The sequence below is a fragment of the Vibrio sp. 10N.222.47.A9 genome (assembly GCF_963872585.1).
GTDB classification, from domain to species: Bacteria; Pseudomonadota; Gammaproteobacteria; order Enterobacterales; family Vibrionaceae; genus Vibrio; species Vibrio splendidus.
Window position 1 is genome coordinate 1 of the sequence record NZ_CAWNBB010000021.1, and the last position, 56,815, is coordinate 56,815.

The window sequence follows — 56,815 nt, forward strand, 5'->3', positions numbered from 1 at the left end:
AATTACGCAACAAAGCCTAACTTGAGCGAAGCGAAACTACCAAGCGTTGCGAATCACTCTTAAACAGATTGTTATGTTCGTCCTAAAGTTATTTAAGCTTCTTCTTTACTTGCTCAATTACGCCTTCACAACAGCCGTCAACTTCAAAGCTTAATTTACTGAGGCTATTACCCTTTATTTTAACTTTTGGTGCTTTGCCATGCTCTTTGCAGCGAACAGAACCAACTGTTTTCTTAACGTTGTCAACCACACTAGATAAAGCTGCTTTTTCAATAGCGTTATTTATGCCTTTTACATCACAAGAAATGTTAATCACGGAAAGTATCCTTCTACTTACAACATTCGATAACAGGTTAAATTAGATAGCTCAAATAACGCAATCAGTTTGATATGAAGAGTATGGAATTTGCCACCAAATTAGGACTTAGATCAATTTCACACAAGAGAACATAACGAATGACATGGATTCCCCCTCCCGAGGATCTGCCACACTTATGTGGTACTTAAATGCATCGGAGGCACCATGTCTGATTATTCTTATTTCTGCGGTATCGACCTAGCTAAAAACCACTTTAGTCTTCATGCCGTAGACCAAAATGGTAAGGTCATACTTCATAAGTCAGTAACCCGCTCTAAACTACTGACTACAATAGCAAATATGCCACTCATGCGTATAGGCGTTGAAGCGTGTGGTGGTGCACATTATTGGGCAAGAACACTCAATAAACTCGGTCACGACGCCCGTATTATGGCCGTAAAATACGTAATTCCTTATCGAACCAAGGGAAAGAACGACCTTAATGATGCTGTTGCCATATGCGAAGCTGTTCAGCGACCATCCACTCGCTTTGTACCCGTAAAATCCCCCGAGCAACAAGCCATCTTATCGGTACATAGAATGAGAGAGCATTGGGTTCGTGAACGCACCGCGCTTATGAATCGCATGCGTGCCTTACTCTCTGAATTCGGGTTGATCATTCCTGTTGGCCGCTCTTCATTAATGAAACACGTTCCCTTAATGCTTGAAGATGCAGAAAATGAACTGCCACATCTCGCAAGAACGGTGATTGCCGATGCTTATCACCACCTTGGAGAGTTGAATCAACGTATCGCCGATACTGAACAAGTCTTCGACTCTTTTGCTAAGGTCAGCGCTAATGTTCAACGAGTGATGAAAGTTCGAGGTATTGGACCGCAAACCGCTACTGCGATACTTGCTTCGATAGGCAACGGTTCTCAATTTGATAAAAGCCGTGATTTCTCTGCTTGGCTAGGACTCGTACCAAAACAATATTCGACGGGAGGAAAGCCTCGCTTAGGTCGGATAACCAAACACGGCGACAAATACTTACGAACACTATTAGTTCACGGCGCAAGGACCGTGATTGCCAACCTTGGCGACAAGCAAGATAAGTTAAGTCAGTGGTGTCGGGGCGTTCTAGAGCGGAGAGGAATGAACCGAGCGATAGTGGCACTTGCCGCGAAGAACGCACGAATTATATGGTCGCTTTTACACAATCAAACAGAATATGAAAACTATGCTGCTTAAGTAAAAACCTAAGCAGCATAAAGAGTTAAACCCACCGGGTCATTGCAGACGCTAATGATGGAGATAGGTTAAGACCACTTGCGGAGAGCCTGTTAATGCGGCGGACACACTAGATGTCATCTAACGAATAAGGCACCGCAGTCGCGCAAGTCATCAGGGCCACGACGTATGCGAATCGTCGATAAGTAGGCCGAATGTAGAGCGGCAGTCCAAAACCCATCAACATAAGTTTAGCGGATGTTTGACAACCGGGGGAATCCATGTAGCCTTGTTAAGGTGTGAGGCACGCAATACCGGAGCCTCTGTATACCACCTTAACCGCTAAACCTGACGCATGGTAAAAATGCCACGCGTGCCGAATCACTCTTGAACAATTTGTTAGTTGCAATATTCAAAGCTTACTCGTAGCCAATAATAAAAGCAGCTTCAACATTGACGTAATTTTCAGGCTCAAAGAATGTACTTAAGCGTTTTACTACATGTTCAAAAATTTTCTGTCGACTACCATTTCCTGACTCTCTATACACTGGGACAACAAGTAATAAATAGTTCGCTTTTTTACACAAGTGGCATTTCCAGATATCGAGGAGGTCCATGTTATTAGCTGTGGTTTTACCTCGCTCAACCTCCATGATCAAACCTGTATTGCCAATTTCCACATAATAGTCAGGTCTTAACCTTGTAACCGTTTGATCTACGAACAAACCTTTCTTTTCGCTAGTCATGCCGAGTTCAAGACATTTCGGCAAGAAGATATCTTGAATATCATGGCTTTTTGCATTGAATTGATGTGCATTTTTGATCTTATCGGCGATATCTGAGCGCGATAAATATTCAAGTAAATCTGTCGCTATTCGCTTCGCATCACTGAATTCAGCTGACACATTAACCTTTTTCAATTCATAAAATTCCAATATAACTCCTTACAACTAACAGCTATATTAGACAGAAAAATTCTGCACTTAAATACAGAATTATTCTGTCTAGTATCTCAATGACGTAAACGATACCCCGTTTTTATGAAAACTAACAGTAACTTAAGCACTACAGCTCTCTGCCTACATCCCAAAATACAGAATTTTTCTATATAGCATGAATTGATGTGCCAAACTGAAACTCATGTATAGATAGCCAGTTAAAGTTTAATGAAAAAATCACCATTTCTATCGTATATACAAGAATATATGCTTGGACGGCACTATGCCCTTCGTACAAAGGAGGCGTACATTTATTGGATTCACCAATACATTCTTTATCATGATAAAAAGCACCCAAAGGGCTTAACTTCCAGGCATGTGGAGGATTTCCTAACACACCTAGTTGTTAACAAAAAGTCAGCGAGGAAAACGCAAAGTCTAGCTCTCAATGCATTAGTCTTTTTATACAAAGAAATTATTCAAGAACCCATAAAGCTTGATATGCAGTTTCGACGCTCAGATAAATCACGAAAACTGCCAACAGTCATGACTCCAGAAGAGATTGGAAGGCTATTCAATCACTGTTCACCTAACTACAAATTACCTTATCAATTAATGTATGGATCAGGGTTGCGTTTAATGGAGTGTCTACGCTTACGTATACAAGATATCGATTATGCATATAAATCTGTACGTGTATGGCAAGGGAAAGGAGGTAAAAACCGCATAGTGACAATAGCACCAGAGCTTTTCCCCGCTATCAAACAGCAGCAACAGAGATCGGCGAGTTACTATCATCAAGACATGAATGACACAGTTTTCTCTGGTGTATACATACCTGAAGCTCTTGCTAGAAAGTACCCGAGCGCAGAAAGGAGCCTAAATTGGCAATTCCTCTTTCCCTCTAGTCGTTTGTCGCCAGATTTACAAACAGGCGAGCTACGTAGACACCATATTCACCCAACAGCACTTCAAAAACACATTAAGGTAGCAGGCCAAAAAGCCAACATTGAGAAAAACATCTCGTGTCATACTTTAAGGCACTCATTCGCTACGCACCTTCTTCAAAGCGGAGCGGATATCAGAACCGTTCAAGAACAACTTGGGCACACCGATTTGAAGACAACGCAAATCTATACTCACATCATTGATAGAGGCGCCAATGGCGTTGTTAGCCCATTATCAAGAATATTCGTAAAATAACGATAAATGAAATTCGGATTCCGAATTCTGAAATGACTTCATAATCACGAAACAGGGCACTATCACCTGCTCTTAAGGCTGAGGCCTCTAGTCACTCCAAAAGCTCAATAACAATTTATGTGTGTGTTTTTCTCTGCAGCAATGGCTACGTATCACCTCTTATTGTTGCGCCACCATTACCTATTTACAACTTTCATGGCGCTCACAACGCCCTAACACGCACAATAACGGGATGCCTAACAAACACATTATTAAACAGCGAGTTGCAGGTTTCCCACTCTCTACTTCGAGCTTTCGAAAAGAGATATTTCACAATTTTCATCAATAACAGTGTTCGAAAAAGAACATATGTCTCAAAAACATACACACCATCAATATGAACAAGACTGCATGGTAAACTGCATTTATAAAAAAGCAGGAATAAAGAATGATTACTAAGGATAGAGATTCAAAAATCGACAACAGTCTTCAACAGAAAGCTGGCGCAAAAGTAGAGCAAGATGTCGCGTTTTACTTACGCAGAGAGTTTGCAGATGCAAATGACGTTTTCATTATTAATGACCTACGCATACAGTTTAAAAATGAAACTGCTCAGATCGATCACTTAGTCCTTTATAACAAAGGATTTATCATTATTGAGTCGAAATCGATTCGTGGTGAGGTTAAGGTCAACAATCAACTCGAATGGAGTCGAACCGTAAGAGGGAAATGGACAGGAATGCCCTCGCCTATCGAACAAGCTAAGTTACAAACCAAACTATTGAAAGCACTTTTAAATGACAACGCTAAGTCGTTACTAGACCGGATTGCATTTTTACAAGGGTACTTTGGTGGTCGCTGTTGGGATCAACTCTGTGCCGCGTCCAATGACGCTCTAATCGATCGAACTTCTATCCCTAAAGATATATCGAAGAAGCTCATTAAAGCCGAATCTATTGGTAGCTGCGCTAAGAGTCTCATCAAAAAGCACCGCGTAGGTTCAATACTAAATCCGAATCCTACGTTTAATCGTGATGAACTGTACCGCCTAGTTCACTTTCTAAACGAACAACATGTGCCTACGTTCTCTCCGGCCCCCAAAGTACATATCGCAGAATTGAGCGAAACTGAAAAGGTAGACTTGGTTCAGGCCGAAGAAATAATTGAAGAGGCCAAGGTTCCACAAATAAGGCATGGTTTTAATTGTAAGAAGTGTCAAAGCCCGCAGACCGAGCCGAGGTATGGAAAGTATGGGTATTACGTCTACTGCCCACAATGTAAGGTGAATACTGCAATGCGTATTAGTTGCCATTCTTGCCAATCTAATTCAGCTAAAGTCAGTAAGAAAAAGAACACGTACTCAATTGCTTGCTCTTGTGGTGAAGGAACTCAAGTCGTATTTCCTTAATCTAATAATTCGGAATCCGAATTGTGCCGCCATTTAATGCTATTCGGATTCCGAAGTCCTCCAAAACTAAACAACTAACACAAATCATTTCTGGCCACTTTTCGGCATAACCTCAACAGGTGGTACTTGATGCCAAACAATGTCACTTGTGCCTGTATAGATTTTTGTTGTTTTTGCGTTCGCATGCGCCATTCGCTCGGTAGCACTCTGCCCTTGCTGTTCAATCATTCGAGCAGCCAGCCCTCGAATTTCATGATAGGTCGGCCTTAACGATTTCTTTAGGTGACTATAAAGCCCTAAAGAGTCTCGAACCTTACTGAACTCTTTACTTATGTTGTGGTGATTTACTTGGTAAAGATGGTCGGTCTCTTTTGAAATGCCACGTTGCTGCTGTTTAGGTTTACGGTGAACGATATAAGGGCAAATCAATCTCGATGTTTTAGAAAGGTCGACAATGTCTTTAATAGTCTGGGTGACAGGAATGGCCACAGTGGAAGCATCGGACTTTTTCACCTTCTCTCGGTGAACATAAAGCATTCCATAGACAGCATGCCCATCAACATACTCCACCTCTTTGTCAGGGTTCCAAAGAATCCCACAAACGCCTTCACGTGGTTTGTATATCCGATAACGAAGCCTATAGATCTCCCTCACAGCATGAGTCGTCTCAAGAGTTAGGCTCATTGCAACCTTAAGAAACAGTGGCGCTGCATCGTAGATCTTTTGGTAGTTTTCGATATCTAGGTCGTGGCGAGCCTTTGTGTAATCTTCTCTGGTCAATCGACGCTGTTTTTTATTGAGTACAAAATTACTCTCTATAGCGCTTTCATCGGCAAGGTAGGAAAATACCTTTTTGAGATTACTGATCTTATTGTTGAGCTGACGATTACTTAACTCTGAATAGTATTTCGAAAGAAACTCATTGATGTGCTGTAACTTGATCGATTTGGTTGGCAACCGCCCCATGAACTCATCAAGGCGGTAGCAGTCCCTCTCCAAATTTCGATAAACGTCTTTGGAAAGCCGTTCTTCTTTCTTCACACGAGACAACACTAATGGAAGCCAACCTTTTAAAGGCCGATTGAATTTATCCTTGCGACCTTTAGAGACAGCTTTGCGAAATGGGGTCATCTCAGAAAGGGAAAATGCGCTTCCTAGTTCAGGACGATATTGCAAGTTATAAACATGCGCAGCTTGTATCGCTTCTTGCTCTACAGTTCCGATAGGAAATAGCTTCTTCACACCATCTACGGTCGTAAACCGAAATCGAGATTGACCCCTATGGCTCATTTTCACCAAGAATGGAGGGTAATGAGCCGTTTCTTTGCTTCTAGCTCTACCAACCATTTATGACTCCAAGAATCTTAGAAGTTCACTCACCCTGTCTGCAGGGTTCCCTACCTCGTCGTCAACACAAACTAAATATCGGCCCGTTGGCGTTCTAGTGCCCTCAAGCTTGCCGTGTTTAATCCAGTTTATGATGGTGGTATTGCATATCCCTGAGTCAGGGTAAAACTCATCAATAAATTGTCTAGGTCTGATTTTACGTGTCGCCATGTCGTTCTCCTTACCTTTCTCACTACATGAAAATTAAGATTTTTCATCTACTGGTAGAAAAACTATGCACGATTTTTTCAGTGACATTCTATTTGCGCAGCAATTAACGAAAAGGATTCCCAAAACGTAAAATGATTCAACGAATCGATTTCAAGCCCACTTTAGGGTGGACTAATACATTAGTGCCAAGTTGCTAATCCATTGATTTTATTTAACTATTTCACTGGCCTTTTTAACCGTTTTTTAGGCCAATTAGAGCTTAACCACCAGCTCTAAATACATGAAATGCATATAAATCAATATCATACAGCTAAGATTACTACCAACATCGGGGGTTTCACAGTTTTTGAGCTCTCAAAAACGTCGTAAAGTCTCTTAACACCACATACCTAAAGATACATCCCTATTCGCTCTACTTCTTTTAAAGCAATACCATCAGCTGCTATACCAACATGAGCTGAACCTAGTGAATACCACGCAACATCATCAGCCTCTTGAGCTGTGATATCTCCTTTCCACTGGGTCACAACAAAGTAGTGAATCAACTGGATCTCTGTTGTTGGATGGTAAAGCGAGCACAAGTATTCGTAATGAATAGGAACTACATTAAGCTCTTCATCAAGTTCACGAAACAGCGCCTGAACCTGATTCTCACCGTGCTCAATATGACCACCAGGTATGGTGATTAGGCCAGGATCGGTCTCCTTAGACTGTATCCGCCCCATGAACCCACGGGGCGACTTGTCAGTGTTTGAAGTTCCAAGGCAGGAGTGCGTCGATATCAGGCTCAGCTTTCGCCAGCTCTTTCATGCACTTGACCATGTAGTCGTAGAGGATAAGACTGTTGGCTTTCGCGGTCTCGATGATGCTGTAAAGCATCGCGCTCGCATCAGCACCGTTTGGTGTGTTAGAGAACAGCCAGTTCTTCCTGCCAATGACCAGTGGTTTAATTGCGCGTTCAGCGCGATTATTATCAATAGATAAGTGACCATCGTCGATATAACGAATAAGCTTTGACCACTGCCCAAGCGTATATTTTATCGCTTTGCCTAGTGGGCTAGAGCCAATCACCTTCTGGGTCGTCATCCATTGGTAAAGCTCATCCAGTATCGGCTTGGCAAGCGCTTGACGCTCTGCTTTTCGCTCTTGGGCAGGCGCACCTTTTAAGCGTGATTCTATCCCGTAGAGTTTTTGGATTTTAGCCAGCGCCTTATCAGCCTTGCCTGATTTACCTTTCCCTTGAAGCTTCTTCGCATCCATGAACTTGCGACGAGCATGCGTTAAGCACCCTACATTGGTGACGTGATGCAGACCATCATAAGCCGCGTAGCCATCGGTTTGTAGATAACCGTTGTAGTCACCTAAAAAGTCCACGGGACACGCCCTCGCGCGACTGTTTTGATAGTCGTACAAGGCAATATTTTTCACATTCGGCAGTGCCGATTCGGGTGAGTCAGCGCCTGAGCAGTAGAGCCACATATAACACTTCTTCTCTTCTTTGAGCACATTGAGCGGCGTTTCATCCGCCTGAACCACCACTTGTTGAAGCAGGTTATCCTTCAAGGCCGCATACAGCGGGGCGAACTTCTCACTGACTTGGATAACCCACCTTGCCATGGTGGTGCGTGATAGCTCGATACCCGACTGGGTAAACAGCGATTCTTGGCGATAAAGTGGCATCGCGTATTGGTATTTGCCAAGAATGATGTTGGTCAGCAAGCTTTCTGTGGCGAAGCTTTTAGGGATGAGACTCTGAGGGGATGGCTTTTGAACGATACGGCTGCTGTCACCTTTTTCTCGCACTGGCGGCAAGCGTACTTAGGACGAACATATTCCAACACTTTGAGTACCGCTGGCGTGAACTCTAGCTTCTCGCTGCGGTCTTCACCGATTTTATGCAGGCTATGATTGCAGCAAGCGCACTGCTTTTCATGGTCGTCTACATCAAGTTCGATAACCTCACGAGGCAAGGTCTTAGGCAGAGGTTTACGTTTACCGCGCTTTTTCGTTGTGGTCGTGGTTGTCACCTCAACCTCGTCTTCTTTAACGGCTTCACACTCCGCTTCGTTGAAGAGGTCACCTTGTGATTCATCGTAAGGCTTTAATACCTCCGAGCGTTTCGCGAACTGACGGTCGAAGGCGAGTTTGAGTTGTTCAAGCAGCGATTGGCGCTCTTGTTTCCACTCATTTTTCTCCGACATCAGAGCAGCTACCATCGCTTGTAGCTCGGCAACATCTTGGCTTTCTGGGTTGATATTTGGCGTCTTTTTCATAGCATTGATTATACTAAAATCGTGCCGTTAACGCTTGGAGAATAAGGCTTTATTATCGATTAACTCATTGTAAAATCGTTTATTTTGATGGGTTCGTGGCCGATAATTGTGAAGCCTGAAAGCAGTCTATCAAGCTCAAATTGAGTGAGGGTAAACACCTGATTTTTCTCTTTTGAAGGCCACTTATACTTGGCTTTTTCAAGGCGTTTATACCAGAGGGCGAAGCCTGTTTTATCCCAGTACAACACTTTAATCTTATCGCGCTGTTTATTGGTAAACAGGAACAGCGCACCGCTGCCAAGAGGCAAGTCAGTATCATTTTCGATAATCGCTGTAAGGCCGTTGATGGACTTTCTAAAATCGACGCTTTCACGATAAAGGTAAATGTCTGGAGCGCTGAGCATACCTTTCATGACAACGCTCCAATGAGTTCAGCAAGATAGGTGGCTGGCGTGCCTTGAGGAATGCTCAGCTCCACATCATTGATGAGAAGTGTCATGTTCGCCGTAGCTATCTGGGCCTGATACTTGGTTGTCTTTTCAACGATTTCGGCTCTAACAAATCCGACAGATTCCGATTGGTTTGCTGTTTGGAGTTGACGCCGTTTGGCGAAGAACGTGGATAAACTCAGTCCATGCTCTTCACAAAAAGCGCGTTGGGTAACACTGCTACTTTCATATTGTTCAAACAGTGATTGCCATTCTAGGTTGGTGCGTCGTTTTGCCATTTCAACTCTCCTTTGGGTTGGAGAGATGATCTTATTCTTCGTGCTGAAAGATTAGAATGCGGTGTTCATGACACGCTTACCTTAGACTCGCTTCGCTTCTCCAGCAATACTTGTGATTCGTTGAGCAAGATAAAAGAAACACACTCGTGTACATCCATTGGGGGTTTCCTTAGGCCATAGTTTATATATTTAGACTTTCTTTACGACAACAGAACCCGCAATGAAGTCGTGAATCGCTCTGCGTTTGTGATTAAACAACATAGAGATGAACTCTAAAAGAACCCAACCTATCATTGCGTAACCAACAAAAATAAAGACTCGGCCTTGCTCTAAGCTTTCCCAGGTTTGTCCGTAGAACGACAGTTGTGCATAAGCATAGAGACTAAAAGGTATAAGCATGATTGGGACAATATCTCTCATACAAGACTGTTTGAGGGTTAGGTTTCTGCTTTCAGATACATCGACCACTTTTACTCTCGTGACCATCTTACCAATCGTTTGTCCATATTTGGCATGCATACCAACGTAGTAAGTAATCCCTATTAGTGAATTCACAATTCCCCAAGCAAAAACACCACCTGAACTAATCACTCCAGAAAGCACGTAATCATCTATCCATTCCAATGGCAAAAATACGATTGAATCTATCCAGATAGCAAAGAAGCGTCTCCAAAAATTTGAATACTTATTGGCGTACATTCTTGTTCCTCAAGCACTTATCGATAACGAAAGAGAGAAACTACAACACATCAGTTTTTAAAACATTAAACTGACTATAATTTATAAAACAAATGCGAAGTGGTATGCATATACCACCATTCCCCCAAATTGACTAGCCGATTCACCTACTCTCGAATCAGCTTTTTGCTCAGCCTTTCATACAATTCAAAAGCTTCTGTTTTAGATATCAAGTTTCCAAGAGCATATTGATGAGCTAGCTCAATATCGTCGCTTTGATTGGAGTAGTAACGCTTGGCGACTGCAGCGCACTGGCTCAGATTGGTGTACCAACTGCCGTCTTGCTCAGCCACAAAGTAATACGTCGCTCGCACTAACTTTTTGCCAATTACCTTAACGACATCCGCATCAGTCATTGTTTTGAAATTCGGGGTCATTTGCTTAAGAAAAGTCGATAAATAGCCATTAAGAGCTTGGGCTATTTCATTACTGAGCTTATATCGTGGAAACTTTGTAGATAAATCATTCCCCCAAATACAACAGCAACAATGCTTAAGCCAAAACTGCCAATGGAATTCTTCGTTGGGCTGCAGAACCTCTGAGACAGACCCTGGATCAATATCAAGCTTAGTCACTTGAGTGATAGGTTTGGGGTATGGTGTCGGAAAGTAGGTTAAATACTTCCTTTTCTCTCTGACCAATAGGCGTAGCGAGTACGATCGAAACATCCAAATCAGAGCGACCAACAATGGCCGTTCCTCTTGGAACACTACCGTACAAGTAGATGCCATCTATTTGGTCTGGGAGTTCTTTTAACAACGAATCAATGACTACTGTCACCACCTCTTGAAATTCAGGCGCAATGTTCTTTGGCGAATAAAGATTTTGAATAAATCCGTCTTCATCGAGCCCTCTAGTTTGTTCTTGCACCTTGGGTTCCTATTTTAATCGTTATAATTAATCACACCGGATTCTGATGATGATTTGAGGAGTGCCAGTGGTTAAAGTAACATTAACTCTCGCTTAGTTTTATCGTCCAACTTTTCAATCGCGTAGCGAAAAGCAACTCTTGGTATTGCGGCATGCTTAGCGTTTAAATAACCAATAACCTGTTGAGGTTCCTTTTTACTGAGGACTTTAAGCATCCAACCATATCCTTTCTGCACGAGGTCATGTCCATCTTCTAGCAATAGGTCTGCTACACAAAGCGGAGCCAACGCTAAGTATCGATTCTGATTGATCGGATAAATTAAGATGACAGCAGCAGCTCTACGTACAGCAAAATTTGAATGCTCGACCCATTTGGTTGTGAGTTCGAACAACTCATTGTATTGAGACAGTAACTCACCAAACGCATGAGTGCAGAAGTCATCACAATCATTCCAGTCAGTGACATACTCCATTAACCAATGCTCAAAGATTGGAAACGTTTCTTTCGAATATTGTTTTCTTACTCTAAAAGCCCAGTCGTAAGCAATAACACCTAACGCCCAATCCCTTTCTTCAAGCAATTGAGTACACAGGGACAAAACATTAGAGATATCTTTATTTTTGATGGTTTTAAAAACGAGCGCCGATATAGATCGAACCAGCCCTGTTTTAACACTAGCCTCTGGATAACCAACGTCTGAAAGATGAAGCTTTACCGTTTCAACGATATTCATTAATTGCCAAACCTTCATAGAACTAAAATTAATATCAAAGTGAGATACACAGCACTTAAACCATACGCATTGAATTTATAAAATATAAGTTACCTTAATCAGAACATTCATTATTGAGCATTTAAATTACCACTAAAACAAGGATATTCCCTTTGGTAAGAGTAACTTATAATGCATACTAGCGGCCTTAAAAAGAGGTGCTAAATGAAAAAGAACGGTTTTACACTTATTGAGCTTGTTGTCGTTATTGTGATCCTTGGAATACTCGCCGTAACTGCTGCTCCAAGGTTCCTCAACGTAAGTACTGATTCTCATATTGCAGTTGTGAAAGGCACTGGCGCTTCTTTTAAAACAGGTGTCGATTTTGCCTATTCAAAAAATTTAACCTCAAACGGTGGCGGTGCATCTACGAATGTACCTATCTATGATGAATCTGCAACAGGTCAGCTCGATTTCAATGAATGGGGATATCCAGCCCAGCAATGGTACGCAGAAGAAGACTTTCCAAGACTGGACAATACCGAAGATTGCATTTCGGTGTGGGGCGCTCTACTTCTTGATCCCCCTAGTGTTTCTAGCTTTAATTCGCCTACAGATACAGACTACATCGCTGAATATATACAGACGGATCAGTGTATCTATCATTATCGAGTCGTAACGGGAATTTCCATTGACTACAACTCAATGAATGGTGACGTCACTGTAGACGATGAGCCAGATAACTAAGCGCTAAATGTTGGTCTTTCAGAGTACTTGGGAATTTACGGTTTCTCTCAATAAAAGTGCCACACATTAAGAATCAACAGCACACATTTAAGACTGGCTTATTTTGGCGTAAACGAGCGTGCTGTCCATATCTCCTGATGGCAAACGTCGATCATTGGCTAAGCGATCTTCAAGTTGATAGCCACATCGTTTGGCCACGGCCTGACTTTTAAGATTCGAGCCTGCCATCCTAATTTCGACTCTTTTCGCACCTTTTTGAGTGAATGCATATTCTTCGATAATTCGGACAGCTTCACTCACGTAACCCAAGCCCGTTTTTGATGTTCGCAACCAATAGCCGATTTCAAAGTAAGGGACAGTATCGTCTCTTATCATAAAACCAATAGCCCCGATAAATACCCCTGTTTGCTTTTCAATAATATTGAACCAGAACTCGCCAGTAAAGTTGGCGAAATTATTGGTAGCATCTTGAATGTTAAGTCCTAGCTGCTCTTTAGTTAGAGAATCAGAAACCCAAGGTAAGAATGGGGAAAACTCGGCCTTGCACTCATTTATCACCTCAAACATCTCTTTGCTGTATTTTAATGATGGAGGGGTTAATTTTAGCCTTTCACTTTCCATCACTAAGCCTTTTTCCAATCAGAACGTAGAACTGCCAGCACAACTGTATCCCACCACTTTCCTTTAAAAAATCGGTGTTGATTGAAATACGCTTCTTGCCTCATTCCGAGCACCTTACACAATTTAATCGCAGCCAAGTTCTTGCTGATGGTTTCCGCGTAAATACGGTGTATGCCTAACTCTGAGAAACCGAAACTAGCTAGGGCTGTTGCAGCCTCTAAACTTAGCCCTGCTCCCTGAGCTTCCCTCGAGAAAGCACAGCCCATCGAAGCTTGTCGATTACCCTCAAGGCGCAAACAAACGGTTCCAATAAACTTCCCCGAGTCTTTGCTTTCAACCGCTAATTGAAAAGACTGGCGCGGAACTTCCAAAGCCTGCGCAACAAACAACTGAGTTAGCTCTCGATATTTGTTAGGTTCGCAATCACTTTCATCATAGAAACGCTGATACTTAGCGTCTTGAGACATCGCAACAAAGGCACACTCGTCTTCGAGACTCATATCTCGAAGAATCAACCTGTCAGTTTCCAGCTTAAACATCAAAATTCCTTTTTATTTTATAGCCATGAAGGGAAAAGTCTCGGAGGTGTTTACTCGTATACTTTCCCGTTATGCTTCAACCAACCATGAGTGTGATGATTACGAGGGTCTTTGTGCGTCCAGTGCATTACGCCACCTTTCTTGTTCCATTCATATTCACCATAAAATTCAACTCGATCGCCCTTTGCCAGTCCCTGAACACGAGGCGCTAAGTCAATATTATGTGCGACTAACAAGGTTTGTCCGCTATCGAGTCGCAAAATGAATTTCTGATGTCGAGAGCCTTTATTATCATCAGGAAGTACTCGATACACCGTACCCGATCCGCGCACCTGAACGTCGCTTTGGTGATTTTCGTAAGCTTGCTTAAGTCGCGTATCATTCGCTTGAACATGACTGATGCCGAAGCTAAGCAGCACCAAAAGTAGAGCGCAAAATTGTTTCATTCCTTTCATTTCCCATATCTGTGTGTTGATTTGGGATACTGGTTGGGCATCCCCTCATTTAACGGTGCTTGTACTGAGTTGGACAATAACCTCTCGAAACGCCCGAACTGCGCAGTTTTACGTGCTTGGTCGAGCGCCCAGAAACACGTGAGCGCCACAGCTTAAAACTACCAAGCTTGAGATGGCTACGCATAAAACGAATCACTTGCGATTCATTTAAACCAAATTGGTGCTCTATTGCCTCAAATGGCGTTCGGTCTTCCCACGCCATTTCGATAATTCTTGATTCATTCTCTTTAGATAGCATCATGCATACTCTTCCTTTATAAACTGGAAGAAATACGCCCGTCTTAGATTTAAAGATCACAAGTGACCACTTTGAACTACACGACTTATAAAGTTCAATAAAACAACAAGCTAACTCAAATTATGGCTATTTGCTTTCCAGCCACTCAGAACGCAATAGACCATACTTAATCGAGTCATAATACTCTCCTTGGTAATAACGCACTTTTCTTAGCCTAGCTTCTTGCTGGAAGCCTAATTTGAGGGCTAGTGACATCATCCGCGGATTACCCGACCAAGTGGTTAAACCGACACGCTCTATCTGCTTGTTTTCGAATAGGTAAGATACCCAAAGAGGAAGAGCTAACGCAGCAATACCCTTCCCCCAATAGTCGGAGTTATAAATGACTACTCCGACTTCAAGCCAACGTGTCTCTTCACACTCCCAATAACAACTGACGGTTCCTACAGGCACATCGTCTACAACCACCAACTGTAAGTCGGATCCATTGAGTAACCGTTGAAACGAACGGCTTTCAAATTCGTCTAATGACGGGTGGGAATATGGGAAATAAGGGCCGTTAAACTTCGTCCACTCATCGTTTGAGATAACCAAGGCATAAATGGCTGCCAATTCGCTTGGCATGGCGGGCCTAATACTTACTTGCATTTTCTCTCCTTAGTTTGGTGCTTAAGTTTGGTTCTTGGTCTAACTTCTAGAGGGATTAATCTCGACCACAACAGCTAGTAATCTCATAATAACCATTAATAATAAAAGTAACTAAATCGGATGACTACCAATCTAGCAGCGAGGCAATCATGGGGTTAAATAAGCTTGTGCGAACTCTCTAAGCACTCTCGCATTATTGTGGTATTTGCTATCCCCGCACTTTATGCCATCCACTCTGATGTCCGGGCTGGAATATGTAGGTATAACATCTCGCTCATAAGACATCACTGTCCCTCTGTCAGCACAAATTGCACCGAAGGAATATTGAGGAGCTCTTGGATACGTTCCAGAAATGTAACTTTCGATACTATCAAAATCTTTCAATAACGTTTTATAGTCATGATTAGCACCACTTAAATGGCCAATTTCATGCTCCATTAAGTAATCAGGGCAGTTTATCGCTAAAGAAAAAAAGTAGGATACCGAAGATGACATACCACAATAATCAGACTCAAAGCTAAAATTATAATTAGAAAATACTATCTCAGTAAAAATGGGGACGCCGTCTTCTGTTGTTTCTGGAATCGGTTCTTCCATCGATAATTTTAATAACCTCTCTGCTGCTCCCAAATCTTGAAACCAAAGGCTGTCAATTTCAGACGTATAAATCACCTTGGTGACTTTTCGCGTCATAGGAATGCAGGAGTTTTTCAACACCAGATTCGAATAGCTTTCCCATGTCGCTATTTTAGAGGCAACAAATGCTTTGGAATATTCGGCTAATACAGATTCATCAACATAAAGATGGATCTCTGTATTCAAAACCTCACTCTTCGCACAAGTAGGAAACTCGATGCTTTGAGCATTGGAGAGTCGACTATTGCTCAACACTATAATCAAAACACAACCAACTAACTGGATGAGCCTTTTAAAAGAACTCTCACTGACTCGTGTATTCATTTCCACCCTCTCCCTATATTCAAAACCACAAAGAGCATCACAAATGCCGTGACTTAAGATTCATATCAATCCCCATTACACATATAAGCATTGGCCTCTCAAAGTAACCTGCACTATCTGTGTTTTTCAGAAAACAAAAAGCTCGCCATGCAATGACGAGCTTTATTGACTATGGGAGCTTAACGGTTATAAGACCCTGGCATTAACAAGGCCCAAATTCGAAGAAATCTAAAGTATTAAGACACCTGATCGCGCAAAGCCAATTCAACGTTTTTCAACACTTTGAACTCTTCGCGAGTACAACCGCGTGCCACGGAAACCCAATGGTCGCCAGTTTCATCGGCTCCTTTAAACTCTGCACGCAACTCATATCTTCGCCATGTAACAAACGCCAAGATAAAGGTCAGTGCAAGCATCGGTAAACCGAACTGAGGAACAAATGCCCAAGTCGCAGCCGAGAGGACTAAAGCCAACGAAACGATATTGATTGCGTTTTCTTTAAGACCCAATTGACGAATTTCTAACTGTTTGATTTTACGTAAGCTGTACACATCTTTCTTAACTCGGAGTTCGTTAGAGCTCACCAGAAAATCTGATGCTTTTTATGACCTACGAAGTCGCACTAAATTCGCTAACCTGTTGCGTGTTTGATTCTTTTTCATCGCCTTTCTCCATGTTATTAAAGGTTAGTAAAAACTAATATAATCATGAAGTTAATGAACGATCGCTTATTTTATAAATCAAACTAATATTAAAATCAAGCTTATGCAATTAATAACACTTATAACAACACCGTCTTACATGCTAAATTTCGATAGAAAGAAGGCTTATTAAGGAATCTACTCATCATAAATCGGTGTACTTTAGTTAAGTTAGATATAGGCCGATAGTGATTCCGATAATCGACCGAACATACTAAACGGCGGGCATGGTTCACTCTGCTTTGTAACTACTTATTTCAAAGAAATTTTTGCAATGAATCTCACGCTCTAGGAATGCTGAACCACGGTCACATAACGCTCCATCTTCCATAACCAGAACAACCACCCTCCCTCTTGATCATTGATTTTTTGAATACCAAAATCATTCAATTGAACATATCAACATAGCTTATCGATTAAGCAATTGATCTCATAACAAAGAGACTGTACGCTTACATTATGCACACGGTTACCTAATGGAGATCACGATGAATGAACTACTGACATGCGCTATGGAACAGAAACAACGAACAACAGTGACGAGTTTATTCGCAAGAAATGGATTCAAGATTGCGGCTACTGACTTTGATGATGTGACTTTCGAACGAGAGAGTGTGTTGGTCAATGTTCGTTTCGATGCGTCTTCAAACGTTGAATCGATTTCAATTCTAAACAACTAACGAGCTCACAAGCAGGTCGCTAAAATAATTGAATGGCCAACATTCGAGTCATTTTAGCGTATCTTGCAACCTGCCCTTTTCTACTTCATCCCCATCCTCTTCTCTTCCAAAAGCCACCGAGTGACAATTAAATCAATAACTCGCAATTCCATGAGCTTGGCTTATATTTATTAATACCCTTTGGACAAAAATTCGAAATGATGCCTATGTTCCTAACTCGGTTAATTTATGTCAGTACGCTTTCCGAATGTTGTGATTCCAAAGCATTGGAGGAGATACTCGCTATCTCGCGAGATCATAATCGGCAGAGCCATTTAACGGGGCTTCTCAGCCATAATCAAAAGTACTTTCTTCAATGTATTGAAGGGTCTAGAGAGGCCGTTAACCACACGTACAATCATATTCTTAACGACGAGAGACACAATCACGTCGCAATACTTTATTTTAAAGAGATTGATAGCAGAGAATTTGGAGACTGGTCGATGGGAGACATTCCGCAGTCCAATTTAACCGATCTGTTGAACTTACAGTTTTCAACGTCAGACCAATTTAACCCATATGAAATGTCTGGCGAAAGTGCTTACCGAATGCTTTTAGAATTGAAACAGAATTTGCCATCCGAGTGACAAAACTCAACTTGGAACGATTACTATAGAAGAACCTGCGACCAAATAAGGTTTTGTCATTTTGAGTTTAATAAAAGGTTAGATGTGCATCTCACCTTTATTTTAGGACAAGAATTTAAACATAAAAGTCCGAGTTGAGCATTTTCAATGTGCTCAACTCGGACCCTTAAACAATTAAGTTCTACGCTCTTAATTAATCTCGACGACCAGTCAACTCAATCGCTTGATCTTTTGTATCAATTTGGAATTTCAAACCACCAGAAGATGCTTCATTGCGACTTTGTAATACAGGTTCTGATTCAACACGCTCTACATTAGTCTTATTTGGCGCAGTTAGGTTCATGTCGATTGTACCTGTATAATTGCCGTCTGCCGCCAACGCAGTATTCATGGAAAAAGCCATAAGCCTAGTGCGATTAACTTGTTCATACGTCACCTCTGTATTTCATCATTCGTTTTTCTTTCGATAGAGTTACTTTAGCCATCAACAAACAAATGAGGAAAACCGAGATTTACCAAATTGAAAACAGCCCTAAGAATTAGCTTTAAGGCAATTGCGTCTGTATCTCAGATAGCACCTCATCTAACTCCTCACCTAGGGCTTCAACAAGTGCTTCATAACCTGCTTCTTTCAACGGTACTTTTGATTCGAAGTCGGCACGCGCGAGCTCTGAGCCTTGCTCGCTCAATACCCAAGTTCCTTTCACTTCTGCGTTTCCGGTGTAAGAGCCATTGAACTGCTCAAAGGTTATCGTCAACTCTCTTTCGGGCTCTCCTGATGTATCAGAAGTATTGACCCGCTCTTCAAGCAACCCTTCAAGGTTCTCAGCCCAAACGTGTTTACGCGCAGACACCAATTCATTTTCAGACTTGCGATAAGCTATTCCTATCGTGTCGAGGTAATCCGGCAAATCAACACTAGTTTTGACCTTAAAGATGGGCTTATCCAATGTACTTTCAGGCAAGAGGTAGGCGTTAGTACCATCAGTAGGCGCTGCGCACCCCAAGAGCCCGACTGACACAACCAGTGATATAAATTGCTTTCTCATTATTCCACTCCCTTAACTGGAATCGGGTCTTCTTCTACTTCACTACCAAACACTAACGCATTCGGTTTGTCGTTCAGCACTTTAATCAGTGGGCGAAGCTCTTTTAACACATGTTCTAACTCTTCAGATGCACTGATCAATTGCTTGTAGGCGTCTGAATCATCGTCGTAGCTCTCTAATGTCGTCTCAAGTTGCTTCATCGTTTCACTCAGATCCTTTGGTAACGCTTTTGCGCCCTCACTATCCAGCAGTTCATCCATACTCTTTAAGGTGCTATCTAACGAAGCAAGCGAGCCATTTAAGTTAGCCACAGTCGCATCTAGCGGTAACTCGTTAATCTTGGTTAAGAAGTCTGTGATCTGCTTTTGAATCTCGGTCAAGCCACCAGCTACAACAGGGAAGACAGGATAACCATCAAACTCTCTTGGCTCGTACGGGTCTTCGTCTTCATAGAAGTTTATGTCGACAAACAATGCGCCTGTAAGCAAGTTACCCGTCTTCAAAGTCGCCCTTAAACCTTCTCCCATTTGAAGGTCGACTCGTTTGGCAAAGCTTTCAGCATTCACAGCCTTAAAGACTTCTGAAACTCGTTCTATCTCCAGCTTGATTAAGATGGGAATGCGGTTCGAGACTTTACCGTCTTTATCCATGCGAATCTGTAACGGCACTGTATCCACTGTACCTATTCGAACGCCACGATACTCCACGGGAGCGCCCTTCTTTAGACCTCGAACCGATTCTTCAAACAACAATACGTAATCAATAGAAGTCGTGTATTTGCCTTGTAAAACTGCGTCGTAATTATCGTAAAGTGTATATTCTTGTAAGTTCTCTTTGATCTGCTGTCCCGGCTGAATGCTCGCTGCCACATCAAAACTCACGCCACCCGTTATTATGCTTTCTATCGATGCGAAGTTAACGTCGAGGCCATTCGCACCAAACTTCACATCAATCCCAGAGGACAACCAAAACTGAGTTTTCTCGAAGATCAGCCCGTCATAAGGAGCAAAGATAAACAGTTGGTACTTACCCACTTTATTCTCGTAATCGAAACTTGTTTTCTCGACACGTCCAACAACAAAGCCATGGTGCAATACAGGTTCGCCAACGTTCAGTTGATTCGCTTTATGGTGTGATAACACCACACGAATGCCTTTGGTGTCTGGCCCTGCGACGGGTGGCGTGTCTAACACATCAAACTTCAATTGAGATTCACTGGATTTCCCTGGCTTTAACTCTATGTATGAGCCAGACAAAATGGTTTCTAACCCGCTGATTCCATCAGTACCGATGTGTGGCTCAACCAACCAAAATTGGGTTTCTTTATTGATCATGCGTGAGGCTTTCTTGTCTATCTGAGCTTTGGCGATGATGTATTCATAGTCTTCGCTTAACGCCACGTCAGTGATTGTCCCAACGTGCACGTTCTTAGATTTGATCGTTGTTTTTCCTGCTTCTATTCCGGAAGCATCAGGCAAGATCAAAGTGATCTCTGGTCCGCGATTGTTGAAGTACTGAAACAACATCCAACAGCCGACCAGAACAGCGATAATGGGCACAATCCAGACCGGAGACAATTCATTTTTTTTTGATACTTTCGCATCTGACGCGCTTTGTTTTTCCATATACCCCACACCTCTACCGAGAGATTATTTCCATATAATTCGAGAATCAAAAATCATTGCCGACAACATAGTGAAAATGACGACGGCAGCAAAAGACAAAGCAGCAGGCCCAGGATAAATCGCCATCAATCCGTCTAATTGAACCAAGGCAACCAGAATGGCAACCACAAAAATATCTATCATTGACCACCGACCAATAAACTCAGTAACACGGTATATTTTGAGAAATCGAGTCGCTTCATCAACAGGTAAGCCCTGAACCCTTTTTGCATTCCAATACAAGTATGCGAGCGCAATCATTTTTGCCATCGGTATAAACACACTGGCAAGCAAGATGATCAAAGCGACTGGGTATGACCCCATATTCCACAGAATGATGACACCTTCGATGATGGTTGAACCTTCACTCGTCCCGAATGCAGACGTATACATCATTGGGTATAGGTTTGCCGGGATGTAAAAAATAATGGATGTGAGTAATAGAGCCCACGCTATCTGAAGGTTTTTGGTCGGATTAAATCGGTGTAGGTGAACATGACAACGAGAGCATTGACTAAGTTGGTCATAATACAAGTGAACCTGCCCACAAACATGACAAACCAAATGATCGTGCTTTTGAAAAAGGCTACCCGTTACCGATTCATGCAACGGCTTAGGTGGGATCAATCGGTCCCAGATCCAATCAAAATCAACCAACGAAATGGTTTTGACCACCAGCATAGCGTAGATACCAAATGCCCAAAATGATATGCCCATAGAGACATCGGCTAGTGCTGCTATTTTAATCAAACTAACCAACACACCAATCAAAAATACATCCACCATCAGCCACGGTTTAACCCAGCTCAAAGTCTTTAAAATGAAGATCGCTAAACGGCTTAGGTTCGGCGAGTGGGTGCGCCTTTTTTCAGTCAACGAATAGAACCAGATCGCGCTAATCAGAAAATAAGCAGGCAGGAAAATAACGGCAAGAAATAAGAGTGCGGCAATCAGTGAATTATCTAACCTATCCATCATATCCACGGCTTGATAAAGGGTTATTTGTTGACTGATACCTTGGACGCTAAATGACATGTAGGGAAAAGTAAGACTCATCACGAGTGTGATCAAACTGGCCACTGCGTAGGCCATCACTCCTTGTCCCTTACTCGCACCGATGCTGCACAATGTATGATGACAACGAGGGCAAGACGCCTTACTGCCCGAAGGTAATTCCCGGAACTGGCTGACTAACCCACATTCGATGCATGACTTGGTACAAAGATCAGACAATAATGGCACCTCTTAGCGGTTGATAAGCAACTAGACACTAAGACTAACTATAAGTAAGAGTTGGATTTTTTGCCAATATGCACCCAATTAAACAAATACAGTATCGTAGAAATGAGAGGTAGAAAGATAAAAGAAGAGATGACCAATTGGCCACCTCCTCGCAGTCCTAGAGCTGTGTCTAGAAAGCTTAAACTAAGTTCTGCTTAAGCTTCTCTTCCAACGCTTGAATACACAGCTTGATAGCGATAGGCGTGTTTGAAGCGAATGGGTTCAACGCATAAACCGTGTTAGTGGGTAATTGAAAGCTTGGCATCATGTCGACCACCTCACCGGATAGCTGATGAAGGTAAAAGTCTGGAATAGCACCGATACCGACGCCAGATTTAATCAAAGCGAGACAACTGTGAAAGGAGTTCGTAATGCAACTGGCTGGCTGTTGGTAAATAAAGTCTTGTTCATTTTGCGAACTAAAGTGATGAGTCACCTGTTTTCCCTGCCAAGAGTTTGCGATGTAAGGAATAGATTCAAGTTCACGAGAGAGCATGCGTTCAACACCACACAACACATCTTTAAACTCACCTAAACGCTTTTGCTTTAGGTTGCTATCACGCGAACTGCCCACTCGTACTGCGAGATCAATATCGTGTTCCATGAAGTCTAGATGCTGATCGTCGCTTATCAGCTCTGGCTTTAACTTCGGATATTGCTTCATCAGATCTGCAATGACGGGTACGACGAGCAAGTCCATCAGAGCATTCGACGCCGTAATACGAATCCGACCTTGGGGCTCTTCTAATTCGGCTTTTGCCATATCCCAAGCCGATTCAGCGATCACGTTGATGTCTTTGCAACTCAAATAAAAACGCTCACCCACACTGGTCAGAGATTGCCTGCGTGTTGTGCGCTTAAGAAGAGAAGCGCCTAGCTCTTGTTCTAAAATTTTGAGGTGCTGACTGACGACAGATTTAGACAACTCTAGCTTTTCAGCCGCAGCCGAGACTGAACCCTGCTCTACGATATGAGCGAAAATCGACATCTGCTTTAGCTTACTCATCTTATTGTTCTCTTTTTACAAACAGTATTTTCTATTATCTCTGTTTTTCAAATCAATTTCCAAGACTAAACTCAATTCAACTTATCGAGATACCAAATCAAAAAGACAGTGCTCGAAACAAGACTGTTATGGAGAAAGACAATGTTAGACAACCAAATTTTAGAAGCATGTAAGCAGGGCATTAACGCGTGGCAAAAAGCTTTCAACAGCCAAGATGCGAAAGGTTGTGCAGATCAATATACTGAAAGCTGTGTAATGGAAGCACGTCCATTTGGTACTTTTGAAGGTCGTGAAGCGATTCAAGCGTTTTGGCAAAATATCATCGACCAAGGCTTCAAAGACGTTGATTACACCGATGTTAAGTGGGAAGAGCACCCAGAAGGCGGTTACATTCTTACCGCTAGCTGGACAATGAACAAAGCGTTTGGTGTTGTACATCGTGAGCACTGGGCACTAGAAGCGGATGGTTGCGCTCGCTTAGTCAGCGACGACTTCGAAGTTCAAGGCGAACGCTAGAGCTGCAATTAAAAGCTAGAAGCTCACAGCTCACAGCTCACAGCTCAAAAATAGAAACAGAAAACAAAAAGCCAGCAACCCAAATGGACTGCTGGCTTTTTAATGTTTGACTCTGTCGCCTTTTCACTTCATTTGAAGGTGATTCAGTGACTCTACACAATCATCATTTCAAATCAAAATGTCTAGTCAGACAGAGCAAATACAAGTCAAAGTTACAGAGCGGCTTTCTTCGCTTCTGTAATCCAACCATCGAACGTGCTTTGGTTCGCTTTGATCCAACCGTTTACGTGCGCTTCGATATCCGCAGAGCTGTTCTTACCTTTACTCATCATCATGTTCTGAGCACTTACATCATTGATGTTAAGTTTGATGATCTCGAAAAGCTTCGCTGCTGATGGGTTGTTCTTAGCAAACTCTTTGTTCGCAATAATGCGCATTGAGTTCATTTCGAAGCCGTAGTTTTTGCCGTTAGATAACGTCGTGTCCACATTCGAACGCTCGCCAGGAAGTGCTGAGAAAGGAACTTCTAACCAAACTACATCTTCGTTAGGCACCAATACGCCACTTACCCAGTAAGGTGTCCACGTGTAGTAAAGAATTGATTCACCCTTTTGGTAACGAGAAATGGTATCTGCGATGATCGCCGCATAGTTACCTTGGTTGTGAGTCACCGTATCGTCCAGTTTGAACGCTGAAAGTTGATGTTCAATCACCATCTCACAACCCCAACCTGGGTTACAGCCTGTAAGGTCTGCTTTGCCATCACCGTCAGCATCAAAAAGCTTCGCGATTTTCGGATCCGTCAGTTGACCAATGTTAGTAATGTTGTATTTCTCAGCCGTTTTCTTATCAATTAGGTAACCTTGAGCGGCACCGCTTACATATTGGCCTTCACGGTAGAATTTATCATCGCCGCCCGCCATTTTGTATTTATCAGCATGAAGCGGGAACCAACCTACGGTTAGGAACGTTGCATCACCTTTTGCAATTGAGGTGTAACCTACGTTGTAATCCACTTCTTGCGTAGATTTCACGTCGTAGCCAAGCTCTTCAAGGGCGCGGTTAACAATCAACGTTTGGAATGTTTCTTCCGCTACAGACGATTGAACTGGCTGAACTGATACACCTTCACCCGGTAAGCTTGCTGCCCACACGTTAGTTGATACTGCTAATGTAGAAACGATGCTAACTGCAAGTTTGCTCTTCCATGAATTATTCATTGGTGTTTTTCCTTAATTGTAGTTCTGATTTGTTACCGCGATTTATCGCATTGAGCACAAGAGAAACAGGGCCCATGTGGTACCAGCGTAATTTTGTATTACCTGCATTTACCCCGAGAACTTGGGTAATGCGGTCAAGCAGGATTGCTAGAATAACGATGCCGAGACCACCAACAGCGGCCAGTCCCATATCTAGACGGCCGATACCTCTCAGTACCATTTGCCCTAAACCACCTACCGCGATCATTGATGCGATAACCACCATAGATAGCGACAACATCAGTGTTTGGTTCACGCCCGCCATAATGGTTGGTAATGCAAGTGGCAGTTGAATTCGGTAAAGCATCTGCTTTTTGCTTGCACCGAATGAATGACCCGCTTCGATCAAATCTTCCGGTACTTGCTGAATACCCAGAATGGTTAAACGTACCACCGGTGGCAGTGCGAATATAATGGTCACCACCACACCTGGAACGTTACCGATACCAAACAACATTACGATGGGTACTAAGTAAACGAAGGCTGGCGTTGTTTGCATAGCGTCCAGAATTGGGCGAACGAATTTAGCCGCCGTGTTACTTCGGGCAAGCCATATTCCCATGGGTAAACCGATCAACAGGCAGAAGAATACAGATGTCATCACCAGTGAAAGCGTGGTCATCGCTTCAGACCAAGCGCCAATCAAACCAATCATAGTAAGAGATACTGCCGTAGCAACACCCAGTTTCAGGTTTGAAAACTGCCATGCCACCAAGAACAAAATGATGAGCATAAATGGGGCTGGCGTAGACACCAATGCCGTTTCAAATGAACTTAGAATGAAATCGATAGGTACACGAATTGCTTGAAACAATGGTCGTCCGTGTTCAACTAGCCAATTCAATCCAGACTCAACCCAAGTATCAACAGGCAGAACGGCTTCTGCAAAAGGATTAAGAGGATCAAAAGGAATGGTTTCTACGGTTTCACTGCTTAGCCAATCTGCCGATGGTGAAGTGTCAGCGGCTTGACCCCAAGGATCACTTGATGGCTGAGCAGCAGGAGCAGACTGTGACCATGGGTCATTATTTGTTTGTTCAGACGACATGATCTACCCCTTATCCAATGTTTGTAGCAAACGTGACTTAGTTACCACGCCAAAGTAATTACCTTGCTCATCCACAACAGGAACGGAATAAGGCACACCACCAACAAGGCCAAGCACGTCATTGATTGGTAAATCAGGGTTCAGCGTTAATCCATCATCGAGCTGCGCGCTCACTAATGATTTGTTCTCTTTGTGAGCTTTGCGAAGAGAGTCAATAGAAACAATGCCGGAGTAAAGGCTGCTCTTCTCAACAACGATGCCGTATTCACGGTCGTTATCCATTAGGATTTGCAGAGCGGAAGCTGGGCCGTCGTGTTCTGACTTTTTAAATACCGCAGCCGGTTTCTTACGCGCAATGTCTTTCACAGTAAGTACGCTTGCGACATTTACACCACGGAAAAAGGCTTCGACATAGTCGTTCGCTGGGTTGTTAAGAATTTCGTCTGGTGTGCCCACTTGAACCACTTCACCGTTTTGCATAATGGCAATACGGTCACCGATTCTCATCGCTTCATCCAAATCATGGGAGATGAATACAATCGTTCGTTTATCGTCATTTTGAAGACGAATCAGTTCATCTTGCATTTCAGTACGAATCAAAGGATCGAGTGCCGAGAACGCTTCGTCCATTAACAGGATATCTGGGTCACATGCCAAGGCTCGCGCTAGACCAACACGTTGTTTCATACCGCCAGACAATTCATCTGGGTACGATTCTGAGTATGCGCCAAGACCTACGCGCTCTAACGCTTCAAATGCTGACTGTTTTCGTTTATCTACTTCAACACCTGCCAGCTCAAGGCCAAATGCAGCATTTTCGATAACGGTCATATGCGGCATCAGTGCGAAATTTTGGAAAACCATGGAGATGTTGTTGCGGCGGACTTCACGCAGTTCATCTTCTGAGATGTGGGCAATGTCTTTGCCTCGAAGAAGCACATTACCTTTGGTAGGTTCGATTAAGCGGTTAAGAAGGCGTACTAGGGTTGATTTGCCAGATCCTGACAATCCCATAATCACGAAAATCTCGCCTTCTTGAATACTAAGAGAAACATCGTTAACACCGATCGTTAACCCTGTTTCTTCGAAAATTTTGTCTTTATCCGCGCCTTCATTAATCATCGAAAAAGCACGGTCGGTATCTTCACCAAACACCTTGTACAGTCCCTTAACTTCCAGTATGGGATCCATATAATCTAATCCTTTCTTAGCTATTTTAACTTAAAAATGGTTATTTAAGCTCGAAAAACGATTAGCACTCTAAGCAATGTAGGGCTGTAAATCAAGGGGTTGCGTTCGGTAACTCTTATCAAAAACAATCATTTCGCCAACCAAAATCAAGTTTCAACATTCAGATAAAAACCAACAAAACACTGATAATAAAGGATATTAAAACGATATAAATGCGTTCGAGATTATCTATTCCCTACTGATAGATTATTGAATATTTATTTCACATTAAAACAATTAATGGGTCAAACAGACTAGAATTCAACGTAAATACTTCGTGCACAAATAATTCGAATACAAACTATTTATTGTAGTTTTAACGATATCTAAAAACTGGAAATTTGCGCTTTACGGAGAGCAAAACCTCCCCCCTTCTTCTTTATCGATGCAACAAGAAGATCGGTATAGCTTCGGCAAGAACGCAGAGGTATTCACAACCGCTCATTTAAACCAATAGAGGGCCAGAAGGTCACTATATGAAAATAGAAATAGCCGATGGAATAAACCAAGTTTGGCACTGGTCAAATTGATAGAATTATCTTCAATATCCAAAACATAACGCCAAGTGTGATGCTTACTGCAAACTAATGAATGTCGATTATCTAAGCCGAAAGACAACTTGTAGAGTCCTCATTGCTGAGCCATTATTTATAGAAGAAATCGACATACTTTCCGCGATTATTAAAGAAAAGGACAAGGCGCTCGAATGATAAAAATGCTGGTGTGTGACTTCGACGGTACGCTTGATGGGGGTTCATCCCATGGGGTTAATCAGTTATTTAACTACTTAGCGGATCAACCTGATATCCGCTTTATCATCGCGACAGGTAGAACTCTGCCCTCAATTCGGGTGGGCTTGGCATCAGATAACTACCCGAAACCACACAGTATTATCAGCGATGTGGGCACCAGAATTCATCACGTTCACTCCCAAAAGCCTGATCATATTTGGCACAACCAATTAGAAGCGTCTTGGAACAAATCAAAGGTAGAGTCCGCACTGGCGCCACTCGATTTCATGGGCGAACGCTTAGAGAGCCATCAGGGTGATTACAAAATCACTTTTGAAGGGAAGCTTTCAGAGCCTCAACATGAACTGATTGAATCTAGTTTGGAGATGCACGGATTAGATGTTCACCTTACTTACTCTCATGATTGGTACTTAGATATCACACCAAAAGGCGTTAACAAGGCGACGGCGATTCACCACCTACTCGAACAACACGATTTGAGCGTTGCAGAAGTATGTGTCGCAGGTGATTCAGCTAACGACACCTCAATGCTCACCATTGAGGGCGTAAACTCGATACTGGTCGCTAACCATTACCCAGAGGTTGCTCACCTATCTGATAGAGACAACGTGTACACCAGCAGAGCAACACATGCTGAGGGTGTTTTAGAAGGCCTTAAATACTGGCAAGGGCGTGCAGCAGCGGGTAATTAGAAATAAGTAGAGGTGACCGACTGATCCCTACTTCCTATCCTTATTTCCAACCAGGAAGCCAATGTTCCTTGTCGGTTAGATCTCGCCAATTAATGGCTTCCTCTCGTTTGGTCATCACTGCTTCTATCAAGCAACGAATCACCTCCCCTTCTTCAAACTCGACCTCAGTGACCATAAAGTGCTTTTCTTTCTTTACTGGGCTAACAGCAGTCCATTTACTGCGGAGCAGTTTCTTTGGGTTAATTCGATTCATGATTCTTTCCTGCACAGTTCATTGATGTTTTATCTATAAGCTTCAAAGAGTTAAAAAGATCATTTTAAGTTGAGAAAGCCCACGACTAAAATCCAGATAAGTCATAACTAAAGTCAATAAAACAAGTCGTAGACTCGGTACAATAGCTGCCACCAGTTCAGAGACTAATCCCCATGAACCAAACAGAATTCCAGCAAAAAATAGCGAGTTTCACCGCCATCGAACAAGCGCTTGATTACTTTGAAATTGGCTTTGATAGCAAGTTTATCGACCAAAATAGAATAGAGCTTGTGAAGCGCTTTAATGGTTATCTGATCCTGTCGAAACCCGATGATTGGTTTTCTGGAAGAAGAGCACTGAAAAACGCGTACTGTAAGGTTCAACGCAGTAAACTGGATCGTTACACACGTTCTGCCTGTCGTGGTTGTACTACTTGTCAACGCCGCTAGTTCAAAATCAGATAGCTTAAAGGTAGATAACAAAAAATAGAGAATTGAAATAACATCTCATTACGATTTAGTTAGTGGTTTGCTCGAAAAAAAGTGTGCTAGTCTTACGGCAACTCAACTACGAGATAAAAACTACAATGAAAATTTTCAGCAATTTCGAAAGCGGCAACATTCACGTCGTTTCAGCAGATTCACCACAAAATATTCAACTGACGATCCCAGCAGACAACCAGACTGAAATCTCTCAGTGGTTTCACTTCCGTTTAGAAAGTGAAGCTCAACAAGCTCACCACTTTGAAATCGGCCAATTGGCAACATCTGCTTACCCTGATGGGTGGAAAGATTATGATGTTGTAGCATCTTATGACCGTGAAGAGTGGTTCCGCATTCCATCTCAGTTCGATGGCGATACATTTAGTTTTGATATCATCCCTGAACACGATTCAATGTACTTCGCCTACTTTGCGCCGTACTCATACGATCGTCACCAAGATCTTCTGCACAGTGCTCAAACGCACCCGGCTTGTAAGCTAGAAACTCTAGGTCACACGCTAGACAACAACGACATCACCTTGCTAACCATTGGTGAGCCAAGTGAAGAGAAGAAAAACATCTGGGTTATTGGTCGCCAACACCCAGGCGAGACTATGGCTGAATGGCTAATCGAAGGTCTGCTGCAACGCCTACTTGATGAGACAGACACAGTCGGTCGCTCTCTTCTAGACAACGTTGTGTTCCGCGTTGTACCGAACATGAACCCAGATGGCAGCATCCGTGGTCACCTGCGCACTAATGCGATTGGTGTAAACCTTAACCGCGAATGGCAATCACCTTCTCTAGAACGCAGCCCTGAAGTTTTCCTTGTGCGCGAGCGCATGCTAGAAACTGGCGTTGATCTGTGCCTAGACATTCACGGTGATGAAGCGATTCCATATAACTTTGTTGCAGGTAGCGAAGGCACACCTTCATACAACGAGCGCATTGCAAAACTGGAGAATCACTTCAAGCAAGCGCTTCTGACTATCACGCCAGAATTCCAAGATGAATTTGGTTACGATAAAGACGAACCGGGCAAAGCAAATATGACCGTCGGCACAAACTGGATCGGCGAGCAGTTCAAATGTCTGGCTTACACTGTCGAGATGCCATTTAAAGATCATATCAGCCACGCTGACGAACTTTACGGCTGGTCTCCAGAGCGCAGTGTTGCATTTGGTCACGACATGTTAACAGCGGTTTGGGCAACAGTAGACGAGCTATAAAACGAACCATAGACAGGCTAAGCGCCTTAGTTTGTCCGTATAGTTAGTTTGCTTACATATATAGCAAAGCCCAGCACTTGTGAAAGTGCTGGGCTTTTTAATATCGGATCTGAATGAATAACTTGGGCTTTAAGGCATCTAACTTTAAAAGCTTTTTATGCCACTCTGAGGCTAGCAAAAAATACTGGGTATCTTTGTCTAATGTGTCTTTGTTCTGACACCATATCTTTGAAGCTTGGTCCTTCTAACAACTGAACGATCACTTCATCGCCTTCTTGTCGCAGCACTGCACCACTAATATCAATGGTGTTGTTATCGTGCAGTCTTAAACTGCCCGCCATTGAGAAGCCTCGATAAACAGGAATGATGTTACGCATCATCAAGCGCACACCCTTTTCAGACACTTCACTCACATGAAAAAGCTCATCCTTAATTCGCATCACTGGACGTGCCTTTTTTGGGTACTTCAAGCGGTAATATTTGCGTTTCTGGGTGAATAACTCTTCACTCATCTGTGACTCCCTGTCTCTGTTTATTCGGTAAAGCAATAGCCTTTAGCTTCAATTGGATTTCGAACGAACACATTCACCGAATTGATAGCTGACTATTATATCGACTTTACGAGCTAATGCTTTAGAGATTTATGCACAGAAACAAGGATTGCTGAGCATTCAGTAAAAAGTGAGATATGAGTCGTATATGCTAGGGGTGCGATTGTTAGCTATGAACCCTAAAGCTGAAACAGCGCCAACTGAATACTGAAGCCAACAAACAACAACCCGCACACAACGTTCATCCATTGAGACGTGCGCTTTTGAGTCAATAACCTCTTAAACGTATCAGCCATCAAAATGACAACCAAAAACCAGGTAGCAACCACTGTCGCCTGTATCGCGCCCAACATTAAGCTGTCGGATACAATGTTGTCCGTAGAAACAAACTGAGGGAATATTGAAAGGTAAAACAGGACAATTTTAGGGTTGAGTAAGTTGGTCAATAACCCTTTCACAAACTGATGATATAGCTTACTGCCCGATGCACTCACTATAGCAAGCACACCCTCTTGAGCTCGCAGTGCCGCTCGAAAATGATTATAACCAAGCCAGACTAAGTACAAGACACCCGCCCACTTCAGTCCCTCAAAGGCCATTGGAGTCTGAGATAACAGTAAGCTCATGCCATTCGCAGAAACAAACGCATGAAACAAGAACCCGCATGACACACCCAACACGTTAATAAACGCAAACAACTTTCTTTGAGTTAAAGCCGTGCTCAATACCAACAAAGCATTTGGGCCTGGAATAATGGCAATAAAAAACACGATGACAATAAACAGCCAGATACTTTCCCAACTCATTTCGCTCTCATTTCCTTAAAGCTTCCTTATCATACTTGATCGTTTTAGGGCGCATATTGTACGTCCATTCAATACCATTACAATATGCCCAACGTTTAATTAGCTTGGCTTAGCTCGCTTGCCTTAGTTCAGTTGTATGGATAACGCTTAAATTTAACGTGTATAATTCACCCGTTTATCCTGTAACGCAGCAAAACTCATTCTCTAACATTTATAGCCCTGTTAGACTCCACCTCCATTTTGATACTTGGTTCATTTATGTCATTTGATAACCTCACCCTTAACGCAAAAACCGTCACAGCGATCCCTTCTCAATTCGACAAACCGACTGAGATACAACAAGCGGTAATTCCATCAATTATTGCGGGTAAAGACGTACTTGCGTTGGCTCAAACGGGTAGCGGAAAAACATTGGCGTTCGGCTTACCCTTGCTGAACAACATCAACCATGATGTGAATGGACTGCAAGCGCTTATCATCGTCCCGACACGTGAACTCGCGTCTCAAGTGACTGAATCTTTAGAGCCGGTCGCGATAGCGCTCGATATCAAATTCGTAACCTTAACCGGTGGCGTGAATACTGATGTTCAACAGCAACAATTACTAACCCAACCGCAATTAGCAATCGCTACGCCGGGGCGTCTACTTGCTTTAATCAAAAGTAGCGAACTGAATGTAACTCAGTGCGTATCATTGGTTCTTGATGAAGCCGACCGCCTGATCGACATGGGCTTTTGGCCAGATATTCAAGCGATTACTGCAGCACTACCGAGCAAACGTCAGTCACTGTTGTTCTCTGCGACACTTCCGCCAGAGTTGGTTAGTCAGGCTGAGCTACTTCTTTCAAACCCAGTTAAAGTCACGACACACCAAGAAAACAGCGTGGTCGCGACTATTGAAGAAACTCTGTACTTAGTGAACAAAGGCAGTAAGGCTCAAGCACTTATCGCCCTACTTCATCAGACCCCATGGCCGCAAGTATTGGTGTTCATTGGTGCGAAAGACAATGCCGACGCATTAACCAAGCGATTGAATAAAGCCAAAATCAGTGTGAGTGCGTTACATGGAAATAAGAGCCAAGAAGAACGAGAGCAAGCATTAGAAAGTTTCAAAAATGGCGAGACTCGTGTGCTTATCGCGACAGACGTGATGGCTCGCGGCATCCATATTGATCAGCTGCCTGTCGTGATTAATTTTGATTTGCCGACACACTCTGCCACTTACGTACACCGGGTTGGTCGCACAGCAAGAGCAGGAAGCACTGGTTGCGCTATATCTCTGGTTAGTCACAGCGAAACTGATTACCTGAATGCGATTCGTACTCTGACCAATAAGCCTCTTGTGCTACAAGCATTAGAAGGTTTCCCTGTTACAGACAAACCTGCATCTGAAGCCACAGCTCGCAAACGTCCACCTAAAGACAAAATGGCTAACCGAAGAACCGCAAAGAAGAAAAGTGCTAAGCAATTTAAGAGCAAGCCAAGTTCTTCGAAATAGCCAGTTCTTCAAAATAACCAGCTCTTCAAAATAACCATAGAAAATCGATTAGCCCAGTTTGTACTGGGCTTTTTATATGCAATCAGATGTAAAATCACAACCTATCGACTCAGACAAAATGCCAATTTAAATGACACTTTTGTGAATTATGATGCCAAGGTATTGATTCTTGGTTGCTCAAAAAAAATACTTTCTGATCACGTTGACGCCCCTATATCTGGCAACTAGATTTTTCTATTAGTGTCTAAAAACCGGGAGGTCATTGAAATGAAACGTGCAAGCTCTACATATCGATTACAACTGATTAAGGAAGTGGCTACTCGCCGAGATCGTCAGAGTTCCAATGACCCAATGGCAAACTACATACAAAACCTAATCGACAACAAAGACGACTGTGATACCTCGGTGGAACGCAACCAGAGGTTCAGTGGTAGTCATTTTGATGAGCATATTGGTGGTTGGGTTAGCGACCACTGGGGTAGCAAGTAGTCCGATATCTCCAGTCACTCGTGTCTTAAATAAAGCAGCGTAACCACTGTAGAATTTATCTCCGCATTAACCTATCATCTGCAACAAATCCCTACCATTGAGTAAGCAGAAAGTGTCTGAGTTAAAAAGAGAAAAAGAAGTGATGGTTGCCTTCCAAGTGATCCCTCGCGTCAAAGAAGGCAACAACTTCGAAGTAGTTGATAAAGCCATTGAAGTTGTGAAAGCAGCCGATGTCCCTTTCCAAGTTGGTGCGATGGAAACCACAATGAAAGGTGAACTCAATCAATTACTCGATATCGTTAAAAAGGCAGAGCAAGCTTGTTACGATGCAGGGGCTGTAGAAGTGATAACCAACATAAAGATTCATAGTAAAACCACCGAGGCCGATGATACATTTTGTACATACCATCGTGGTGTAACGAAAGCGAATCACATGTTTGTTTAGCAATATGTTTATTTCAGAAAGCTGTTTATTTAAGAAAACAGCGGGTTAAGAAAGACTCTGAAGAACCAGTGATGTTATTGAAAAGGCATGTCTGAAAGGTGAGAAAGGATTTCCATTCGTTCTTCTTCTGACATCGAATGCCAATCACGCGGGCTCTCTTCAGGGTCATTTTTCGCCCCAATGTTTTTTCGATCCAGTGCTTTAACTGGTTCTTTTTTGAGTTTTACGTTCTTTTTATTCATACCGACATCACTCCTTCTGGTACAAAGGTACCTACCTTAATATTACACCCCAACCATTATGTAAAGTAATAGTTACTTCGGAGTTAAATAAAATCTTGATACTTCCTCTTTAACCGAAAAGATCTCTTTGGGGACTTGTATTTCCCTCTTCGTCGACCGACTTACCAACCAAGTTTTTTTGCTTCATTATCTTCCTTCGATAGCGCTGACGACAAAGCTTAATCACGTGCAATTGTTCTGACGGAGTCATCGACATCCAATTAAAGCGCTCTTCTCTTTTGCGCATACAACCATTGCAATAGCCTTTATCATCGCTTGAGCAAACCCCAACGCAAGGGCTTGGAACCTGGAAAAACTCTAACTGCTCCACCATGCCTCCTTACACATCAAAATCGAGCTTACTAATTAAAAAATAAGCGATTAATTTGTCGCCCAGCTCGTGAAATTCATACTAAACTATGACCTTATACTGACACATATAGTGTTTTGTAAACTATACTTTGAACCCATCAAGTTACACTTATTCGGTAACTTCGTTCTTTCCTTTGGAGCCTTATAATATGAAGTTTAGTTCAAAAAAATTACTAGCAGTAGCCGCTTTACCTATGATGCTAGCAGCATGCACAACAACAGGTGACAACGCGATGCAAGTAACACCAACCGATCTACAGCACCATAATTGGGAACTTGCGCAAATTGATGGCAAGGACATTGTGAAAAGCGAAGACCAAGCAGCTCCTCGTCTAGAGATCGGCGAAAAGATGACTGCAAACGGCATGGCTGGTTGTAACAACTTCTTCGGTCAAGGCGAGCTGAAAGACGGTCAATTCCGTATCAAGCAAATGGGCATGACAATGAAAATGTGTCACGGTTCAGCAATGGAAATCGAACAATCGGTTTCAGCTACTCTAAGCGAGTGGAGCGACGTAACCCTAACAAACGATACGCTAGTACTGAAAAACGATGTACACACGCTAACGTACACAATTCGTGATTGGGTAAACTAATCCGTTCTCGAAATAGATATTGATTAAAGGAGCCTTCATGGCTCCTTTTTTATTGCCTGCTTACCCTCACAACACCTTCAAAATTAACACTCATCGCCTACTTTTCGTACCAACCTCCAATAAACCTCAAATATCTCTCATTTAGATGCAATAAATTCACTGGTTTATCGGTCTATTGCTAGGATGGTAAGAGCCTAGAGTCTGTCGAGCTTTCGAAACGATCGCATATCGAACAAAGTTTAACCAAAAAAGATCAGCACGCCCCCCTGCTTGTTCTCAAGTAATTGATTGAATTTACTGTTGAATTAGAATTTATTTCAGAAACAGATAGAATAACTGTTAGGGAGTTTGAAAATACAATGCTCTTGCCCGTTCACTACCAAATGGAAAAGTTTATGAACAAGATAGTAAGTACGTTAGGAATCATGGCAACCGTTGCATACAGCGCAACCATTTATGCTGATGAAGCAACATCAACCAATAACTGGAACCAAATCGAACAGCAGGCAGAGGGACAAACTGTCTACTTTCACGCTTGGGGCGGTAGCCAAGAAATCAATCGTTACCTACAGTGGGCGGGCAAGAAATTACAAAGTGAGTACGGTGTTACCTTAAAACATGTGAAAGTAACTGATATTGCAGAAACGACCACTCGCTTACTCGCAGAAAAGGCGGCAGGAAAGAACACTGAAGGCAGTGTCGATATCGTCTGGATTAACGGCGAGAATTTCCGTTCAATGAAAGAAAATGCCTTGTTGTTTGGACCATTCACTCAAACACTTCCAAACTGGCAGTACGTGGATAAGTCTTTGCCGATCGATGTCGATTTCTCGGAGCCAACAGAAGGCTTGGAGGCACCTTGGGGCGTTGGGCAACTTGTCTTCATCCACGACCAAGAAACACTGCACAATCCGCCACAATCGTTTTCAGAGATGTTGAGCTACGCTCAGGCATTCCCGAATCGCTTAAGCTACCCGCGCCCACCAGAGTTTCACGGTACGAGTTTCATTAAGTCTCTACTGATTGAGCTAACAAACAACAGTCCTGCGCTTGCTAAACCCGTTTCAGAAGATACCTTCCAAGACGTTACGGAACCACTGTGGGCTTACTTAGATAAATTCCATAAAGTGGCATGGAGAGGCGGAAAGCAATTTCCTGCAGGTACATCTGAAAGCATTCAACTTCTGGATGACGGACAGCTCGACCTCGCGATTACGTTCAATCCAAACTCTGTATATTCAGCACAATCAAGTGGCCGCCTAGCGGAAACTACCAAGGCTTATGCGTTAGAAAGCGGCGCTCTGTCTAACATTCACTTCCTTGCGATTCCTTGGAATGCCAATGCAACCGCGGGTGCTCAAGTGACCATCAACTTCTTGTTGAGCCCAGAAGCACAATCTCGCAAAGGTGACCTCAATGTCTGGGGTGACCCTTCTGTATTGAGCAGTAAGTACTTAACCGGCAGCGCTAAAAATACTCAGCAATTTAAATCGATTGATGAACCGCATCCTAGTTGGCAAAACGCGCTCGAGAAAGAGTGGCTTAAGCGATACGGTAACTAACCTCCATGCTTCGCGCTCTATATTTTGTTGTTATAGCGGTATGTATCATCCCAACCATTCCTGGGGTAGCGGGAGTCGTGGCTTCGTCACTGAGTTTCATCCCGCCCTTAGGTTTAGACGAGCCAACACTCAACGGGTTTAGCCAAGTCTTTCAATGGGAAGGGGCTTGGCACTCTATTGGCTTAAGCCTAGGTTCAGCGGTCGCCAGCAGCTACATCGCCTGCTTTCTTACCTTTTGCATTCTTCAGGCTTCTTGGGGAAACAAGTTTTGGAGAAAGATTGAGCTAACGCTATCGCCAATGCTTGCCATTCCGCATGTGGCTTTCGCTATCGGCTTTGCTTTTTTGTTTAGCCCAACAGGCCTTGGAGCAAGAGCCGTACACCACTTACTTGGTGAATCGGCTACAAGCTCTGAATTGGCTTTGCTGATCAAAGATCCTTACGCGTTTGGCCTAATCATTATGCTCGCACTCAAAGAAGTTCCTTTCTTGTTGCTGATGAGCATATCGATACTTCAACAAATCGATGTAGAACGTATCACTAAGGTGAGTGCATCACTCGGTTACAGCCGCGCTCAGATCTGGTGGAAGTGTATTTTCCCGCAATGGTTTACTAAGCTTCGCTTCCCAATGCTGGCTGTGCTCGCCTATAGCGTCTCGGTTGTCGATATTGCTCTGATCATTGGCCCAACCAACCCGCCGACTTTTGCCGTTTTAGTGTGGCAATGGTTCAACGATCCAGACCTTAATCTACTGCCACGAGCTGCTGCTGGTGCGATCGTTTTGTTTGGCTTGGCTTCGTTGATCATCGCCTTGGCGCGATTAGTTGAATGGGCAATTCTTAAATATTTTCGAACGTGGCAGTATTCAGGAAGAACAGGGGCTAACTTACCGGGGAAAACCGTATTCACAGCTCTTGCAGCTTTGTCACTGATGATCATTCCTTTGATGATTATCTGGAGTTTTGCTCAGCGCTGGCGCTTCCCTGATTTACTGCCTAGCCGCTACAGCATGCGCTTCTGGGAATTCGAGTGGGATGGCATCATGAGCACCGTTGGTCAAAGTTTATGGATTGGTCTGATTGCTGCTTCAATCGCTTTGTTGCTTGCGTTGGTTGCTCACGAATACAGAATCAAATACAAGTGGCAAGTCCCAGGCTTTATTATCGCTATTCCAATGTTGATACCTCAACTGTCGGTGTTGTTCGGCATGCAAATCACCACTCTATACATTGGCAGTAGTGCCTATGAGCTTTGGGTTATTTGGGCGCATGTTTTCTTCGCCTTTCCATTTGTGTACTTGTCTTTGGACGGCCCATGGAAAAGCTTCAACGATGGGCTGATAAAAGCTTCACTGAGCTTGGGTAAATCGCCATTTCAAAGCTGGTATTCGATTAAGCTGCCTATATTACTGCCCGCCATCGCCTTCGCTTGGGCGGTTGGGATCAGTGTGAGCTTAGCTCAGTACTTACCGACATTGATGCTCGGTGCTGGTCGTATTAGCACCATCACCACAGAAGCCGTTGCCCTAACCAGTGGTTTCGACCGCAGGGTAACCGCAATTTATGCCATTTGGCAGGCCTTGTTGCCTCTGTTCTTTTTCTCTTTAGCGATATTAGTCAGCCGACTTCAACTTAGATATCGCCGTCTTACTTTTAAAGGTTTTCTTACTAATGAGTCTGCACCTCAACGACCTCGCCATCCATAAAAACGGTGGCGAATCGCTGTTTTCAGCGCTAAACGTAACATTAGAATCAGGCCAAATATTGGCGTTGATGGGGCCAAGCGGCTGCGGGAAATCGACTTTGTTAGATGCCATCGCGGGTCACCTGAATGACGAGTTCTCATACTCTGGCACCGTTATTTTGAACGATATTCAGCTAGACGATATCCCATCACATCAGCGTGAAGTCGGCATTCTGTTTCAAGATGACTTATTGTTTCCACACCTAAAAGTATGGGAGAACTTGGCCTTTTCGTTACCAAACTCGGTTAAGGGGTCAGATCGCCAACTACAAGCAATGGAAGCGTTAAAAGACATTGAACTGACCCGCTTGGCTGAGTCATTTCCCGACCAAGTATCTGGCGGCCAGCGAGCGAGAATTAGCTTAACTCGTATGCTATTGGCGAAACCGAAATTGGCGTTGCTTGATGAGCCGTTTAGTAAGCTCGACCAAGAACTCAGAGCCCAGTTTCGCGACTGGGTATTTGAGCAACTCACTAAAGCGAATATTCCGACATTAATGGTGACGCACGACCAAACCGATGTGCCTCAAGGGGCAAAAGTTTTGTCTTGGCCATGGAGAAGTAACCATGCTGGATAAGTACTCTATTAAGGTCATTAAGTGGCCATTAAATCAATCAGCCAAACTACTTAATAGATTCGGCATCACAGCCAACCAAACCACCCTGTTTGGGTTTCTGGTTGGATGTTTAGCGTTTCCAGCATTGGCATTTCAACAATACGAATGGGCGTTGGGGTTTATTGTATTTAACAGGGTTTGTGACGGGCTTGATGGGGCCTTGGCTCGAATCCAAGGCATTAGTGATGCGGGCGGTTTCCTCGACATCAGCCTCGATTTTCTTTTCTACTCATTAATCCCCTTTGGCTTTGTTATCGCCAACCCAGAACACAACGCCATTGCCGGTGCATTTTTGATTTTCTCTTTTATCGGCACAGGCAGCAGCTTTTTAGCGTTTGCGGTTATGGCTGGTAAGCGAGGCATTGAAAACCCAGTCTATAAACATAAGTCTCTCTATTACATGTCGGGGTTAACCGAAGGTACAGAAACCATCGCGTGTTTCATTGCTTTCTGTATTTGGCCTCAACACTTTGCAGTTATCGCTTATACCTTTGGCGCTGCGTGTTGGCTGACTACGTTTATGCGCATTTATTTTGGGTTTCAGACACTCAAGAATCAAAACAACTAGTGTGAATTTCTGCATTCCTCATAGACAAAAACGCAGCTCAATATGAGCGGCGTTTTTATATTCTAGCTGATTCTGAAATTCAATTAAGCGTCAGCAGAGGCTTTAATTTTAAATCTCAACACCTTCAAGCTTGAATCAAGGTCGACATCGACAAACTCAGGTGGGTTGTCCAGACGCTCAATGAATTCAACGCTTGGCGCTTCTTCTACCATCGTCTCGATTAGGAAGTTTGGCGATACTGCTGGTGAGTTAACACAAGCAATCACTTCTCCGCCTTCTGTTAGAAGATCAGGCAAGCGACGTAAGATCTTTTTGTAATCTTTAGTTAAAGCAAAGCTGCCTTTTTGGAACGAAGGCGGGTCGATGATAACCAACTCGTAAGGGCCACCCTTTTTGATTTTTCCCCACGACTTAAAGATATCGTAGCCAAGGAAGTTAACCGAGCGCATGTCGTGCTCATTCAAACGGTGGTTATCACGGCCTTTGTTTAGCGATCCGCGCGACATATCTACGTTCATGCATTGGCGAGCGCCACCAGCTATAGCCGCTACTGAGAAACCACAAGTGTATGCGAACAGGTTAAGGACATTCTTATCCTTAGCATTGTCTTGTACCCACTGGCGACCATTACGCATATCTAGGAACAAGCCAAAATTCTGATTACGGCCAATGTCTAGTTGGTACTTAAGACCGTGTTCAACCACGACGGGTGAGTCATTGAGTTCACCCCATAAAACCTCTGACGGCGCACCATCGGCATAACGATGTTGCAGAACAATACTGGTGCCCTGCTTTGCTTGCCAGATGTCTTTATTAGTCAGATCAACCAATCCGGCTTTGAGAGATGATAAGAATTCGTCATCCACCTCTTTGAATACGTTAACCAATAACTGCCCATCAACCCAATCACATGTCAGTTGATCTAGGCCTGGCCAAAACTTACCACGACCGTGAAAAATACGGCGTAGTTCATTCGGCACTTCATTAAGTTGCTGTTCAATATGACTAAAAAACAGAGGTAAAGCTGATGCTTCCATTATTTCACTCACTTAGTGTTTAGCTTTGGCCAAGTTAATGACCAAGGTTCAAGCCAGTTGTCTAAACCATTAGACACGATCTCTTGATGCCACTTCTCACCCAAGGAGTTTAGGCTTCTTGGATCGCAGACATATTCGTAGGCTTGTGATTGATAGGTAAATCGAATCGCGAAGGCATGCAGATAACCTCTGTCAGCCTCACTCGATGGATTATAAATAGGGTCACCAACAATGGCTGAGCCGATCGACTTCATCGCGACACGGATCTGGTGAGTTCGCCCCGTATAGGGTTTACACAAAAATAGACGCTCACCGGGTTCAGCCGTTGCAGATAAAAACTGGGTAATCGCTGGGTTTTCTTTGCTTGTCAGTAACTTCCAGCTTGAGCGTCGTGAACGCTCCATATCACCTGAGATCAGCCCCTGCTTTTTCTTAGGCTTCTTCGAACCAATCGCAAGGTAGTACTTCTCAACTTCACGCTTTGCAAATAGCTGTGAAAGCTCACTTGCTGCCGAAGCATTTTTTGCCAGCAGTAGAATACCTGATGTCATTTTATCGAGACGATGGACTAGGTATAGCTTCGGCTCGTTGATTGCTTTAGCAACTTCTTGCAACAACATGGTATCGCCATCGTCTTTATGGACGCTGACGCCAGGATGTTTGTTTATGAGTAAAAAATCAGAATGGTTCAGAAGAATGTCGAACATTTAAAGGCTAGCTCCATTGTAGAACGTGGAGTATACCGTGTCTGAACCCAGATTCCAGCTACGAAAAAGCCCAACTCACTCAATAAATATTGAATCATCGGGCTTCTTTTCAGCAAGTAGCGATCAGTGCTTGGTCTTTGTTCAATTAGCATTCGGAAAATAGAACAAAGCCACCCGCCCTACGCGAGTTTGAACTTACCGACTAATGCTTCTAGCTCAGCAACTTTAGCGTTCAAGCCTGAGGTATTTTCAGAGCTGCGAGTCGCTAATTGCAAAGACTGCTCAGAAATATCACTGATCGCCGTAATATCCGCTGCAATTTCTTTGGTCACCGCTGTCTGTTCTTCTGCCGCTGTCGCGATAGAGTTGACCATGCTTTGTACATTGCCAGCACCACTTACAATCGCTTCTAGCGCCGAAACTGCGCCAGAGCTTTGCTCAACACCAATCTCAACTAGACGACAGTTATCTTGAGTGTAAGTCACCGCTTCTTGCGTACCAGATTGAATCGACTGAATGATACCAGACACTTCTTGAGTCGCTTTGGTCGTTCTCTCTGCCAGTGCTCGTACTTCATCAGCAACCACTGCAAATCCACGTCCAAACTCGCCAGCACGTGCCGCTTCAATCGCAGCATTCAGCGCCAGTAGGTTGGTTTGTCCAGCGATGTCTTCGATTACCTTAATAACACTGCCAATCTGTTCGCCATGTGAACCTAGCGTATTCATTTGTACCGACATGTCGCTCATTTGAGTCGACACTTGTTGGATACTTGCCACCATTTCAACAATCACGTTACGGCCATCTTCTGCTGACGTTTCTGAGCGACGTGCCTCTTCATAAGTAGAAGTACCTTGCTGCGCGACTTCAGAAATGGTCAAGCTTAGCTCTTCTGCGGCAGTCGCAATCAGGTTAGCTTTATCAGCTTGTGCAGAGGCACCAGAAACGATGTCTTGACTGATTGATGATAGCTCACCTGTCACCGATTGAACTTGGTTCGTCACAGAAGAGATTGAACCCAATAGGTCGACCAAAGATTTCTGCATCTGGTTAATCGACGTAGCAAGATCGGCCAGTTCATCGCCAGAATCATCAACAATATCTCCAGCGGTAAGGTCTCCATTTGCCACGCGTCGCGCAACTTGTTCAACACGAGTTAGACGGTTAGTGATGGAGCTAGATAATACAAACGCAATCACACAACCAAACACAATCGCAATGGCAGACAACACCATGATAGTGCGTTCGATGGTGGTAAACGAATCGGTTAATACAAGCAGCGATTGTTCTGTATCGGCACGCTCACTTGCAGACGCTTGGTCCAGTAAGTTTTCAACCGGGATTAGATTACTCTCATATAAGGAGCGAAGCTGCTGGATATTCGATAACAGCGCAGACTCATCGTTGATCATAGGTACAAGCTTAGATTCAAACTCTTGAGTAAAGCGCCCCATCAGGTCTTCAATTCGCTCAATACGGCGATGGTCTTCTGAACCTCGACTCTCTAAACGTTTTGCTTCTTTAATAGCCTGAGCAAATTCATTCTTGTTGGTTCGATAATCATTAAGCGCATTATCGGCTTGAGTAATCGCACCAAGTGCATCGCGATAAACATCCCCGGCTTCATCTATCAATACAAGGTAGGTCACCGTTCCCGGTACATCATCCATTCTAATTTCATCAGCGCTCTTGTGAGCCCCAATGACTTCTATCCATACAATACCGACTAACGTGACAAGCACCGCCAATATAGAGCCAAACCCGGCGTACAACTTCTTCCTAACTGACAATTTCACACAACACCTACTTAAATAAAATACAGCTCAATCAGCTATTACTTTTCATTATATCGGCTACCAGACCAATAACTTTAAGTATTTATTTTTCTTTGATAATTAAGTTAGTAGCATAAAAAAACGGGAGCCAATGGCTCCCGTTTCTTAACTTACTTTAACTCGCGGATTGTAGCTTCTAAGAGCTATGGTTTCTTAGAGCTATAGCTTCTTAAAACTATAGCTTCTCAGAACTATAACTTCTTAGAGATAAGCGCAGAGCCAGCAATGATACCAATACCTAGTAGCATGATTGCACCTTTACCGCTGTCGAAGCCAGAAGAGATACCCATGAACGCTACGATAGCGATAGCTACTGGGATGATGTACTTAACAAGTGTGTACCATAGGCCGAATAGTGGGAAAGATACTTCACCGTCGTTAGTGATTTCTTTCTCTAGGTCAGCACGGTTTAGTCTCCAACCAGCGAAGATACATACCAACATACCGCCAACTGCTAGGAAGATTTTATCCGTTAGTAAGTCGAAGATATCAAATGCACCAGTACCAAACAGTGTTGGACCGAAGCCGCCAAGTGATAGAGAAGCGAAGATACATAGAATCGCCATTACTACACTTGCAGACAGTACTGCAGTCACACGCTTCATGCCTTTCTCATCGATTAGGTACGAAACCACAACTTCAAGTAGAGATACTGAAGAAGTTAGTGCCGCAACACTTAGACCAACGAAGAACATTAGTGCAAATAGAAGACCAACTACGCCGCCCATTTCAGCGAATAGCTGAGGAACAACAACGAATACTAGACCAGGGCCCGCCGCAGGTTCCATACCAAATGCGAACATTGCAGGGAACATTGCAACACCAGCTAGGATAGCAACGCCTGTATCCATCGCCGTAACCATAGCTGTAGTTTGAACTAGGTTCTCTTTCTTCTTAAGGTAAGAACCGTAAGTCAACATACAACCCATACCAAGAGATAATGAGAAGAATGCTTGACCTAGTGCAGCTAGAATTACACCGCTGTCTACTTTAGAGAAGTCAGGGCTGAATAGGAATTCAAGACCAGCCATCGCGCCCGGAAGCATTAGGCCTTTGATTGATACAACGATAAGGATGATGAAAAGAAGTGGCATCAGAATCTTACCCGCTTTCTCAATACCGCCAGAAATACCCTTCATAACGATAACAACGTTAAGTAGTAGGTATAGACCCATCCACATAAGTGGTTGAACTGGGTTTGAGATAAAGCCACCGAAGCTGTCACCAATTGCTTCAGGTGCGTCTAGTAGACCACCAGCAATTTTACCGATGTATGCGATAGACCAACCACCTACTACAGGGTAGAAACCCATGATAAGTAGACCACTGACTACGCCGATAACACCAGCGAACGTCCAACGACGGTCAGTTGATTTAAATGCACCTACTGCTGATTTTTGCGTATGACGGCCAATCGCAAATTCAGTCAGCATGACACTGAAACCGATGAAGATTACAAAAAACAGGTAAATTGCAACGAATGCACCGCCGCCACTTTCGCCTGCTGTGTAAGGGAATTTCCAGATGTTACCTAGACCAACAGCAGAACCTGCTGCAGCCATTACGAATCCTAACTTCGAACCCCAGGTATCGCGGGGTGTTGTGGTTGTATTACTAGTAGCCACGTGTACTCCAAACTTTTGTGTTGTGTGATGTTGTGTTTTGCTTTGGGTGGCGTCTTTAAAAGATAAGGTGTATAAAAAAATTTACACACTTAAAAGATTTGATTGACGCTCGTTGTATGGCAAGTAAACCAGTTTAAGAATAAAATTGGAAGTCCGAACCGTACATATTTCGTTACCAATGTAAATTTTTATGGTTAAATGCCGTCTTTTTATACAAAACAATCGTTTTCTTCTTAAGTTAACCAAAACTTAACAACTATAACCTGTTTACAGCTTTTGCTCTATTTTGTAAATAGTTGATTCCTTAAATTCCCATATCCTCAAAATAGCATTACTATCTAAGTGTCTCTTTTTTCGAGTATTCAATGTGGAAAAGCTCTACCATTTTTTAACTTTAGCTTCCGTTGCTTTGTACTGGGTTCTCGTCGCCGGTGTGACTTTCCGTGTCGTACTAAAACGACGCTCTGTCAGCGTTTCTCTCGCGTGGTTGATGGTTATCTACATTATCCCGATTGTTGGCGTGGCCTGTTACTTCCTTTTCGGCGAGCTAAACCTAGGTAGAAAGCGGGCTGAGCGCGCACATCGCATGTTTACTCCATTCGGTGATTGGTTCCGCCAATTAAATGATTGTCAGGTTCACCTTCCAGGTAAAGTTGGCTCCCCAATCCACAAGATTGATGAACTTTGTAATAATCGAATGGGTATTCCTGCACTTAGTGGAAACACACTTTCACTGCAAGCTTCACCCAATGAGATCCTGCACGCAATTATCGAAGATATAGAAAACGCACAAACCAGTATCAAAATGGTTTTCTACATTTGGCATCCTGGAGGCCTAACCGACTCCATAGCCTCTGCACTGATTCGAGCGGCCAAACGTGGCGTAGATGTTAAGGTTTTACTCGATTCAGCAGGTAGTCCACGCTTTTTCAAAAGCCATTGGCGTTCAATGATGAAAGACGCTGGTGTGCAAGTTGTGCAAGCATTAGAAGTAAGCCCATGGCGTATTTTCTTACGTCGCCTTGATTTAAGACAGCACCGTAAGATCATCGTCATTGATGAATCCATCGCCTATACCGGTTCAATGAACATGGTGGATCCGGCGCATTTCAAACAGAGTTCAGGCGTTGGTCAATGGATAGACGTAATGGTCCGAGTCACGGGGCCAACCGTTAACGTGCTTTCGGCCATTCATGGTTGGGACTGGGAAGTAGAAACAGGCGAACGCATTCTTCCTGATTTACCTGAATGCCCGATTGAAGAAATAATGACGCACCATCCGGTTCAGGTCGTTCCGTCTGGTCCTGGTATGCCGGAATATTTGATCCTACAAGTTCTGACTATTGCCATTAATCAAGCCAATCGTTCTGTGCGCATCACTACCCCTTATTTTGTACCGAGTGCTGACTTGTTAGAAACGCTGAAAATGACAGCGCAAAGGGGCGTAAACGTCGAACTGATCATTCCACACAACAACGATTCATTGATGGTTAAATGGGCTTCTCGCGCTTTCTATACAGAGTTACTTGAAGCTGGCGTTAAGATTTACGAGTTTTATGGTGGCCTTCTTCACACCAAATCGGTAGTGATTGATGAAGAGTTTTGCTTAATCGGAACGGTCAATATCGACATGCGCAGCCTTTGGCTAAACTTCGAAGTGACGCTAGCCGTTGATGACGTACACTTCACCAAGCAACTGTTTGATTTGCAGCAATCCTATATTGAATCATCTCATCCAGTAGAATTGGAGCAATGGGAGCAGAGAAATTTACGTAACCGCTTCTTCGAACGATTGTTCTATTTGTTCAATCCACTGCTGTAATCCAATCAATGGACCCACTGTGACTCATATCTCTCTACTTATCAGACTTTTGACCTTTCACGATAAACGACGTGAAAGGTTAAAAAGCGAAAGAAAAGCATAAAAACTCCCCCTCTGCTCTTGCTTTGAATGCTATTGGCATGTTTTAAATAGGACATAACCGATTGATAAGGAATTCACAGCATGTCCGAGAACAAAACCACTAAACTGATCACTGCAGGTCGTGATAAGAAGTGGACCAATGGTGTCGTTAACCCACCAGTACAGCGCGCTTCTACTGTCGTGTTCAACTCAGTAGAAGAAAAGCGTAAAGCTACGATTAATCGCGCTAATAAAACGCTTTTTTACGGACGCCGTGGAACCAACACTCACTTCGCTTTCCAAGATGCCATGGTTGAAGTCGAGGGCGGCGCAGGCTGTGCACTTTACCCTTGTGGTACTGCAGCCATTTCAAATGCCATTCTTTCTTTTGTAGAAACAGGCGATCATATTCTGATGGTCGACACCTGCTACGAACCGACGCGTGATTTCTGTGACACCATCATGAAGAAGGTGGGTGTAGAGACGACCTACTACGAGCCAACGATCGGTGAAGGCATCCAAGACCTTATTAAGCCAAACACTAAGGTGCTGTTTACCGAATCTCCGGGCTCAGTCACCATGGAAGTGCAAGACATTCCAACGCTAGCGCGTATTGCTCATGAACACGACATCATAGTGATGCTCGACAACACATGGGCTGCCGGTGTTAACTTCTCACCGTTTGAATTCGGTGTTGATATCTCTATCCAAGCAGCGACCAAATACATTGTTGGTCACTCTGATGTGATGCTAGGGACTGCTGTTGCCAACGAGAAGTGTTGGGATCAACTAAGAGAACAAAGCTATTTGATGGGGCAATGTGTATCACCAGATGACGCTTACCTTGCCCTTCGTGGTATCCGTACTCTTGACGTTCGACTACGCCAACATGCAGAGAGCAGCTTGAAAGTCGCAAAATGGTTGGAGACTCGACCTGAGGTTGATCATGTTCGTCACCCTGCCCTTGAGTCTTGCCCAGGCCATGAATTCTTCAAACGAGATTTCACTGGCGGTAATGGTTTGTTCTCTTTCGTGCTGAAGAACTCAAATACAAAAGCGACCACAGCGCTGCTTGATGGTATGACGCACTTTAGTATGGGTTACTCATGGGGTGGCTTTGAAAGCTTAATTCTAGCGAACGAACCGAACAGCTTCGATAGCCTAAGAACAGTAGCGAACCCTAACTTCACAGGAACCTTGGTACGTGTTCATATCGGCTTAGAAGATGTCGATGACCTGATTGCAGACCTAGAAGCAGGATTGGAGCGTTACAACGCGCTCGTTTAATTTAAAGCGTTAGTAGACTCAGACCAAAAAGGCAGGATATTCCTGCCTTTTTTAGATTAGCGCATTAGACACGTCGCTTTAAAAAGCTACTGAACGTCAAAGCACGCCCAATTGAAAATTTCAGAGCGGTGTTCATTGAACAAATACAAAGACTGATTCTTGACTGCAATAGCGTAATCAATCGTCACCCCTTTATACTCACTATATTCATTGTTAATAATTGGATCATGGAAAGGGGTCGCCGTTCTCACATCTATAATGCTCATCGACAAATTATTCCCATCAAGCTCATAGTGCCCAAAATACAGATTTTCCATAGTACTCTCCTTACCGTCTTGCTCTGTAATCGTCACAAACTCTCTCATGCTAAAGGTATGGTCAGATTGAAAAGTAAGGCTTATACGTTCATAAAGCGATTGATATGGTTGGAATGCCTGAGATAAAAAATCAGTTTTAATCGTTTTGCAATGCCATCGAGTGCCCGCTAATACGTTCTGTTCTGGCAAAAAACTTGCTGCAGCAATTACCACCAAAATAAGTAAACCAATTAGTCGCAAAAGTAACTCCTCTTCTTCATATACTGAGCAAAGGAATCAAAAGACGACTCTACATTGAAAACCGAAGCACTATAATTCAGAGCCTCACCATCTTTCCTTTGAATCAACATGTATAACGCGTCATCTTCGGGTTGGTCGACTGATGGGTAAATACGGACAAAGACATCAACGTTACAGTGGCTCGGTATCACCGCTGTAAGCTTTTGAGTGACCGCAGGCAACGAATAGGAGTCATTATGAGCAATATGGAAGAAGTAGTGGTTGGTATTGTCGGTGTAACGGTCACGATATTCCGCTTTATCAATAAAATAAGGTAGGGGCGTATAGTAGGTTTGGAAAAGGTTGAACGCCGTTACTGCGACACAAACCAAAGCGAGTAAATAACCGGCTTTAGCGAGGTGTCTATTAGACACAACATTTGCCTGTTCTTGCTTAACTGCACTCTGATCTAGGTGTGACTCACTAGGTAGCTCGGAAGAAACAACTTTCGCAGAATCTGCATCAATCAATGCTTCATTTATTGTTAACGGGTCTTGGGATATTTCTGGGGGCAAAGGTACGTTTTGCTTCAACGTAGAATCGGCAAGCGAGACACCGAGTTCGCACACTTCTTTACTCGCTTGAGAAGGTACCTCTTCAGTTACTGTGGACCTGTTCAACTCTTCGATTTCAAGAGAATACCCTGTCTTACTAACGGTACGAATCGTCGCGCAACCACAAGTTACCCTAGACAGTGTTTTTCGAATCTTTGAGATAACGTTAGTCAGCGCTTGCTCTGAAACAATCACATTACCCCAACACCTATCAAATATCAGACCTCGCTCGATGCACTCACCGGCATTTTCAAGCAAGAATAGAAACACCTTACCTTCTAACGGCGCGATAGTTTCTACGTGGCCATCTTCACGCACAAACTGCCTAAGCAAGGGATCATAACGAGCATCACATATTTGGTAGATTTGTTGTTTCACTATCGTCTTCTAGGTTTGAATTCGGTCGCATATAATATTGAATAGTTTACAAATGACCAGTAAATTTTCCAATTTTCACGTAATTATTTCGCGACGAGAAATAACACTTTTATTTGTGTGGGCAACCTTCTAAATGATCATTAACCATACCTGTCGCTTGCATAAGCGCGTAACAGATTGTTTCCCCTACAAACTTAAAGCCTCTCTTCTTCAAAAACTTACTCATCGCTTTAGATTGCTCGGTAGAAGCGGGAACTTGAGACATCTCAGTCCAGTTGTTCTCTATCACTTTGTTATCGACAAATTGCCATAAAGCATTTGATAAAGAGCCAAACTCTTTCTGGAGTTCAAGTGTTGCTCGCGCATTGTTGTATACCGAAGCAATCTTGCCCTTGTGTTTAACCACATCGAAGTTTTCAATGATGTACGGCACGTTGTCTTCATTCAACTCAGCTAGCTTGTTTAGATCGTAATTATCAAATGCAGCACGATAGCCTTCACGCTTTTTAAGGATCGTAATCCAACTCAGGCCCGCCTGAGCGCCTTCTAAAGTAATGAACTCAAACAGAACTTGGTCATCATAAACAGGCACGCCCCACTCTGCGTCGTGGTACTCCCTTTCAAGCTCATGTTTAAGCGCCCATGCACACGTTCTATCCACTTTATTCGCTTCCATTTCGATAGTCTCTTTTAGTAATCGTACATAAAAATAATGCCCCAAATAGGGGCATTATTTCAAAGGTTAGTTGACGTTAAGCCACTTCAATTTTATGGAATAAACGATACAGCACAGGTACTACGATTAGCGTGAGTACAGTCGCAAAGCCTAAACCAAACATGATGGTTACTGCCATTGGTTTAAAGAAGATATCCGGTAGTAGAGGGATCATACCAAGAATGGTGGTGATCGCTGCCATACATACCGGACGAACACGACTCAGTGCCGCATCAACAACCGCTACATATGGATCTTTACCGGACTTCATCTCAATCTCAATTTGGTCAAGCAGTACGATACCGTTCTTAAGTAGCATCCCGGATAAACTCAAGAAGCCTAGCAATGCCATGAAGCCAAATGGTGTATTCAAGGCTAATAAGCCTGTCGTTACCCCGATTAGCGCTAATGGAACCGTTAGCCAAACAATTAGCGGTTCTTTGACCGAGTTGAACAAGAACACGGTAATCAAGAACATGAACAGGTAACCCATCGGCATAGTGGTAAACAGAGACGCTTGTGCATCAGCAGATGACTCATATTCACCACCCCACTCCAACGAATAACCCGGTGGCATCTCAATCGCTTCAATTTGTGGCTGTAAGCGTTTCTGTAACGTCGAAGCCGTTTCTTCACCCAATAGGTCGTTGTCGGCCATTACCGTCAGCATACGCTTACGGTTCTTACGGATGATAAGTGGATCTTCCCATTCCAATTCGTAGCCAAGCGTCACTTGCTGCAACGGAATATATTCGCTTAATGCCGGGCTCCAAATCTTCATACCTTCGATGTTGCGAATATCAACTCGCTCATCTTCAGGTAAACGAGCCACAATAGGCATCAACGTAGTACCATCACGATACACACCAATCGACTTACCAGAGAAAGACATCGCTAGGAAATCATCAACGTCAGACTTGGTAATACCATAACGACGCGCTTGGCTTTCATTGAACTGAGGCTCTAATACCTTAGTTCTTTCACGCCAATCATGACGAACGTTAAATGCTCCGTCATCAGCACGCATGATGTCCATAACTTGAGCTGCGATTGAACGTAGCACGGTTGGGTCTGAACCGACGATTCGAGCCTCAATTTTCGCACCGCCACCAGGGCCTAATTCAATTTGCTTAAGTTTGTAATCAATTTCAGGGAACTGGCTGTCAACGTGTTCACGGAAGCGACGCATCAGCCCCTCAAGTACCTGATAATCTTTCACACGAACCGTGATTTCGCCATACGCGCTATAACTCTTCTCGGGTGAGTAGGTCAACATGAAACGCTGCAGACCTTTACCGGCCGTGGTCGTGATATGTTCAACTTCACTTTGTTCCGACAGCCAACTCTCAAGCACTCTCAACTTGGTATTAGTTGCTCGAATATCCGTACCTTCCGGCATCCAAACATCCACTTGGAACATCGGAGTAGTTGAAGATGGGAAGAATGCTTGTTTCACAAAGCCAAAACCGTACACACTAGCACCTAAACCAATCACCAGAACGATCATGGTTAGCCACGCGCGTTTCATACAGAACTCAAGGAAGTTTTTATAGATAACAAAAACCATCCCGTTGTATGGATCTTTGCCTTCGTTATCGGGATCAACCTTCTGTCCTCTGAAGAAGATATCGGCAAAAAACGGCGTGATCGAGATGGCAGTAAACCAACTCAGCATCAATGAAATCAATAGCACCGTGAACAAGGTGCCACAGTATTCGCCCGTTGAATCTTCAGACAAACCAATTGGAGCAAACGCAGTGACCGCAATCACCGTTGCGCCAAGCAGTGGCCATTTGGTTTGGGTCACGATATCAGTGGCGGCCTGCATCCGGGTTCGCCCCTTCTGCGTGCCGATCAATATCCCCTCCACCACCACAATGGCATTATCCACCAGCATCCCCAAGGCAATAACCAACGCGCCCAGTGAAATACGTTGAAGGTCGATTTTGAAGTACTGCATGAAAATAAAGGTGCCGAATACGGTCAATAGCAGTATCAAACCAATCAACAGACCCGATCGTACTCCCATGAAGAACAGTAACACCACGATTACGATCGCAACCGCCTGCCCTAAACTCACCACAAATCCGCTTACCGACTTGTTCACCTCTTTAGGTTGGTTATAAACCTCGGAGATGTCGATACCGACGGGTTGTTGATATTTAAGCTCGGCGAGTCTTCGATCAAAGTCTTCACCCACTGCGACCACGTTCACGCCTTGCGCAAAAGAGACACCCAGGTTAAGCGCGAGTTCGCCGTTATAACCAATGATGTTACTCGGTACCTCAACGTAACCACGAGTTACATTCGCCACATCTTTTAGATAGATAAGCCCTTGAGCGCCACCTTCCGTAAGAATCAAATCTCCAAGCTGTTCAACGTTTTGGAACTCACCGGTTGGATGGATTCGAATATATTCATCACCAATCCTTACTGCTCCTGCACTTGATACAATATTTTGAGTCGATAAAAGGTTAAATACCGTGCTTGGAGACAGACCCAGAGAGCTTATCCGTTTCATCGATATCTCAATGAACACTTGCTCTTGTTGTTGGCCGGAAACGGAGACTTTACTTACGCCATCAACCAACTCTAGCTCTCGCCTTAGGTAATCAATGTAATCCAGCAACTCTTTGTAGCTATAGCCATCCCCCGTCACCGCCAGCAAAATACCGTAAACATCACCGAAGTCATCGATGACTTGAGGATCATTGACGCCGGGTGGCAGTTCAACCTTGAGATCATTCACTTTTCGGCGAAGTTCATCCCATATTTGCGGAAGATCATCTGGGCCGTAGTTGTTCTTCATCGTCACCGTTACCTGTGATAGGCCGCGGCTAGAGATAGAGTTCACTTCGTCCACATAGGTAAGTTGTTGAATCGCTTTTTCTAGTGGGTAAGTAACTTCTTCTTCAACTTGTTGAGGTGTGGCCCCTGGATAAGAGGTCACAACCATCGCATCTTTGATGGTAAAGGCAGGATCTTCTAAACGACCCAAGCCGAAAAAGGCAGAGACACCACCAATAAGAAAGATCAGAGATAGCATCCAGCTAATGACTTTGTTACGTATAAAGTAAGAAGCAACACCTGTGATCTGATCATCACCCTGTTGATCGTCATTTTGGGGCTTGTTGTTTACTTCACTCATTGTTCGTCTCCTGAGACAATACTTCCACTGTCATCCCATCTCGCAATCGCGATACGCCTGCAACAACGACATGCTGCCCCATTTCTAATCCTTTCATGATCTGCAATGTTTTCTGATTGGCTTTTCCTATTACGACTTGCTGTTTCGAGACGGTACTGTCGTCATTAAGCACCCATACATAAGAGTTCTGGCGCGTTAAATCATCGCCATCCGCATTAAACACAGCTTCGATTGGGATAAGTACCCCAGCTTTTAACTCCAAGCCGATATCTCGCCCATTTGACGTCACCTCAACGGCCATACCATCCAGAATTAAATCATCTTCCGGCATAGGTAGAGCAAGCGTCACCGTGAACGTGCCCGTGCTTGGGTCAGGTTCAGTGGTGAACTCCTTAATAGCCGCCGTGTATTCATTGCCACTGGGCACTCTTACCACAGCCTCAACATTCGATAACAGCTGTTCGCTAGGCTGATTCACGTAAATCTGGTCAGGCAGTTGGATAACAACCTCAACATCTTCGACACTGTGAATGTTCACCACCTGCTGGCCTACCTGAATATTTTCATATTGATCGACACTGACACGAGAAATGATCCCATCAACAGGGGCACGAAGCTTAGTGAACGACAAGCGCAGTTTTGCGAGTTCCAGCTCGGCATAAGCGATCTGGCGTTGAGCAGCAATTTCATCAAACTGTGACTTCGCCAATAAACCTTTCTTCACTAGCGGACTTGAACGTCTGTATTGACTGTTAATTACCGTGTAACGCGCCTGAGCATTGTCGACATCCAGTTGATAATCGGTAGGGTCAAGCTCTGCAATGATGTCTCCTTGTGAAACACGCTCACCTTCTTTCACATCAAGCTTATTGATTTCTCCAGCGACTCGAAAGCTGAGATGAGCCTTCTCGGCAGCGTTTGCAACCGCAGGGAAATAGAGTTTGTCGCTAAAGTCGATGACTGAAATCTCGATAGCTTTAACCAAGGGCGTGTTATTCACTTCTACAACTTGTTTATCTTCACAAGCCGTAAGTAAAACCAAACACGACAGTCCAGCGGCCACTTTAAGTGTTTTCATGTTATAGCCCCCTTTCCTTGATCCACTCTCGAACTTTAACGCCCGGTTCAAGACCATTAACACCAGAAGTTACGATGCGATCACCATCCTTCAACCCTGAAACAATATGGCGCTTTTCATCGATGATGATTGCGACATTTTCAACAATACCGTCGCTATTCACGCGCCACACAGAGACATCATCGCCATCAGTCATCATTGCTGATGTGGGAATTTTTGTGGCGGCCGCTAACGCTGAAACTAAATGAACTGTGCCTGACATACCCGGCAAAATACCAACATCGGTGGGTCTTTCCATTACCATGGTGACTTTGTACGACCCGGTTTTGGGATCCGCTTCAGTATCAACTTCTTGGAATGCTAAAGCGTAGGAGCTACCAGGGAAAGCATCAAAAACCATGGTTGCATCCGTCTCAAACCCTGAAGAAAAGCGCGTGATAAGTTGGTCGGGTAATAAGAATACGACTTTGAGGATTTGATTCGTTTGAATATTCATCACGCCTTGTTTGGCAGCGATATATTCATGGTTTTCAGCAGGAATGATGGAGATAGTACCATCGTAAGGCGCAACCAAAGTGGTATAACGTAGGTTGGCTTTTGCTTGGTTAAGCACCGCTTTAGCAGAATTATGATTAGCTTTCGCTTGGTCGAAGTCTTGCTCAGATACGACGCGATCTTTGCGCAATTTAATTGAACGTTGGTATTGAACATCGGCAAGCTTAAAGTTGGCTCTCGCTTGCTTCTCTAACAACTGATATTCGTCAGGATTAAGCGTTGCAAGCCCATCACCTTTGGTAACCTGTTGACCAGATGTGACATCGATAGTCTGAAGTAGCCCTGGAACACGAAATGCCAGTACTGCTTTGTCACCCGCTTCTGTGGTGGCTGGAAAGCTACGTTCAAAGGCATTACTACCGACGGAGACAGTGAAGAGTTTGGCGGGTCTAGAATCAGGTTCAGGTACGGGAGGAAGCTCCTTACCACACCCAGACAACCCAGCTAAGGCTGCCAATAGGACAACGGAGGCTCTATACATTAGTGATCATCCATAACTATAAATATTTTTATAACATAGATTAATCACATGTAACTTACCAGTTATCGTAAGATTTATTTAGACAAAATTATTAAAAAAAATAACGGCTTGGAATAAATTTTCCTAAACCGTTATCTAATCTTTTTTAGGTTTACCACTACATGTTCTTAAATGCGCGATCGACTTTGAAAGTATCCGAAGTCACATAAGCTTCCATATTGCGGACACTGGTCTCTAACTTCTGGAAATCACCCTCTAAAGTGCCCAGTAACGACTCTGCCGTTTGCCCTTTTTCCCAAGGTTTTTGCTTGAGCGTGTGCTCTTGTTTGGCCTTCATCTGATCGACATACTGAGGTGGTTGTTTTTCAAGCATAAATGTCAAAGCTAAATACGCTAATAACACCAAAAAGCTACCACCAAGCAGTGCCGCCGAGATAACCAAGATGCGAACCAACCACACTTCAAGGCCAAAGTAGTTTGCTAACCCTGCGCACACTCCAGATAACTTACCGTTAATTGGGTCGCGATACAGTTCTCTACTCATAGTTTCGTCTCCAGCTTGGCGACTCCGCATCCAGTATTTTTTCCAGTGTTTTCACACGATCTTGCATGGATTCAGCTTGTGCAGAAAGCTTATGCAGACGATCAAGATCCGTTTCTGAAAGACCATTACTGGATTTCTTCTTGCTACGGTAATGTAAGAACAACCATAGCGGTG

General features: G+C 43.6%; 60 protein-coding genes and 4 pseudogenes (1 of these 64 cut by a window edge). 20 read left to right on the forward strand and 44 right to left on the reverse strand.

Translation table 11 applies throughout. From position 1 onward, the window contains the following. Positions 1–88: 88 nt before the first annotated feature. Positions 89–316 (reverse strand): hypothetical protein, encoded by a 228-nt coding sequence (locus tag AACT19_RS04100; RefSeq protein WP_045459997.1) that lies wholly within the window; start codon positions 314–316, stop codon positions 89–91. 207 nt (positions 317–523) lie between these two features. Here AACT19_RS04100 and AACT19_RS04105 point away from each other — a divergent pair, with 207 nt between their 5' ends. Continuing rightward, the gene (locus AACT19_RS04105) at positions 524–1,549 is read left to right on the forward strand and encodes an IS110-like element ISVisp6 family transposase (protein ID WP_004730315.1); all 1,026 of its coding nucleotides are present in this window, start codon (positions 524–526) and stop codon (positions 1,547–1,549) included. A 398-nt stretch (positions 1,550–1,947) separates the two neighbouring features. Here AACT19_RS04105 and AACT19_RS04110 read toward each other — a convergent pair whose 3' ends face one another. Next, a complete protein-coding gene (locus tag AACT19_RS04110; RefSeq protein ID WP_076645416.1) occupies positions 1,948–2,463 on the reverse strand; it encodes a hypothetical protein in 516 nt (171 codons plus the stop codon). A 231-nt stretch (positions 2,464–2,694) separates the two neighbouring features. On the opposite strand from AACT19_RS04110, the gene AACT19_RS04115 reads away from it, so the two are divergent. Together AACT19_RS04115 and AACT19_RS04120 are read left to right on the forward strand one after the other, a co-directional pair. Next, positions 2,695–3,669 carry an integron integrase gene (locus tag AACT19_RS04115; RefSeq protein ID WP_076645418.1) on the forward strand — a complete coding sequence of 325 codons (975 nt, stop codon included), beginning with the start codon at positions 2,695–2,697 and terminating at the stop codon, positions 3,667–3,669. 427 nt (positions 3,670–4,096) lie between these two features. Beyond that, complete coding sequence (locus AACT19_RS04120) at positions 4,097–5,056, forward strand: nuclease-related domain-containing protein (RefSeq protein ID WP_076645420.1); 960 nt, start codon at positions 4,097–4,099, stop codon at positions 5,054–5,056. Between the two features lie 84 nt (positions 5,057–5,140). Here AACT19_RS04120 and AACT19_RS04125 read toward each other — a convergent pair whose 3' ends face one another. From AACT19_RS04125 to AACT19_RS04170, 10 genes and pseudogenes are all read right to left on the reverse strand, one after another. Continuing rightward, positions 5,141–6,403: an integrase gene (locus AACT19_RS04125; protein ID WP_076645422.1), complete on the reverse strand. Its 1,263-nt coding sequence runs from the start codon at positions 6,401–6,403 to the stop codon at positions 5,141–5,143. Then, the gene (locus AACT19_RS04130) at positions 6,404–6,613 is read right to left on the reverse strand and encodes a hypothetical protein (protein WP_076645424.1); all 210 of its coding nucleotides are present in this window, start codon (positions 6,611–6,613) and stop codon (positions 6,404–6,406) included. Positions 6,614–7,002: 389 nt separating this feature from the next. Beyond that, on the reverse strand, positions 7,003–7,338 hold the full coding sequence (locus AACT19_RS04135; RefSeq protein ID WP_076645426.1) for an NUDIX hydrolase: 336 nt from the start codon (positions 7,336–7,338) through the stop codon (positions 7,003–7,005). A 19-nt stretch (positions 7,339–7,357) separates the two neighbouring features. Next, a pseudogene (gene tnpC / locus AACT19_RS04140) lies at positions 7,358–8,886 on the reverse strand (IS66 family transposase). A 59-nt stretch (positions 8,887–8,945) separates the two neighbouring features. After that, positions 8,946–9,299: an IS66 family insertion sequence element accessory protein TnpB gene (tnpB, locus tag AACT19_RS04145; RefSeq protein ID WP_076645428.1), complete on the reverse strand. Its 354-nt coding sequence runs from the start codon at positions 9,297–9,299 to the stop codon at positions 8,946–8,948. Further along, entirely contained in the window at positions 9,296–9,613 is a 318-nt protein-coding gene (tnpA, locus tag AACT19_RS04150) for an IS66 family insertion sequence element accessory protein TnpA (protein ID WP_017037717.1), read from the reverse strand. The genes tnpB and tnpA overlap by 4 nt, the downstream gene beginning before the upstream one ends. An 80-nt stretch (positions 9,614–9,693) precedes the next feature. Further along, positions 9,694–9,771, reverse strand: a pseudogene (locus AACT19_RS04155) (NTP pyrophosphohydrolase); the annotation flags it as partial. A gap of 31 nt (positions 9,772–9,802) precedes the next feature. Then, positions 9,803–10,312 carry an RDD family protein gene (locus tag AACT19_RS04160; protein WP_076645430.1) on the reverse strand — a complete coding sequence of 170 codons (510 nt, stop codon included), beginning with the start codon at positions 10,310–10,312 and terminating at the stop codon, positions 9,803–9,805. A gap of 146 nt (positions 10,313–10,458) precedes the next feature. Next, positions 10,459–11,221: pseudogene (locus AACT19_RS04165) on the reverse strand (nucleotidyltransferase domain-containing protein). A gap of 71 nt (positions 11,222–11,292) precedes the next feature. Continuing rightward, the gene (locus AACT19_RS04170) at positions 11,293–11,955 is read right to left on the reverse strand and encodes a DNA alkylation repair protein (RefSeq protein WP_076645432.1); all 663 of its coding nucleotides are present in this window, start codon (positions 11,953–11,955) and stop codon (positions 11,293–11,295) included. Positions 11,956–12,159: 204 nt separating this feature from the next. On the opposite strand from AACT19_RS04170, the gene AACT19_RS04175 reads away from it, so the two are divergent. After that, entirely contained in the window at positions 12,160–12,681 is a 522-nt protein-coding gene (locus AACT19_RS04175; RefSeq protein ID WP_076645434.1) for a type II secretion system protein, read from the forward strand. A gap of 87 nt (positions 12,682–12,768) precedes the next feature. Here AACT19_RS04175 and AACT19_RS04180 read toward each other — a convergent pair whose 3' ends face one another. The 7 genes from AACT19_RS04180 to AACT19_RS04210 form a co-directional block, all read right to left on the reverse strand. After that, positions 12,769–13,302 (reverse strand): GNAT family N-acetyltransferase, encoded by a 534-nt coding sequence (locus AACT19_RS04180; RefSeq protein ID WP_076645436.1) that lies wholly within the window; start codon positions 13,300–13,302, stop codon positions 12,769–12,771. Positions 13,303–13,304: 2 nt separating this feature from the next. Then, positions 13,305–13,841, reverse strand: coding sequence for a GNAT family N-acetyltransferase (locus AACT19_RS04185; protein WP_076645438.1), 537 nt, complete (start codon positions 13,839–13,841; stop codon positions 13,305–13,307). 50 nt (positions 13,842–13,891) lie between these two features. After that, complete coding sequence (locus AACT19_RS04190; RefSeq protein WP_017067223.1) at positions 13,892–14,287, reverse strand: DUF3465 domain-containing protein; 396 nt, start codon at positions 14,285–14,287, stop codon at positions 13,892–13,894. Between the two features lie 58 nt (positions 14,288–14,345). Next, entirely contained in the window at positions 14,346–14,597 is a 252-nt protein-coding gene (locus tag AACT19_RS04195) for a TIGR03643 family protein (protein ID WP_054546617.1), read from the reverse strand. 123 nt (positions 14,598–14,720) lie between these two features. Further along, positions 14,721–15,242 (reverse strand): GNAT family N-acetyltransferase, encoded by a 522-nt coding sequence (locus AACT19_RS04200; protein WP_076645440.1) that lies wholly within the window; start codon positions 15,240–15,242, stop codon positions 14,721–14,723. Positions 15,243–15,389: 147 nt separating this feature from the next. After that, positions 15,390–16,202, reverse strand: coding sequence for a hypothetical protein (locus AACT19_RS04205; protein ID WP_076645442.1), 813 nt, complete (start codon positions 16,200–16,202; stop codon positions 15,390–15,392). A 236-nt stretch (positions 16,203–16,438) separates the two neighbouring features. Beyond that, positions 16,439–16,789, reverse strand: coding sequence for a hypothetical protein (locus tag AACT19_RS04210; RefSeq protein ID WP_242658930.1), 351 nt, complete (start codon positions 16,787–16,789; stop codon positions 16,439–16,441). A 602-nt stretch (positions 16,790–17,391) separates the two neighbouring features. Between AACT19_RS04210 and AACT19_RS04215 the strand changes: the two genes are divergently transcribed. Together AACT19_RS04215 and AACT19_RS04220 are read left to right on the forward strand one after the other, a co-directional pair. Further along, complete coding sequence (locus tag AACT19_RS04215) at positions 17,392–17,583, forward strand: hypothetical protein (protein ID WP_004734640.1); 192 nt, start codon at positions 17,392–17,394, stop codon at positions 17,581–17,583. A 206-nt stretch (positions 17,584–17,789) separates the two neighbouring features. Continuing rightward, entirely contained in the window at positions 17,790–18,209 is a 420-nt protein-coding gene (locus AACT19_RS04220) for a BLUF domain-containing protein (protein WP_076645444.1), read from the forward strand. 193 nt (positions 18,210–18,402) lie between these two features. Here AACT19_RS04220 and AACT19_RS04225 read toward each other — a convergent pair. The 5 genes and pseudogenes from AACT19_RS04225 to AACT19_RS04245 all read right to left on the reverse strand — a co-directional run bounded on the left by AACT19_RS04225 (position 18,403) and on the right by AACT19_RS04245 (position 23,209). Then, positions 18,403–18,638 (reverse strand): annotated as a pseudogene (locus tag AACT19_RS04225) (hypothetical protein). 116 nt (positions 18,639–18,754) lie between these two features. Continuing rightward, entirely contained in the window at positions 18,755–19,258 is a 504-nt protein-coding gene (locus AACT19_RS04230; RefSeq protein WP_076645446.1) for a PqiC family protein, read from the reverse strand. Continuing rightward, positions 19,258–20,883, reverse strand: coding sequence for an intermembrane transport protein PqiB (gene pqiB / locus AACT19_RS04235; RefSeq protein ID WP_076645448.1), 1,626 nt, complete (start codon positions 20,881–20,883; stop codon positions 19,258–19,260). The genes AACT19_RS04230 and pqiB overlap by 1 nt, the downstream gene beginning before the upstream one ends. Positions 20,884–20,907: 24 nt before the next feature. Continuing rightward, on the reverse strand, positions 20,908–22,155 hold the full coding sequence (locus AACT19_RS04240) for a paraquat-inducible protein A (RefSeq protein ID WP_076645450.1): 1,248 nt from the start codon (positions 22,153–22,155) through the stop codon (positions 20,908–20,910). A gap of 187 nt (positions 22,156–22,342) precedes the next feature. Continuing rightward, positions 22,343–23,209 (reverse strand): LysR family transcriptional regulator, encoded by an 867-nt coding sequence (locus tag AACT19_RS04245; RefSeq protein WP_076645452.1) that lies wholly within the window; start codon positions 23,207–23,209, stop codon positions 22,343–22,345. Positions 23,210–23,350: 141 nt separating this feature from the next. Here AACT19_RS04245 and AACT19_RS04250 point away from each other — a divergent pair, with 141 nt between their 5' ends. Beyond that, on the forward strand, positions 23,351–23,725 hold the full coding sequence (locus AACT19_RS04250; protein WP_029222090.1) for a YybH family protein: 375 nt from the start codon (positions 23,351–23,353) through the stop codon (positions 23,723–23,725). A gap of 212 nt (positions 23,726–23,937) precedes the next feature. Here the strand turns inward: AACT19_RS04250 and proX are convergent, their stop codons facing one another. Genes proX through proV form a run of 3 tightly spaced genes read right to left on the reverse strand, consistent with a single transcriptional unit; the run spans position 23,938 to position 27,223 of the window. Then, positions 23,938–24,945 carry a glycine betaine/L-proline ABC transporter substrate-binding protein ProX gene (proX, locus tag AACT19_RS04255; protein ID WP_004734648.1) on the reverse strand — a complete coding sequence of 336 codons (1,008 nt, stop codon included), beginning with the start codon at positions 24,943–24,945 and terminating at the stop codon, positions 23,938–23,940. Next, the gene (proW, locus tag AACT19_RS04260; protein ID WP_004734649.1) at positions 24,938–26,032 is read right to left on the reverse strand and encodes a glycine betaine/L-proline ABC transporter permease ProW; all 1,095 of its coding nucleotides are present in this window, start codon (positions 26,030–26,032) and stop codon (positions 24,938–24,940) included. The genes proX and proW overlap by 8 nt, the downstream gene beginning before the upstream one ends. Positions 26,033–26,035: 3 nt before the next feature. Next, positions 26,036–27,223 (reverse strand): glycine betaine/L-proline ABC transporter ATP-binding protein ProV, encoded by a 1,188-nt coding sequence (gene proV, locus AACT19_RS04265; protein WP_017079026.1) that lies wholly within the window; start codon positions 27,221–27,223, stop codon positions 26,036–26,038. Positions 27,224–27,968: 745 nt separating this feature from the next. Between proV and AACT19_RS04270 the strand changes: the two genes are divergently transcribed. After that, entirely contained in the window at positions 27,969–28,706 is a 738-nt protein-coding gene (locus AACT19_RS04270; protein ID WP_065681225.1) for an HAD-IIB family hydrolase, read from the forward strand. 40 nt (positions 28,707–28,746) lie between these two features. Here AACT19_RS04270 and AACT19_RS04275 read toward each other — a convergent pair whose 3' ends face one another. Further along, positions 28,747–28,959 carry a TIGR02450 family Trp-rich protein gene (locus AACT19_RS04275; protein ID WP_017093192.1) on the reverse strand — a complete coding sequence of 71 codons (213 nt, stop codon included), beginning with the start codon at positions 28,957–28,959 and terminating at the stop codon, positions 28,747–28,749. A gap of 173 nt (positions 28,960–29,132) precedes the next feature. Here AACT19_RS04275 and AACT19_RS04280 point away from each other — a divergent pair, with 173 nt between their 5' ends. Together AACT19_RS04280 and AACT19_RS04285 are read left to right on the forward strand one after the other, a co-directional pair. Then, a complete protein-coding gene (locus AACT19_RS04280) occupies positions 29,133–29,408 on the forward strand; it encodes a nitrogenase-stabilizing/protective protein NifW (RefSeq protein WP_004734654.1) in 276 nt (91 codons plus the stop codon). 137 nt (positions 29,409–29,545) lie between these two features. Next, positions 29,546–30,670: a M14 family metallopeptidase gene (locus AACT19_RS04285; RefSeq protein ID WP_076645456.1), complete on the forward strand. Its 1,125-nt coding sequence runs from the start codon at positions 29,546–29,548 to the stop codon at positions 30,668–30,670. Between the two features lie 155 nt (positions 30,671–30,825). Here AACT19_RS04285 and AACT19_RS04290 read toward each other — a convergent pair whose 3' ends face one another. Together AACT19_RS04290 and AACT19_RS04295 are read right to left on the reverse strand one after the other, a co-directional pair. Next, complete coding sequence (locus AACT19_RS04290; RefSeq protein WP_004734656.1) at positions 30,826–31,182, reverse strand: hypothetical protein; 357 nt, start codon at positions 31,180–31,182, stop codon at positions 30,826–30,828. Between the two features lie 218 nt (positions 31,183–31,400). Further along, a complete protein-coding gene (locus tag AACT19_RS04295; protein ID WP_076645458.1) occupies positions 31,401–32,027 on the reverse strand; it encodes a LysE family translocator in 627 nt (208 codons plus the stop codon). A gap of 258 nt (positions 32,028–32,285) precedes the next feature. Between AACT19_RS04295 and AACT19_RS04300 the strand changes: the two genes are divergently transcribed. The 3 genes from AACT19_RS04300 (at position 32,286) to AACT19_RS04310 (ending at position 34,458) form a co-directional block, all read left to right on the forward strand. Next, complete coding sequence (locus AACT19_RS04300; RefSeq protein WP_076645460.1) at positions 32,286–33,524, forward strand: DEAD/DEAH box helicase; 1,239 nt, start codon at positions 32,286–32,288, stop codon at positions 33,522–33,524. A 267-nt stretch (positions 33,525–33,791) separates the two neighbouring features. After that, positions 33,792–34,013: a hypothetical protein gene (locus AACT19_RS04305; RefSeq protein WP_004734659.1), complete on the forward strand. Its 222-nt coding sequence runs from the start codon at positions 33,792–33,794 to the stop codon at positions 34,011–34,013. 142 nt (positions 34,014–34,155) lie between these two features. Further along, positions 34,156–34,458, forward strand: coding sequence for a thiamine-binding protein (locus AACT19_RS04310; RefSeq protein ID WP_017065764.1), 303 nt, complete (start codon positions 34,156–34,158; stop codon positions 34,456–34,458). A 74-nt stretch (positions 34,459–34,532) separates the two neighbouring features. Here AACT19_RS04310 and AACT19_RS04315 read toward each other — a convergent pair whose 3' ends face one another. Both AACT19_RS04315 and AACT19_RS04320 read right to left on the reverse strand, forming a co-directional pair. Then, complete coding sequence (locus AACT19_RS04315; protein WP_017079018.1) at positions 34,533–34,700, reverse strand: hypothetical protein; 168 nt, start codon at positions 34,698–34,700, stop codon at positions 34,533–34,535. 109 nt (positions 34,701–34,809) lie between these two features. Further along, a complete protein-coding gene (locus AACT19_RS04320) occupies positions 34,810–35,073 on the reverse strand; it encodes a DUF1289 domain-containing protein (protein WP_017079017.1) in 264 nt (87 codons plus the stop codon). Positions 35,074–35,260: 187 nt separating this feature from the next. On the opposite strand from AACT19_RS04320, the gene AACT19_RS04325 reads away from it, so the two are divergent. The 5 genes from AACT19_RS04325 (at position 35,261) to AACT19_RS04345 (ending at position 40,198) form a co-directional block, all read left to right on the forward strand. Continuing rightward, the gene (locus AACT19_RS04325; protein ID WP_004734625.1) at positions 35,261–35,707 is read left to right on the forward strand and encodes an META domain-containing protein; all 447 of its coding nucleotides are present in this window, start codon (positions 35,261–35,263) and stop codon (positions 35,705–35,707) included. A 395-nt stretch (positions 35,708–36,102) separates the two neighbouring features. Then, a complete protein-coding gene (locus tag AACT19_RS04330) occupies positions 36,103–37,269 on the forward strand; it encodes an ABC transporter substrate-binding protein (protein ID WP_026012260.1) in 1,167 nt (388 codons plus the stop codon). 5 nt (positions 37,270–37,274) lie between these two features. After that, complete coding sequence (locus AACT19_RS04335) at positions 37,275–38,975, forward strand: ABC transporter permease (RefSeq protein WP_004734622.1); 1,701 nt, start codon at positions 37,275–37,277, stop codon at positions 38,973–38,975. Beyond that, positions 38,941–39,591: an ATP-binding cassette domain-containing protein gene (locus AACT19_RS04340; RefSeq protein ID WP_076645462.1), complete on the forward strand. Its 651-nt coding sequence runs from the start codon at positions 38,941–38,943 to the stop codon at positions 39,589–39,591. Before AACT19_RS04335 ends, AACT19_RS04340 begins: the two co-directional genes overlap by 35 nt. After that, on the forward strand, positions 39,581–40,198 hold the full coding sequence (locus AACT19_RS04345) for a CDP-alcohol phosphatidyltransferase family protein (RefSeq protein ID WP_017079012.1): 618 nt from the start codon (positions 39,581–39,583) through the stop codon (positions 40,196–40,198). The genes AACT19_RS04340 and AACT19_RS04345 overlap by 11 nt, the downstream gene beginning before the upstream one ends. An 83-nt stretch (positions 40,199–40,281) precedes the next feature. Here AACT19_RS04345 and AACT19_RS04350 read toward each other — a convergent pair whose 3' ends face one another. The 4 genes from AACT19_RS04350 to AACT19_RS04365 all read right to left on the reverse strand — a co-directional run bounded on the left by AACT19_RS04350 (position 40,282) and on the right by AACT19_RS04365 (position 45,402). Beyond that, positions 40,282–41,235 carry a class I SAM-dependent methyltransferase gene (locus tag AACT19_RS04350; RefSeq protein ID WP_076645464.1) on the reverse strand — a complete coding sequence of 318 codons (954 nt, stop codon included), beginning with the start codon at positions 41,233–41,235 and terminating at the stop codon, positions 40,282–40,284. An 8-nt stretch (positions 41,236–41,243) separates the two neighbouring features. Beyond that, positions 41,244–41,942, reverse strand: coding sequence for a TIGR01621 family pseudouridine synthase (locus tag AACT19_RS04355; RefSeq protein ID WP_004734618.1), 699 nt, complete (start codon positions 41,940–41,942; stop codon positions 41,244–41,246). Positions 41,943–42,121: 179 nt separating this feature from the next. Next, positions 42,122–43,738 carry a methyl-accepting chemotaxis protein gene (locus AACT19_RS04360; RefSeq protein ID WP_017090088.1) on the reverse strand — a complete coding sequence of 539 codons (1,617 nt, stop codon included), beginning with the start codon at positions 43,736–43,738 and terminating at the stop codon, positions 42,122–42,124. 230 nt (positions 43,739–43,968) lie between these two features. Beyond that, a complete protein-coding gene (locus AACT19_RS04365) occupies positions 43,969–45,402 on the reverse strand; it encodes a sodium-dependent transporter (RefSeq protein WP_012604350.1) in 1,434 nt (477 codons plus the stop codon). Between the two features lie 367 nt (positions 45,403–45,769). Between AACT19_RS04365 and cls the strand changes: the two genes are divergently transcribed. Continuing rightward, positions 45,770–47,224, forward strand: a complete 1,455-nt coding sequence (cls, locus tag AACT19_RS04370) for a cardiolipin synthase (RefSeq protein ID WP_076645466.1) — start codon at positions 45,770–45,772, stop codon at positions 47,222–47,224. Between the two features lie 183 nt (positions 47,225–47,407). Then, complete coding sequence (locus AACT19_RS04375; RefSeq protein ID WP_076645468.1) at positions 47,408–48,592, forward strand: cystathionine beta-lyase; 1,185 nt, start codon at positions 47,408–47,410, stop codon at positions 48,590–48,592. Positions 48,593–48,678: 86 nt separating this feature from the next. Here the strand turns inward: AACT19_RS04375 and AACT19_RS04380 are convergent, their stop codons facing one another. The 8 genes from AACT19_RS04380 to pspB all read right to left on the reverse strand — a co-directional run. Beyond that, positions 48,679–49,149 carry a hypothetical protein gene (locus tag AACT19_RS04380; protein ID WP_076645470.1) on the reverse strand — a complete coding sequence of 157 codons (471 nt, stop codon included), beginning with the start codon at positions 49,147–49,149 and terminating at the stop codon, positions 48,679–48,681. Next, on the reverse strand, positions 49,140–50,120 hold the full coding sequence (locus tag AACT19_RS04385) for a winged helix-turn-helix domain-containing protein (RefSeq protein WP_076645472.1): 981 nt from the start codon (positions 50,118–50,120) through the stop codon (positions 49,140–49,142). Before AACT19_RS04385 ends, AACT19_RS04380 begins: the two co-directional genes overlap by 10 nt. A 109-nt stretch (positions 50,121–50,229) precedes the next feature. Then, a complete protein-coding gene (locus AACT19_RS04390; protein ID WP_076645474.1) occupies positions 50,230–50,796 on the reverse strand; it encodes a DNA-3-methyladenine glycosylase I in 567 nt (188 codons plus the stop codon). 76 nt (positions 50,797–50,872) lie between these two features. After that, positions 50,873–53,983 (reverse strand): efflux RND transporter permease subunit, encoded by a 3,111-nt coding sequence (locus tag AACT19_RS04395; RefSeq protein ID WP_017079006.1) that lies wholly within the window; start codon positions 53,981–53,983, stop codon positions 50,873–50,875. Then, positions 53,976–55,061: an efflux RND transporter periplasmic adaptor subunit gene (locus tag AACT19_RS04400; protein ID WP_004734608.1), complete on the reverse strand. Its 1,086-nt coding sequence runs from the start codon at positions 55,059–55,061 to the stop codon at positions 53,976–53,978. Before AACT19_RS04400 ends, AACT19_RS04395 begins: the two co-directional genes overlap by 8 nt. Before the next feature lies 1 nt (position 55,062). Then, a complete protein-coding gene (locus AACT19_RS04405; RefSeq protein ID WP_076645476.1) occupies positions 55,063–56,097 on the reverse strand; it encodes an efflux RND transporter periplasmic adaptor subunit in 1,035 nt (344 codons plus the stop codon). Between the two features lie 157 nt (positions 56,098–56,254). Continuing rightward, positions 56,255–56,641: an envelope stress response membrane protein PspC gene (gene pspC, locus AACT19_RS04410; RefSeq protein ID WP_029405178.1), complete on the reverse strand. Its 387-nt coding sequence runs from the start codon at positions 56,639–56,641 to the stop codon at positions 56,255–56,257. Continuing rightward, positions 56,634–56,815: the 3' portion of an envelope stress response membrane protein PspB gene (gene pspB / locus AACT19_RS04415; RefSeq protein ID WP_029224500.1), read on the reverse strand. 52 nt of this gene lie beyond the right edge of the window; only the last 182 of its 234 coding nucleotides appear in the window; the start codon falls outside the window, past its right edge; it ends in the stop codon at positions 56,634–56,636. The genes pspC and pspB overlap by 8 nt, the downstream gene beginning before the upstream one ends.

Excerpts from the sequence above, each read along its gene's own strand:
- AACT19_RS04105 (WP_004730315.1), top strand. The coding sequence starts at position 524 with ATGTCTGATTATTCTTATTTCTGCGGTATCGACCTAGCTAAAAACCAC.
- AACT19_RS04115 (WP_076645418.1), top strand. The coding sequence starts at position 2,695 with ATGAAAAAATCACCATTTCTATCGTATATACAAGAATATATGCTTGGA.
- AACT19_RS04120 (WP_076645420.1), top strand. The coding sequence starts at position 4,097 with ATGATTACTAAGGATAGAGATTCAAAAATCGACAACAGTCTTCAACAG.
- AACT19_RS04125 (WP_076645422.1), bottom strand. The coding sequence starts at position 6,403 with ATGGTTGGTAGAGCTAGAAGCAAAGAAACGGCTCATTACCCTCCATTC.
- AACT19_RS04130 (WP_076645424.1), bottom strand. The coding sequence starts at position 6,613 with ATGGCGACACGTAAAATCAGACCTAGACAATTTATTGATGAGTTTTAC.
- AACT19_RS04135 (WP_076645426.1), bottom strand. The coding sequence starts at position 7,338 with ATGGGGCGGATACAGTCTAAGGAGACCGATCCTGGCCTAATCACCATA.
- tnpB (WP_076645428.1), bottom strand. The coding sequence starts at position 9,299 with ATGAAAGGTATGCTCAGCGCTCCAGACATTTACCTTTATCGTGAAAGC.
- tnpA (WP_017037717.1), bottom strand. The coding sequence starts at position 9,613 with ATGGCAAAACGACGCACCAACCTAGAATGGCAATCACTGTTTGAACAA.
- AACT19_RS04160 (WP_076645430.1), bottom strand. The coding sequence starts at position 10,312 with ATGTACGCCAATAAGTATTCAAATTTTTGGAGACGCTTCTTTGCTATC.
- AACT19_RS04170 (WP_076645432.1), bottom strand. The coding sequence starts at position 11,955 with ATGAATATCGTTGAAACGGTAAAGCTTCATCTTTCAGACGTTGGTTAT.
- AACT19_RS04175 (WP_076645434.1), top strand. The coding sequence starts at position 12,160 with ATGAAAAAGAACGGTTTTACACTTATTGAGCTTGTTGTCGTTATTGTG.
- AACT19_RS04180 (WP_076645436.1), bottom strand. The coding sequence starts at position 13,302 with ATGGAAAGTGAAAGGCTAAAATTAACCCCTCCATCATTAAAATACAGC.
- AACT19_RS04185 (WP_076645438.1), bottom strand. The coding sequence starts at position 13,841 with ATGTTTAAGCTGGAAACTGACAGGTTGATTCTTCGAGATATGAGTCTC.
- AACT19_RS04190 (WP_017067223.1), bottom strand. The coding sequence starts at position 14,287 with ATGAAACAATTTTGCGCTCTACTTTTGGTGCTGCTTAGCTTCGGCATC.
- AACT19_RS04195 (WP_054546617.1), bottom strand. The coding sequence starts at position 14,597 with ATGATGCTATCTAAAGAGAATGAATCAAGAATTATCGAAATGGCGTGG.
- AACT19_RS04200 (WP_076645440.1), bottom strand. The coding sequence starts at position 15,242 with ATGCAAGTAAGTATTAGGCCCGCCATGCCAAGCGAATTGGCAGCCATT.
- AACT19_RS04205 (WP_076645442.1), bottom strand. The coding sequence starts at position 16,202 with ATGAATACACGAGTCAGTGAGAGTTCTTTTAAAAGGCTCATCCAGTTA.
- AACT19_RS04215 (WP_004734640.1), top strand. The coding sequence starts at position 17,392 with ATGAATGAACTACTGACATGCGCTATGGAACAGAAACAACGAACAACA.
- AACT19_RS04220 (WP_076645444.1), top strand. The coding sequence starts at position 17,790 with ATGTTCCTAACTCGGTTAATTTATGTCAGTACGCTTTCCGAATGTTGT.
- AACT19_RS04230 (WP_076645446.1), bottom strand. The coding sequence starts at position 19,258 with ATGAGAAAGCAATTTATATCACTGGTTGTGTCAGTCGGGCTCTTGGGG.
- pqiB (WP_076645448.1), bottom strand. The coding sequence starts at position 20,883 with ATGGAAAAACAAAGCGCGTCAGATGCGAAAGTATCAAAAAAAAATGAA.
- AACT19_RS04245 (WP_076645452.1), bottom strand. The coding sequence starts at position 23,209 with ATGAGTAAGCTAAAGCAGATGTCGATTTTCGCTCATATCGTAGAGCAG.
- AACT19_RS04250 (WP_029222090.1), top strand. The coding sequence starts at position 23,351 with ATGTTAGACAACCAAATTTTAGAAGCATGTAAGCAGGGCATTAACGCG.
- proX (WP_004734648.1), bottom strand. The coding sequence starts at position 24,945 with ATGAATAATTCATGGAAGAGCAAACTTGCAGTTAGCATCGTTTCTACA.
- proW (WP_004734649.1), bottom strand. The coding sequence starts at position 26,032 with ATGTCGTCTGAACAAACAAATAATGACCCATGGTCACAGTCTGCTCCT.
- proV (WP_017079026.1), bottom strand. The coding sequence starts at position 27,223 with ATGGATCCCATACTGGAAGTTAAGGGACTGTACAAGGTGTTTGGTGAA.
- AACT19_RS04270 (WP_065681225.1), top strand. The coding sequence starts at position 27,969 with ATGATAAAAATGCTGGTGTGTGACTTCGACGGTACGCTTGATGGGGGT.
- AACT19_RS04275 (WP_017093192.1), bottom strand. The coding sequence starts at position 28,959 with ATGAATCGAATTAACCCAAAGAAACTGCTCCGCAGTAAATGGACTGCT.
- AACT19_RS04280 (WP_004734654.1), top strand. The coding sequence starts at position 29,133 with ATGAACCAAACAGAATTCCAGCAAAAAATAGCGAGTTTCACCGCCATC.
- AACT19_RS04285 (WP_076645456.1), top strand. The coding sequence starts at position 29,546 with ATGAAAATTTTCAGCAATTTCGAAAGCGGCAACATTCACGTCGTTTCA.
- AACT19_RS04290 (WP_004734656.1), bottom strand. The coding sequence starts at position 31,182 with ATGAGTGAAGAGTTATTCACCCAGAAACGCAAATATTACCGCTTGAAG.
- AACT19_RS04295 (WP_076645458.1), bottom strand. The coding sequence starts at position 32,027 with ATGAGTTGGGAAAGTATCTGGCTGTTTATTGTCATCGTGTTTTTTATT.
- AACT19_RS04300 (WP_076645460.1), top strand. The coding sequence starts at position 32,286 with ATGTCATTTGATAACCTCACCCTTAACGCAAAAACCGTCACAGCGATC.
- AACT19_RS04305 (WP_004734659.1), top strand. The coding sequence starts at position 33,792 with ATGAAACGTGCAAGCTCTACATATCGATTACAACTGATTAAGGAAGTG.
- AACT19_RS04310 (WP_017065764.1), top strand. The coding sequence starts at position 34,156 with ATGGTTGCCTTCCAAGTGATCCCTCGCGTCAAAGAAGGCAACAACTTC.
- AACT19_RS04315 (WP_017079018.1), bottom strand. The coding sequence starts at position 34,700 with ATGAATAAAAAGAACGTAAAACTCAAAAAAGAACCAGTTAAAGCACTG.
- AACT19_RS04320 (WP_017079017.1), bottom strand. The coding sequence starts at position 35,073 with ATGGTGGAGCAGTTAGAGTTTTTCCAGGTTCCAAGCCCTTGCGTTGGG.
- AACT19_RS04325 (WP_004734625.1), top strand. The coding sequence starts at position 35,261 with ATGAAGTTTAGTTCAAAAAAATTACTAGCAGTAGCCGCTTTACCTATG.
- AACT19_RS04330 (WP_026012260.1), top strand. The coding sequence starts at position 36,103 with ATGAACAAGATAGTAAGTACGTTAGGAATCATGGCAACCGTTGCATAC.
- AACT19_RS04335 (WP_004734622.1), top strand. The coding sequence starts at position 37,275 with ATGCTTCGCGCTCTATATTTTGTTGTTATAGCGGTATGTATCATCCCA.
- AACT19_RS04340 (WP_076645462.1), top strand. The coding sequence starts at position 38,941 with ATGAGTCTGCACCTCAACGACCTCGCCATCCATAAAAACGGTGGCGAA.
- AACT19_RS04345 (WP_017079012.1), top strand. The coding sequence starts at position 39,581 with ATGCTGGATAAGTACTCTATTAAGGTCATTAAGTGGCCATTAAATCAA.
- AACT19_RS04350 (WP_076645464.1), bottom strand. The coding sequence starts at position 41,235 with ATGGAAGCATCAGCTTTACCTCTGTTTTTTAGTCATATTGAACAGCAA.
- AACT19_RS04355 (WP_004734618.1), bottom strand. The coding sequence starts at position 41,942 with ATGTTCGACATTCTTCTGAACCATTCTGATTTTTTACTCATAAACAAA.
- AACT19_RS04375 (WP_076645468.1), top strand. The coding sequence starts at position 47,408 with ATGTCCGAGAACAAAACCACTAAACTGATCACTGCAGGTCGTGATAAG.
- AACT19_RS04390 (WP_076645474.1), bottom strand. The coding sequence starts at position 50,796 with ATGGAAGCGAATAAAGTGGATAGAACGTGTGCATGGGCGCTTAAACAT.
- AACT19_RS04395 (WP_017079006.1), bottom strand. The coding sequence starts at position 53,983 with ATGAGTGAAGTAAACAACAAGCCCCAAAATGACGATCAACAGGGTGAT.
- AACT19_RS04400 (WP_004734608.1), bottom strand. The coding sequence starts at position 55,061 with ATGAAAACACTTAAAGTGGCCGCTGGACTGTCGTGTTTGGTTTTACTT.
- AACT19_RS04405 (WP_076645476.1), bottom strand. The coding sequence starts at position 56,097 with ATGTATAGAGCCTCCGTTGTCCTATTGGCAGCCTTAGCTGGGTTGTCT.
- pspC (WP_029405178.1), bottom strand. The coding sequence starts at position 56,641 with ATGAGTAGAGAACTGTATCGCGACCCAATTAACGGTAAGTTATCTGGA.